We start from the raw sequence: 56,429 nt of genomic DNA, 5'->3' as shown, positions 1-56,429 counted from the left end.
TCCGTCGCCGAGACGTACCGCCGGGCGACGCGGAGGACGACGAACTCCATCCCCAGGGCGGCGACGAGCGATACGAGGAGGACGGCGACCGTCGCCTCCACCGCCGTGAACCCCTCGAACAGCGTCCCGAGCGACGGTATCATGCCTCCGAGACGCGGTGACGGGTGATAACCGTTGCTGGGGGGGACGCGCCGGTCCGGGGGTGCGGCGACCGGGGCGGCGCGACCCTATTCCGACGGGCGACCGCGGTCCGCGTCCGAGTTCGGCGAGTCGGCGGAGGGATCCGACGGCGCCGCGGACGGGTCGGAGGACGAGCCGCCAGCGAGGGCGAGCAGCTCGCGGAGGCTCTCGATCTCCACGGTCGGCTCGACGTCGGGGTCGCGGTCCGCGTTGTGGTCGCGCCGCAGGAACGCGCTGTCGATCCCGGCCCGGTCGGCGGCGATCACGTCGGTCGCCCGGTCGCCGACGTAGATCGCGTCGGTCGCGTCGAGGGCGTCGAGGGCCTCGTTGAGGTAGTGCGGGTCGGGCTTCCGACGCCCGTAGCCGTCGGGACCGGGGTCGCGGCCGCGGACGAACGCGAACTCGTCGAGCCGGAAGTGGTCGACGACGAACTCGACGGTCGGGTGGTAGTTGTTGCTCACCAGGCCGAGCGTCGCGCGGTCGGCCAGCGCGTCGAAGACCGTCACGTCCCGGTGGAGCCGTCGCATCCCGGCCGCCAGCCGCTCGACGGCGCGCGTCGCGCTCCGCTCCTCGCGCTCTCGGAAGAGGCGCGCGGGGTCGAGGCCGAGCCCCTCGCAGGCCGCGCGGAACGCGTCGTCGTAGGCGGGGCGCGCCAGCGACTCGCGGCGCGCCGGGGAAACGGTCACGTCCCGGTCGGCGAGCACGTCGTCGAGGGCGCGCGAGCGGACCGCCGGGGCGGTCTCGCGACCCTCGAGAACGACGCCGTCCATGTCGAACAGGACCGTCTCGTAGCCGTCCGGTCGGGGCGGGCTCATCGGACCAGCCCCCGAGTGTACGCCGACAGGCTCTCGGTGACGACCACGACCCCGAGGATGACGATCAGCACCATCGCGACCGACTGCCACGCGAAGGCGTTGACCGCGCGGAACAGCTCGACGCCGATACCGCCCGCGCCGACGAAGCCGAGCACCGTCGAGTCGCGGATGTTGATGTCCCACCGGTAGATCGACAGCCCGACGAGCGCGGGCTTGACCTGCGGGAGGATGCCGTAGAGCAGCACCTGCGCCTGCGACGCGCCGGACGCCCGCACCGCCTCGACCTGCCCGAAGTCGATCTCTTCGATCTCCTCGCCGAGCAGCTTCCCGAGGAAGCCGACCGAGCGGAACACGATGGCGACGGCGCCGGCGAGCGGTCCCGACCCGAACAGCACGACGAAAAACAGCGCCCAGATGATGGTGTTGACCGACCGACTCACCGTCACGATGAGCTTCCCGAGCCAGAAGGTCGCGCCGTTCGGCGTGGTGTTCTCGGCGGCGAGCAGCGCCACCGGAATCGCGAGCACTAGGGCGCCGAGCGTCCCCAGCGCGGCGATCTGGACCGTCTCGATCAGCGGCTGGACGATCCGCGTGGTGTACGCCACGTCCGGCGGGTACATCCGGGTCAGGAGGTCGCCGACCTCCCGCGGGATCGTCTCCGGCCTGACGACGCCGGTGTCCATGAACTGCCAGGAGGCGATCACGGAGACGGCGGCGGCGAGGAGGAGGACGAACCGGGTGATCCGTCGCCGCCGGTCGAACCGGTCCCAGCTCGGTTGCTCGACCGCCATCAGTTGTACCTCCGTCGCACGACCGCGCTGACGCCCTCGGCCACGAGGACGACCGCGATGATCGCGAGCAGGATGGCCGTGACGTACTGGTAGTCGTACCGGTTGAACGCGGTCAGCAGCACCGACCCGATCCCGCCGGCCCCGACGATGCCGATGATCGTCGAGGTCCGGATGTTGATGTCCCACCGATACACGGAGAGCCCGGCGAACCGCGGGATGATCTGCGGGACGACCCCGTAGAGGAGCGTCTGGATCGGCGAGGCGCCGGACGCCCGGACCGCGTCGACCGACCCCATGTCGATGTCTTCGAGGTCCTCGGCGAGGAGCTTCGAGAAGAAGCCGACCGTCTTGAACGTGATCGTGAGGATGCCCGCGAGCGGTCCGAACCCGATGGCCTTGACCGCGATGATGCCGACGATGATCGCGTTGAACGCCCGGGAGACGGAGATGAACCCCCTGTTGATCGCGTACAGCGGCTTCGGCGAGAGGTTCTCCGCGGCCATGAACGCTATCGGGACGCTCAGCACGATGCCGGTGAGCGTCGACACCATCGCCATCGCGACGCTCTCGAGCATCTTGTCGAGGATCCGCTGGGCCTGTCGCGGGGTCGCCGAGGGCGGGAGGAAGTCCCCGACGAGCGAGCCGGCGCTCCCGAGCCCCTGCGCGATCCGCGCGGGATCGGCGCCGACCCCGGCGCCGGACCAGAGGAAGAACCCGACGATGCCGGCGTACACCGCCCACTTCATCCCTCGCCGCGGGAAGACGGTCGGCCGCTCCCAGGTCCGGTTGCCGGCGGCCATTCAGGGCTCCCCCGCGAGCGGTCGGTCCGCGTTCGACAGGGCGTCGCCGTCGGACCGCGACCGCGGCTTCTCGCCGTCGGTGTTCTCGGGCACCGCCGCGCCCCGGTACACCTGGTCGAGCCCGCGCTGGTCGAGCTCCGAGGGCGGGCCCTCGAACACGAGCTCGCCGTCGTGGAGTCCGACGATCCGGTCGGCGTGCTCCATCGCGAGGTCGACCTCGTGGATGTTGATCAACACCGGGACCTCGCGCTCTGCGGCGATGTCGGTCAGCAGTCGCATCACCGTGTCCGAGGTCTCAGGGTCCAGGCTCGACGTCGGCTCGTCGACCAGCAGGATCTTCGGCTGCTGGATCACCGCCCGCGCGATGCCGACCCGCTGGCGCTGGCCGCCCGAGAGCTCGTCGACGCGTTTGTTCTCCATGTCGGCCAGCCCGACGCGGTCGAGGATCTGGTACGCCCGCTCGATGTCTTCGGGGGGGAACGACCGCCGGAACGCCTGCCACGCGGAGACGTACCCTAATCGCCCGGTGAGGACGTTCTCCATCACGGTCAGCCGCTCGACGAGGTTGTACTCCTGGAAGATCATGCCGATGTCGCGACGGGCCGACCGCAGCGCGTCGTCACCGAGCCCGGTCAGCTCCGTCTCGTCGAGGTAGACCTGGCCGCCGCTCGGCTCGGTTAGCCGGTTGACACACCGGATGAACGTGGACTTGCCCGCCCCGCTGGGGCCGATCATCGCGACGGTCTCGCTGCCCTCGACCGACATCGTGACGCCCTGTAGCGCCTCGTCGCCGGTGGGGTACGTCTTCCGGAGGTCGGTGACTCGCAGCATCTACGACCCGAGCGCGCTCCGCTCGTACTCGACGCCGTTGTACCGCTGGATGATCATGATGTCCTTCCAGACCGTCTTGTAGTCGATCGGGACGAACTTGTTGTACCCCGTCCGCTCCTGGTAGGCCGTCCCCGAGAAGTCGGACTCCAGGTACGCGCGCTCGATCCCCTCCTGGATCTCCGGCTTGAGGTTGTAGCGGTACGCGACCGGGCCGCTCGGGAACGGCGCCGACGCCCACACCACTTTGAAGTCGTCGAAGCTGAGGTCGCTCTGGGCCTCGACGGTGTCGACCATACACGTCGAACAGATCGGGCCGGCGTCGTAGTCGCCGGCGGCGATGCCGCGCGTGGTGTTGCCGTGGCCGCCCGAGAAGTTGACCTCGTAGTCCTCTTCGGCGGTCACGTCGAAGTACTGGTCGAAGAGGGCCGAGGGGGCCTGGTGCCCGGAGTTCGAGGCGGGCTCGGAGTGGCCGATCTTCACGTCGTCGCGGGCGAAGTCCTCGACGCTCTGGATGTCGTCGGCGTCGGCGCGGGTGGTGGCGAACAGCCGGTAGCCGAACTCTTCCTCGGGGGTGAGCCCGACCGCGAACGGGACCGCGCCGCCGAGGTTGACCGCGAACGCGGTCGTGCCGGTCGAGAAGTTCGCGATGTGGGCGCGCTCCGAGCGCATCGCCTCGACTGACGCCGCGTAACTGTCGACCTTGCTGAACTCGACCGGCTTGCCGGTCTCCTCCTCGATGCGGTCGAAGACCGCCTGGAAGTCCTCCTCGAACCGCCCCTGGACGTCCTCGCTCGGGCTCTCGGTGAACACCAGCGTGTCGGGGTCGAGGAGTTCGCTCTCGTCGTCGGGCGTCTCGCGCACGGGTTCCCCGTGCGGCACCTCCTCGACCTCCCGGTTCCGCATGTTCTCGAGGTCGGTCGTCGACCCGCGCTGGTAGCCCGCGTCGACCAGCGCCGTCGACAGGTAGTTGTGCTCGTCCCAGGCCGGTTCCGCGGGGTCGAACTCGCTCGCGTCGGCCAGCATCGGGTCGCCGGACTCGCCGTCGCCCCCGTCGCTCCCGTCGCTCCCGTCGCCTCCGCTGCCACTCGAACCGCCGCCGCTCCCGTCGGCGCCGTCCGAGCCGTCGCCGCCCGAACTCGACGCGCCGGAGCAGCCCGCCAGACCGCTCAGCGCGGCCGCACCGCCCGCGATGAGGAACTTCCGCCGCGAGTTCGATTCCCGTCGTCCGTCGGTGTCGTCCACCATTACGGCTCGAACAGGCGTCCTAGCGGGTAAGAAGGCTGCTATGAGCCGAATGTGGTAGTTCAGGCCGCTCCGATCCGGAGGGTACCGCCGTTTCTGTTATTGAGTCGAGGTGTTCGGCGCGGAGCGCTATATACGGCTATCGAAACCGCTCCGAGGGGGCCGGCTACTCGAACCGCTTCCGCACGCTCTCGGCGTGCGCCTCCAGCCCTTCGGCGTCGGCGAGCGTCGTGACCGTCTCCGAGAGGTCGTCGAGGGCGTCGCGGTCGAGCCGCTGGACGGTCGAGGACCGCAGGAAGGTGTCGACGGAGAGTCCGCCGTACCGCTTCGCGCCGCCGTTCGTCGGCAGCACGTGGTTCGTCCCGGCCGCGTAGTCCCCGGCCGCGACGGAGGAGTACGGGCCGAGGAAGACGGAGCCGGCGTTGGTGATCCGGTCCAAGAGCGCCTCGTCGTCGTCCGCCACGATCGAGAGGTGCTCGGCGGCGTACTCCTCGGCGAAGAGGACCGCCTCGGGCATCGAGCGCGCGCGGAGGACGCCGGAGGCCGCGTTGTCGAGGGCGGCCTGGACCGTCTCCTCGCGGTCGCGCTCGGCCGCCTGCGCGTCGACCGCGTCGGCGACGGCCTCGGCGAGGGCGGCGTCGTCGGTGACCGCGACGACGGAGGCGTTGGGGTCGTGTTCGGCCTGCGCGACGAGGTCGGCCGCGACGAGGTCGGGGTCGGCCGTCCCGTCGGCGAGGACCAGCACCTCGCTCGGGCCGGCGAGGAAGTCGATCTCCACGTCGCCCTGGACGATCGACTTGGCGGCGGTGACCCACTTGTTCCCCGGCCCGACGACCTTCTGGACCCGCGTCACCGTCTCCGTCCCGTACGCGAGCGCGCCGATCGCCTGCGCGCCGCCGACCTGGTACACCGCGTCGGCGCCGGCCTCGTGGATGGCCGCGAGGGTGACGGGGTTGAGCTCGTCGGCCGGCGGCGTCGCGACCGCGACGTGGTCGACGCCGGCGACGACCGCCGGGATGATCCCCATCAGCGCGCTGGAGGGGTACGCGGCCGCGCCGCCGGGCACGTACACGCCGACGCGGTCGATCGGGCGGAAGCGCCGGCCGAGCTCGCGGCCGCCGAAGTCGTCGCGCCAGTCCTCCGGGCGCTGCCGCTCGTGGAACGCGCGGACGTTCGCGGCCGCCTCCCGGACCGCGTCGAGGACCGGGTCGCCCGCGTCGGCCAGCTCCTCGTGCGCCCGCGCCGCGTCGTCGGTGACGTCGATGTTCCCGACGGCGACGCCGTCGAACTCCTCCGCGAACTCGCGGACCGCGACGTCGCCCTCCTCGCGGACCCGCCCGACGATCTCTCGCACGTCTTCGCGGACCCCCTCGACGCCCGCGTCGCGCTCGAAGAAGGCGCGCCGCTCGGCCGGCGAGAGGTCCGCGACGGTTCGTACGTCCATACCGGTCGTCGGGGACGGCGGGGCAAGGGCGTTCCGACTCACCCCAGCCGCCGGATCCCGGTCACGTCGAGGACGGCGAGGACGAGGAGGGCGGCCAGGAGCGCGGCCGCCGCGAAGAGGACCGGGGCCGACACCGCGACCGCGACCTCGTAGGGCGCGACCAGCCGCGTCGTCCCGCGGAGGAGGAAGGAGACGAACACGAGGCCGAACGCGGCGAACGCGAGCGAGACGAACCGGGAGCGGTCCATGCGGGCCGCTCAGTCCGTCTGCGGGACGCCCGCGCCGTGGGGACCGTGCCCGTGGGACTCGCGGGCGGGGTCGAAGTCGGTACACATGTCGTAGAACACCGCTTCCGGGTCGCGGTTCCACTGCCACTTCCAGCGCGTGCGGACGAGCAGCGACAGCTTGCGGGTGAGCGACAGCTCCGGGGTGGCCGAGACGGTGTCGTAGCCGCGGTTCCGGATGAGCCGGTGGTGGTCGACGTACAGCACCGCCGCGAGCAGCACCGCCAGCTGGCAGTCCTCGGGGAGGTACTTGATCCCCGCGACGCCCTCCTCGTAGAGCCGCTCTGTGCGGGCCATCTCCTCCCGGATCGCGGCCGCGACGTGCTCGTCGAACTCTAAGTCGAGGATCTGCTGCTCGCTCACGCCGTGGCGGCGGAGCGTCTCTAAGGGGAGGTAGATGCGGTCGCGCTCGACCACGTCCTCGCGGACGTCGCGGAGGAAGTTCGTCATCTGGAAGGCCTCTCCGAGCTTGGTCGCGTGCGGGAGCGCCTCGGCCTCCTCCTCCGGGTCGAGGTCCATGATCGCCGTCATCATCCGGCCGACGGCGGCCGCGGAGCCGTCCATGTACGTTTCCAGGTCGGCGTACGTCTCGTAGCGGTCGGTGTCGATGTCGCTCTCCATCGCGTCCACGAACGAGTGGACATCTTCGTCGGGGATGTCGTTGCGCTCGACCACCTCGGCGAACGCCTCCAACACCGGGTCGTCCGTCGGCTCCTCGCCGAGCGCGGCCGCTCGGAGGCGGTCGAGTTCGGCCCGCTGTTCGGCGGGCGGTCCGGTGTCCTCGGCGTCGACGACCTCGTCGGCGATGCGGAAGAACCCGTACAGCACGTACGTCGGGTGGCGGATCCGCTGGGGCAGTAGCCGGGTGGCGACGTGGAACGTCTTCCCGGTGCGGCGCTGGATCCGCTTGCTCCGGGCAACCTGTGTTTGCTCTACCATGCTGACCCCGAGCGGTCGGCAAGGAGGGTCGCGTACGGGTCGCCCATCATAAGTGGAAATTCGGCCTCCAAGAACATAACAGTTCGCACGACACAGTTTGGATCCCGGGTACCCCCGTCGCGTCCGTCGATCGAACCGGCGCGCGGGGCGGCGAGAGCTCAGTAGAAGGTGTCGCTACAGTCGTAGACGACGCCGTGAGCCGGGCAGACGTACTTACAGTGTCGATGGTACATCGGCGTCTCGCAGACCGGACACGGGTGGCCGCCGTCGTTCGCCGGGTCGTCGCTCACGACGGGAATACGTGGGCGAGGGACAAAACGCTACCCCACCGGACCCTCGGCGCCCGGCGGGCCGCGGCGCGGTCGCGACCGCGCCGAACCTGACTGGTCAGTCGTCGGCCAGTCGCTCGTACACCGACCGGGCAACCGACTCCTGCCCGAACGGAAGCGTCAGCACGCCTCCCCACTCGGAGTCGGTGAGCGCGTCGACTGTCTCCCGGTCGAGTTCAACGCGCCGCACCTCGGTCCCGTCGAGCGTCATCGACACCACGAACGCGGCCGGGTCATCGGTCGCGCCGGCCTCATCGAGTCGGGTCCGGAACGCGTCGACGCCCGCCTCGGAGAGCACGACTTGCACGAGGAACTCCCCGTCCTTCGCGAAGACGCCCTTGACCACGTCGAGGTCGCCCGCGCCGAACAGCATCGCGTCGGTGCCGTCGTCGCCGGTTAGCCGCGCCTCGAACGGTGCCTCGGGGTCGACGGCGGCCGACTGCGGAGCCGTCTCCTCGTCCGTCCCGTCGCCCGTCGCCGCCGGCCCGTCGCCACCGATACCGCCGAGGCCGTCGATCGCCGCGCCGTCCGTCACCGTCGCCGCGCCCGCGAAGCCGACAGCGCCGACCGCGCAGACCGCGCCGAGGCCCCCGAGCACGCCCCGTCGAGAGATGTCCATACCTCTCGGTTCCGGCCGGCAGTGAAAAGCGTTACACGCCAATTTCCGCGCGCGATAATTACGGAAATCCGGAACGTTCGCCGGCCGGCGTCCACGACCGCGGAGGCGTCGGCCCGACCGCGGCCGCGAGGACGCCAGCCCGGCGCCCGGGACTACGCGAACGCGACCGCGTCGCGGGTCGTCGTCTCGCCGAACAGCCAGTCGGCGTGGTCGACGGCGTACTCCCGGTGCTCCTCGGTGATGTACCCGAGCGCGTCCTCGACCACGACCGGGCGGTAGTCCCGGAGCCCCGCGCTGCCGGCGGTGTGGAGGACGCAGACGTTCGCGAGCGTGCCGCAGATCAGCAGGTCGTCGACGCCGTGCGCGTCGAGGTGTCCCTCCAAGTCGGTCCGGTAGAAGGCGTCGTAGGTGTGCTTCTCGACGACGTGGTCCCCGTCGCGCACGTCGAGGTCGTCGACGAGTTCGGCGTCCCACGACCCCTCGACGACGTGTTCGCCCCACCGGTCGAACTCGTCGTAGTAGTGGGTCTCGTCGAACTGCTCGGGCGGGTGGACGTCGCGGGTGTAGATGATGGACGCGCCGGCCTCGCGGGCGCGGTCCACGAGCGCAGTCACCGGCTCGATCGCGGCCTCGCTCGGCTCGGCGTAGAGGCTCCCGTCGGGGTGACAGAACCCGTTTTGCATGTCCACGACGACCACCGCGGTTGCTGTCGGATCAAACGCCATACCACCGGTTACCGCGCGCGGGACAAAAACCGTCGTCCCGCTCGCGGCCGCCGGTTCGTCCCGACGACGGCGGGAACGCCACGCCGGGGCGTCGGCGGGCCGCCGCCTGCGGAAAAATCCGCCGGCCGCGGCGCCGAAGGAACCGACAAACTACTTACCGGGGCGTCCGATACGGTTTGTATGCGACGGGTTCTCACCTTCTCGACCGCGGCCGCCGCCGTCACCGCGGTCGCCGTCCTCTGTGTCGCGCTCACCGCCGGCGTCGCCGCCGCTCCCGACGCCGGCGCGGTCCCCGCCGCGTCCGGCACCGGGCCGACGGCGCCGAGCGGAGTGCCCTCCGCGTCCGCCGACGAGTGCGGTCCCGGCGACGGCCCCGACCTGGTGGGCTGCTGGAACGGGACCCACTACGAGGAGTCCGTCGACTTCGCGGAGACGGACGGGCTCAACGAGTCCCAGCTGTCGGCGCTGACCGACCTCACGATGGCCCGGGTCGAACACGTCCGGCAGCGCCCGTTCAGGGAGGACGTGCCGGTCGAGACGGTCACTCGGAGCGAGTACGCCAACGACACCGCGAGCGGCAACGGCTCCGAAGCGTTCCGGCGCTGGAACGACCAGGTGTGGGAGGCGCTGTTCGTCGTCGGCGACGACACGAACGCCAACGACGAGATCGACTCGGTGTTCGGCGGCGCGGTCTCCGGCTTCTACTCGCCATCGCAGGACCGGATCGTCATCGTCGTCCCCGACGGCGAGTCGCCCGACATCGACCCCTCGACGCTCGCGCACGAGCTGCTCCACGCGATGCAAGACCAGTATCACGACCTCACTGACCCGCGCTACGTCGGCGCGACGCAGGATGGCGACCTCGCGGTCGACGGGATCGTCGAGGGGGAGGCGGTCCACGTCGAGGAGCGGTACGCCGCCCGCTGTGCCGACAACTGGACCTGCGCCGAGCCGCCCGAGAGCGACGGCGGCGGGGGCGGCGGCGCCGAGTTCAATTTCGGCATCCTCCAGACCGTCCTCCAGCCGTACGGGGACGGCGCGCTGTACGTCCGCGAACTCCGCGACGAAGGGGGGTGGGCGGCCGTCAACGAGACGATGAACGACCCGCCGGCGTCGACGGCGGAGGTCATCCACCGCGACCCCGGCTACGAGGAGGGGAACGTCACGTTCGACGACGCTGCGACCGGCGGGTGGGAGACCTACCCGGACCAGGGCGTCGAGGGCGCGGAGACGGCGGGCGAGGCGTCGATGTTCGTCATGTTCTGGTACCAGAGCTTAGAGTACCGGCACACCGTGTTGGCGCCCGACGCGACCGTTCGACAGAACGTCCAGATCCACCTCGACACGGAGGCCCAACTCGAGTCGCGGGCGGTGTACAACTACGCCCATCCCGTGACGGACGGCTGGGCCGACGACGAGCTATACCCCTACCGGAACGGCGACCGGGACGGCTACGTCTGGGCGACCGAGTGGCAGACCACCGACGACGCGGAGGCGTTCCGCGACGCCTACGTGCGGATGCTGACCGCCCACGGCGAGCGCGACTACGCGGCCGGGACCGTGTACGAGATCGGCTCGGAGAGCGACTTCCCGGGCGCCTACGGCGTCGTGCGCGAGGGCACGAGCGTGACGATAACCCACGCGCCGTCGCCGGAAGGCGTCTTCGAACTCCGGCCGGACGCCGACCTGACGCTCCCGGACGCCGACGGCACCGACGGCGCGGACGGGGGCGACGGGGACGGCGGGGACGGCACCGACGGCGACGACGGCAACAGCAGCGACGGCGACGACGGGAGCGGCGACGCGGACGGCAGCGACGGCGCGGACGGAGGGGCCGGCGACACGAGCGACAGCACCCCCGGCTTCGGCGTCGCGGCGGCGCTCGTCGCCCTCGCGGCCGCGCTCGGGGTGGCCGCGCGACGGTCGGCGTAGCCCGGCGCTCGCAGCGCGCCCACGAGTGCCGCGCGCCCCCGACGACCGCGCGGTCCGCGGTCGCCGCGACACGGGTGGCTTTTCGTCCCCGCGACCGAACCGTCGGGCATGAGCGAGTTCGACATCGTCGACGCGGCCGCGATCCGCGAGGGGCGCGCGACCGACGCGTACTTCGAGCGGACCGAGGCGGCGCTGGAGGCGGCCGGGCGGAACCCCCGCGTCGTCGCCGAGGTGACCGCGGACCAGTTCCCCGACGGCGAGTTCGAGCTGTTCGCCGGGCTCGGGAACGCCGTCGAACTGCTCGCCGGCCGCGACGTGGACGTCGACGCGGTCCCGGAGGGCCGGCTGTTCGACGGCGGCCCGGTGATGCGGATCGAGGGGCCGTACCTGGCGTTCGCGCGGCTGGAGACGTCGCTTCTGGGCTTCCTCTCGCACGCGTCCGGGATGGCGACGGCGGCGCTAGACTGCCGAGTCGCCGCGCCGGAGTCGTCGGTCCTCTCGTTCGGCGCGCGCCACGTCCACCCGGCGATGACCGCGGCGGTCGAGCGCTCCGCGCTGGCGGCCGGGTTCGACGGCTTCTCGCACGTCGCCGCCGGCGACCTGCTCGGGCGGGAGGCCTCGGGGACGATGCCGCACGCGCTCGCCATCTGCTTCGGGCGCGGCGAGCAGGAGGCCGCCTGGCGCGCCTACGACGAGGGGGTTCCGGCGGACGCGCCCCGGATCGCGCTGTGTGACACCTACTCCGACGAGGTCGACGAGGTCCTCCGCGCCGTGGAGACGCTGGGCGACGACCTCGACGGCGTCCGCCTCGACACGACTGGCTCCCGGCGCGGCGACTTCGGACACATCGTCCGCGAGGTGCGGTGGGAGCTCGACGCGCGCGGCCACGGCGACGTGGCGGTGTACGTCTCCGGCGGCCTCGGCCCGGCGGACCTCCGCGACCTGCGCGACGTCGTGGACGGGTTCGGCGTCGGCGGCTACGTCTCCAACGCGGACCCCGTCGACTTCGCGCTCGACCTCGTCGCCGTCGACGGCGAGCCGGCCGCCAAGCGCGGGAAGCTCTCGGGCGCGAAGGCCGTCTACCGCACCGACGACGGCGCCCACGCCGTCGGGCTGGCGGACCGCTCGGGACCGGCGGACGCCGAGGCGCTCATGGAGCCCGTGATCCGCGACGGCGAGGTGGTCGCGGACGACGCGTTCGACCTCTCGGCGGCGGCGGAGCGGGCGCTCGCGGACGCGGCGGCCGTCGGCTACGGGGCGGACTGACGCGGGCGACGAGCCTGAAAAGACGCGGGCGGGTCGCGGGCTACAGCTCCTCGACGGCGCCGCCGTCGGCGCGCTCTCGGAAGACCTGGCCCTCGATGAGCGTCACCATCGTGTCCTCATCCTGCCACGCGGTCGGCGAGAGCTTCGCCTTCCGGCAGGTGCGCGAGAGGAACTCCGCGGCCGACCAGCCGTTCTCGACGGGCACCGTCGGGTAGAGCCAGCCGTGGGCGTTGCCGCTGTCGACGGCGACCCCGTGCGTGCCGATCTCGAGGTCCTCGGCGGGGTCGTTCGTGAGGACGGTGTTCGAGACGACGAACACCGAGACGGTGATGTTGTCGAGTTCCTTCGGCTCCACCTCGGAGCCGCAGGAGTCGCCGGACGCCGCCTTGATCGCGGCCTCGACGATGGCGTGGCCCAGCTGGTCCGACGTGTCCCACGCGCCGGCACAGCCGCGGAGGCGGCCGCGGCCCCGCGTCGACTGGAGCCGAACGAAGGCGCCCGTGCGGGCGTAAAACGCCTCTCGCATGCTCCCGGGCTGTTCGCGTTGCCCGTGTCGGACGAACGACTCGACCGCCTCCCGCGCGAGTTCGACCGCTCGTGCACCGTCGTCGTACGACAGCTGAACGGTCTGAGCCTCGGACATGAGAGTCTATTACAGTGCTGACGACTTGAACGCTTCCCTTGTGGCACCGCTCTCGCGGCGCTGGCGGCGTCTCACCCGAGAGGCGCCCGACCGAACGCCTTATTCGCCGGCGGGAGAAACGGCGAACCGGACAGAGGGAGCCCGACTCCCGTGCCCTTGGCATGAGGAAAGTCCCCCCACCGGCCGGACAGGCGACCGGGCACACGCCCGGAGTCGGAGACGGCTGGCTCTGGAACAGCAACGACACCCCCCGCCCCGACCGATGAGTCGCGTGCGGTCGCCTCGGCGACCGACGGCGTTCGCGGGGTCACCCGCGAACGCGCGAACCGACCCGCAAGGGAAGGGAGTTAACCCGACGAGGGCCGACGGGCGGGAACGGATGGAACGGCGAATCCTCGCCGGTGCAAGTCCGCGCCACAAGGTAGTCCGGCCGCGGCGCGGACGCTCAGCCGAATGTCGGGACGAACCGAAGGGGGCTTACTCCCCTCAGTCCGCTCGTATCGGCGAGCGACAGCGCCGGAAACAGAGACGCGAGACCGGGGGATTCGAAGCGTCGACCACGGTCTCACTCCAGTATCCGTTTCACTAATTTAATACCGAGGTTCACCGCCACGACGAAACCGACCGTCAGCACGATTCCGACGACGCTCGTCGCGCCGGTCCTGAGGAGGACGCCGATCGAATGGGCTGCGATCACGGGGACCATAGTCACGACGTGGATGACGGTCGCGAATAAAGAATTTTGCTGTCACGTTTCTGATTCCGGCGGATACCGGGCCGCGTCGGGCGTTCGTCGACTACGCCCCTGGCGCGACTCCGATTCTGGGTTCCGACCGGGCCGAGACTCGGACGAGTCGGCCGTGACTCACGCCGTCTCCATCTCCTTTTCCAGCTCGCGGAGCTTCTCGATGCGGTTCTCCGTCGAGGGGTGCGTGGAGGCGATCTTCCCGACGAAGCCGGCCTTGATCGGGATGATGAAGAACGCGTTCATCTCCGCCTCCTCGCGGAGGTCCTCCTCGGGCACCTTGTCCATCCGGCCGTCGATGGTCATCAGCGCCGAGGCGAGCGCGCCGGGCTTCCCGGTGATCAGCGCCGCGCCGCGGTCGGCGGAGTACTCGCGGTAGCGCGAGAGCGCGCGGATGAGCAGGAACGAGACCACCCACACCAGAAGCGACACGAGGATCGCGACGATGACGGGCGCGCCCTGCCGGTTGTCGCCGCTGAACAGCCAGCCCCACCGCACGATGAAGAAGGCGATGGTGGAGAGGAACGACGCGATGGTCATGACCATCACGTCGCGGTTCTTCACGTGGGCGAGCTCGTGGGCGAGCACGCCGTCCAGCTCGTCCTCGTCGAGGCTCTCCAAGAGCCCGGTCGTCACCGCGACGGTCGCGTTCTTCTTGTTCCGGCCGGTCGCGAAGGCGTTCGGAACGCGGGTGTTCGCGACCGCGACCGTCGGCTTCGGGAGGTCGGCCTGCTGGCTCAGCCGCTCGATCCGCCGGTGGAGGTCGGGGTACTCGTCGGGGTCGACCTCGCGGGCGCCCATGCTCTTCAGCGCGAGCTTGTCGCTGAAGAAGTACTGCGCCAGCGAGAACCCGCCGAGCATGATCAACGGGAACAGGAAGTCGCCGAAGTACACCGTCAGGGCTCCGACGAACACGACATAGAGGGCGAACAGGAGGAACATCGTGAACGCCATCCGTCCACGCAACCCCCAGTCTGTCTTCCAATCCATGCGCATAAGTTACCGTTCTGCGCGTTAAAGCTTGCCGGAGCGGGAAGCCGCGGTTGCCGACCGGCGCTCCGGACCGGGGGCGCCGTCGCCGGGAAGTCGTCGAGCAACGCGCTTTTGCCGTCGCTTCGCGAGGCGTTCGCATGGACACGGTCCTCGTCACCGGCGGCCGCGGCGCCTCCGGGCGCTGGGTCGCCGACCGGCTCGCGGGCGGCTACGACGTCGTCGTCGTCGACTACGACCACCCCGGGCTCGGCGTCGACCCGGCTCCGAACGTCTCGTTCCGCGCGGCCGACCTCGCCGAGCGCGACCAGGCGCTCGACATCGTCGCCGCCGTCGACCCGGATGCCGTCGTCCACTGGGCGGCGATCCCCGTCGCGGGCACCCACCCCGAGGGGCGGGTGTTCGAGACGAACGCGCTCGCCGCGAAACACGTCTGCGACGCCGCGGGCCGCGCCGACGCCCCGGTCGTCCAGGCCTCCAGCGACGGCGCCTACGGCTTCTTCTTCGCCGATCCCACGCCGTTCCCGGACGAGTTGCCGGTCACCGAGGCCCACCCGCTCCGCCCGGAGGACCCCTACGGGCTCTCGAAGGTGACCGCGGAGGCGGCCGCCGGCGCGGCCGCGCGCCGTCACGACGTTCCCGCCGTCTCCGTCCGCCCGTCGTGGATCCAGTACCCCGGCGAGTACGCCTGCCGCACGGACGAGTACGTGGGCGACCTCGGCGCGGGCGCCGGCAACTTCTGGTCGTACGTCGACGTCCGCGACGTCGCCGACCTCGTCGCGGCCGCGCTCGCGGACCTCCTCGGGGACGACCCGGCGGTCGACCCCGGGACCCACGAGGCGGTCAACTGCGTGGCGGCCGACAACGCGCTCGGCCGTCCCCTCCTCGACCTGTTGCGCGAGTCCTACGGCGAGGTTCCGGACGACTGCGCGGTCGACGCGGACGCGCTGGCCGAGGGCGACGACCGCGGCGCCTACGCCATCGAGAAGGCGTCTCGGCTGTTCGGGTGGACGCCGTCGCGCTCGTGGCGCGACGCGGCCGACGCGGCGGTCGCCGGGCCGACGCTGTTCGAGGAGTGAGCGGACCCGAGAGAGGAACCCCGTCCGCGGTCAGATCGACAGGATCGCGTTGACGAGCGTCCGCGTCGCGATGGCGGTGCCCGCGCCGAGCCACGTGAGGAGGACGAAGTGGATGTAGCCGTTCGCGGGGTTGCCGCCGTCGATCCGGCGGATCATCTGCGAGGAGAGCGCGGCGTTGAACAACACGACGGTGAGGAGGAGGTACTCGATGAGCGGGATGTCGTAGGCGCCGGGGTAGACGATCTGCCCGATGTCCATCTGGTCGAGCCCGAAGTCGGCGGTGAGGTCGGCCAGGATGGCGACGATCTCCAGCCCGATGAAGAAGGCGAACGTCGCGGCCGCGGTGATCCCGTACAGCAGCCCGATGAACGTCATCGCCGCCTGCCGGCGCTGCTCGCGCAGCTGGTTGACGGCGTTCATGTTCTTCGATATCAGCTCGCCGAGCAGCTTCGGGTCCCCGCCCATCCGCCGGCCGACGAGGTACATCTCGGAGAACTTCTGGATGAGGTACGATCGCGTGTCGCGCGTGAACGCCCGCCAGGCGCCCTCGGTGCTGATCCGCATGTTGAGCCGGCGGTAGAGCCGCTCGATGGCCTCAGAGAGCTCGCCGAAATTCTTGTCGCGCAGCGTCGTCAGCACGTCGGTGGTCGTGGACTGCTTCGCGCTCTCGGTCGCGCCCAGCGCGCGCACGAACGAGGGGAACTCGCCGTCGCGGGCGGTGATCGCCTGTTCCTCCTGCCGGAGGACGACGCCGGTGATGATCAGCGGCGAGATGGGAACTGCGAGGTACAGGGGCAGCCGGACGTTGTCGAGGAAGAAGAGGAGGCCGGGGAGCCCGGGGCCGTACCCGAACATCCCGGCGGCCGTGATCCCGATGAGCAGGAACGAGAGCCCGCCGCCGCCGATCAGCGAGGCCCACAGCTTCAGGTCGCCGGGGGACCGCTCGTCCGGGTGGTACCAGATCGGGTCGTACGGCGACGTCGCGCGGATCATCGCGTAGAATCCGAGCTGGACGAAGATGAAAAGGACGATGACGGCCGCCACGGTCGCGGTCGGGTCGTTGCCGGTGAGGATTGGGAGGACGACGGCGAACACCAGCGCGAACGTCATCGAGAGGATCATCGACATGTACAGGTCCTTCATGACCTCCAGGTTCGAGAGCGCGGACTCGTAGCGGGTCTCGTACTGCGCGAGCATGACGTCCTGCTCGGAGACGAGGAACTCCTCTAACGACTGGCCCGCGCCCATCGTGTAGCCGAGGCGGTCGAAGAAGTCGGCCATCGCGTCGGAGGGGACCTCCTGCGCGCGGCGGCGACAGGCGTCGTCGAGGCTCTGGTTCCACGTGTCGACGAGGTGGACGACGCGGCCGATCTCCTCGGCTGCGACGCCGTACTCCTCCTCTTGCGCCAGCGTCCGGAACACCTCCATCCGGTCGATGTTCGTCGTCGACAGCACCGTCATGTGCGTCATCACGAGGTGCAACTGGTTGTCGATCTTCGTCTCCAGGCTGGAGAGGTAGATCTTCGGGTAGATGACGGCCGCGAACAGGACGAGCCCGCCGAACATCGGGATCGGGACCCGGGCGGCGAGGGGGAGCGGGAGCGCGACGAGGCCGACGACGCTGCCGACGAACACGAACACGGCCGGCACCAGCACGAGGCCGACGTACTTCCCCTTAGAGATGTCGAGCTTCTCGTACGACTCCATGACCTCGGAGGTCAGCCTGGCGGCCGTCGCGAGCCCGTCGCCCATCTGCTTGACCGCCATCGTCAGGGTGCCTCCGTCGTCGCGGTGGGTGATTCGCCGGGCATCATCACATCGTGTTGCGGTGCATGTCGAAGGGGAGCCCCTCAACGCCGTCGCGCTGGAACGAGTTGATCGCGTCGTTGACCTCGTGGTAGCCTAAGATTCCCTCTTGGATCATCCGCTCGATCAGCTCCGCGCGGAAGTCAAGGTCGTCGTAGATGTCGCGGGTGTCGGCGTAGCCCAGGAGCGTCGCGATCTGCTCTTCGAGCACGTAGGAGTTGTTCATCCCCTGGAAGACGATCTCGTCTTCGACAGGGTCCCAGCTGAACACCTCGCGGGTGACGACCCCCTCCATCTCTTTGGAGTACCCCTCGATCTCCTGGACGCTCGTCACGCGGCGCAGGACTTGGTCGCCCTGTTTCACGCGGTTCTGGAACAGCGCCACGTCGGCGTTGTCCATGAACGTCTCCGGGACGTTGATCGGCTCGGAGGTGAACCGCTGGATCATCGAGACGATGTCGGACGCGTGGAACGTCAGCATGACCGGGTGGCCGGTCTGGGCCGCCTGGAACGCCATGCGCCCCTCGGCGCCGCGGACCTCGCCCACGATGATGTAGTCGGGGCGCGACCGCAGCGCGGCGGCGACCAGGTCGAACATGTCCACGTCGGAGGAGCCCTCGCCGCCGCCCTCGCGGGTCAGCAGCTGCTGCCAGGTGTTGTGCGGCGGGATGACCTCCGCGGTGTCCTCCGCGGTGTATATCTTCGAGTCGTCAGGGATGTACGAGAGGATGGCGTTCAGCGTCGTCGTCTTCCCGGACGCCGTCTCCCCGACCACGAAGACCGTCTGCTCGTTCTCCAGGCAGAGCCAGAGGTACGCCGCCAGCTCCGGCGAGAGCGTCCCCCAGTTGGTGATCTGGTTGATCGACAGAGGCACCTCCTCGCCCTGGCGGATGGTGAGCGAGGAGCCCTTCAGCGACACGTCGTCGGAGTAGATGATGTTGATGCGCGACCCGTCCGGCAGCGTGGAGTCGACGATGGGATCGGAGTCGGACAGCGGGTCGCCGATCCGCTCGCCCATATTACGCAGCCAGTTGTCGAACTCCTGGGGCGTGCCGAAGTCGACGGTCGTCTCCAGCATGCCGAAGGTGCCGTGGTCGACATGGCACTCCTTGGGGCCGATGACGTGAATGTCCTCGTTTGCCGGGTCGCGCATCACCGGTTCCAGCGGCCCGAGCCCGACGATGTCGCGGTTGAGCCGGTACCGGATGTTCTCGTAGGTCTCCTCGGTGACGGACAGCTTCCCGAAGTTCTTGAGCTTCGAGAGGCCCTTCTGTAACCCCGACGAGGTGTCGTCGACGTGGGTGACCTCCTCTAACAACTCCTCGATGAGGTCGTCGTACTCGGCCTCGTTCTCCGGCGCGCTGTGCTGGCCGCTCACAGTCAGCAGCCGGTTTTTCACCTCGTTGAGGATCTCCGCCTGCGGGCCCGACACCTCTGGCTCGATGGCGTAGTACTTCGTGTCCTGCCCGAGGTCGCCGTAGATGTGGCTGTAGATGGGGCCGCCGACCGGGTAGATGACGTTCGGGCGGGGGGACTCGTACTCGTCTTTCGGCTCCTCGATGAACTGCGGGAACTCCCCGGTGATCTGTTTGAACTCGCGGAGGTGTTCCCGGAGGTGGGGGCGGCGCATGGCCGCCTTTCGGAGCTCTTCGGACGGTTGCGCGGTGCCGTGTTCGGTCATGTCCTGGGCCGGGTCGGGGTGGTCGCGGTCCGTGCGCGCGGACCGGCTATGCGTCGACGGGTCATGATGTTAGGCGACGCTGCGGCTCTCAATGACGATTCCGGTTCCGGAACGCACCGAGAACCCGATCGTGTCGCCGACCTGTTCGCCCATGCCCGCGAACCGCTTGACGTTGATCTGCCGGCGGATGTCGTTGCCGACCTCGATCATCTCCAGTTCGAGGAACACGTCCGCGATGGACCGGAACGGGCCGATCGCGTCGTCGTCGACCGCCGATGGGTCGACGGTGAGCACAACGACCTTCCCCTGCGAGATGATCTCGCGGAAGAAGGAGATGATCTCCAGGGCGGCCTGCCGCTCCTCGTTCTTCCGGACCAGCGCCTCGAAGGTGGGGTCGTTCCTGAAAATGGCGTCGAACGTGTCGAGGAAGACGACGTCGGAGTTCCACATCGCCTCGGCGTTCATCAGGCGCTTGAGCAGCTCCTTGCGCTCGCCGTCGCCGTCGGAGAACGCGCCGCCGGAGTCGAAGTCGGCGTGGAGGAAGAGCAGTTCCTCCTGGAGCAGCGGCTTCACCATGTCGTACTCCAGCGAGTGCATCTGGTCGATGAACCCGCGGACGGTGAGCTCAGTCGACATCATCGTCACGGAGGCGCCCTCCTGGACGAGCCCGTAGGCGAACCGCTGGGAGATGGCGCTCTTCCCGGCCCCGTAGTCGCCCTCCATGAGGACGATGCTCCCGCGGGGGATGCCGCCGCCCAGCTCCTTGTTGAGCCGGTCGCGGTCGCCGAGGCCCAGAGAGAGGAGGTTGTCGTGGGGCATCAGTTACCCCCCTCCACGCGGAACTGGAACAGCTCCTCGTCGCCGTTCACCGAGAGGAACACGCGGTGGTCGCCGTCGGCGAGCCCGTCGCTCGACCCGTCGAGCGCGTTGGCGTTTATCGTGAGCCGCAACACGTCGCCACGGCTCCACGCGTTCGCGCCGTCGGCGGAGACGAGCTCCCCGGAGGTCGCGTCCGGCCGGACGTACGCGCCGTCGAAGACGACATCGAGGTCGGAGCCGTCGGGCGCCAACCGATACGTGCCGGTGTTCTTTATCAACAGCGTGACGTTCTGGTCGCCGCTCGCGTTGTACACCCCCGCGCTGGGGTCCGAGATGATCGTCACGTCGGTCCGGAGCTGCTCGGTCGCGTCAAGGCCAGCGTCGTCGACGGCCGCGCTCACCCGGTCGACGCCGGTGGTGATCGTGCCGACGACGCCGGCGGCGATCACCAGGCTGGCGATGAACAGGATGAGGTGCGAGACGGGGACGCTGGCCATCTACGCGCTCACCTCCGTCACGGTCGCGGCGTCGCGGACGCCGGACTCGACGACCAGGACGACGCGCGTGCTCTCCCCGATCGTCGTGGTCGTGTCGCCCTGCGCGACCCGCACAGTGAGCGTCTCGTCGCCGAGCCAGAGCGCGGTGTCGCCGTCGCCGTCGACCGTCGCGGAGGCGTTCGGTCCGCCCACGTCGACGTACTCGTTACCGACCACGAGCGTCGCGTCGTCGGCGACCAAGCCGATCGCCCCCTCGTTGGTGGCGTTGACGGTAAGGGTATCGGTGGTCGTGTTAAACGTCGCGTTCGTCACCGCGAACTCGGTGTTCTGCCGTTCGAGCGCGCGCTCGTTGACGCCGTGCTGGGCGTCGGAGACGCGGTCGAGCCCGTTGGCCGCCACGGGGTAAAACGTCGTGAACGCGAAGAACAGCCCCGCGACGATGATAGCCGTGGACGCGGAGACGCTAACGCCCATCTCCCCACCCTCCGTCGGCCGGATCGGCGCGGTCGGAACGGGGATTCGGGTCGTTCATCGGTCGGGTGGAACCGTTCCGCTCGCGCTGGTCGTCGCGGTGACCGTCGCGCCGGTCGGCGTCCGCTTCGCGTGCCGCGTCGTCGCGGTCCGCGCCGTTCGTCCGCCGCTCGCGGTCGTCGGGCGCGTCCCGACGGCCGCCGCCGTGGTCGTTTTGCTCGGCCGCTCCTCGGTCGGGCCGCGCGTCGCGGCCGTTGCGTCCGCCGCGGCCTGAACTCGCTCGCCCGCCGCGACGGCCGCCGCGGGGCGCGTTGACCGGCCCGCCGCCGACCATCGAGCCACCGGCGAGGTCGTCCCAGCGGTCCAAGAGGACGGTGTGGCTGCTCGTGCCGTTGAGCTGGGTCACGTACCGGAGGCTGCGGGTGTGGTGCTCGCGGACCAGCCGGTCCGTGCCCGGCCGGTCGACGAGGTTGCGGTCGATGGTGCCGAACCCGGAGAGGAAGTCGCGGAGCCGCGCCGCGGCGTCGGGGCCGATCCACTCGATCCGCTCGTAGTAGTTGATGGCGCGCACCGCGTCGGTGACGTCACTCTCGGAGACGAGGAACTCCAGCCACTCCATCACGAGGAGGTCGCCGACGTAGTCGCCGGGAAGCTCCGTGAGGTACGGCTTGCCGCGGCCGCCGCTCCCCGAGAGGTCGTCCTCGCCGACGTACTCGAAGCCGCCGGTCGCCTCGGCCGGATCGCCGCCGGGCTGACGGTCGGCAGGCTCCGGATCGGCCGCATCCGCCGGTTCGTCGAAGTCGACGCCGTCGTCCTCGAGGTCGCCGCCGAGGTCGTCGTCGAACCCGTCGTCGGCGTCGTCGAACGAGTCGGTTTCGTCGCCGGGGTCGTCGAACGGGTCGTCGTCCGCGCCGTCGCCGTCCTCGTCGGCCCAGTCGGCCTCCCCGGAGTCGTACTCTTCTTTCAGTTCGCTGAAACTCTTTCCGTCTTCGTTCATATCGTCTCCGTCGTCCGCCGTTTCGGTCTCGGACGCGGCGTCGTCCGTGCTGTCGTCGTCCAGTTCGTCGAACTCCTCGTCGAAGTCGTCGAAGCCGTCGTCGCCGTCGAGGTCGTCGAACTCCTCGTCGTCGCCGTCGTCGTCGAGTTCCTCGTCGAACCCGTCGGCCTCCTCCTCGTCGAGGAGGTCGTCGTCGAAGAACCCGTCCGCATCGGCGTTCGCGACGTCCTCATCGAGGTCCTCCTCCTCGCCGCCGTCGTCGTCGTCGAAGATGCCAAACGACCCCTCGCCGCCGCCGGCGATGCTGTCGAAGCCGCCGGAGTCGTCAACGAACGGGTTGATGCCGCGGGTGACCATCTCGTAGATGTCGAGCAGGTTGCGGACGTCCTCCTGGATGTCATCGACGGCGTTCGAGATCTCCTCGTTCTCCGAACGGACCGTCGAGACGGTCGAGGAAAGCGACGCGACCTCGTTTTCGAGCTCGTCGAGCCGGTTCTCCAGCTCGTCGGTGGCCGCGCCGCCGCCACCGCCGCCGTCGTCGAACTCGTCGTCCCACTCGTCCATCCCGTCGAAGTCGTCGAACCCGTCGCCGCCGCCTCCGCCGTCGCTCATGCCGCCGCCCATCCCTCCGCCGCCCATGCCGCCGCCCATGCCGCCGCCGAAGGGATCGTCGTCGCCGTCCATACCACCGGAACCGTCGTCGTCGGACCCGTCGTCGTCGAGGAACCTGTCGAGGACGCTCGCACCGACGAGCCCCAGCGTGGCGACTGCCCAGACGGCCGTTGGAGCTCCCCACACCGATAGTTCGAGGCCCATTACCGTGTACGACCCGCAGAACCCACTTCAATTCACCCCTCAAAATATCAGCAGTGAGAAGACACGCAGTACAGCGACTGGCGACCGCTGATGGGGGTGAACGCCGAGAAATCGGTGCCAGTTGGAGGCGATTCAATCCGGTGACGGCGACCAGAGGCCCCGGAGAAGCGGTCAGATAGCTCGCTCGAAGCCATCGGCAGCCCGGATAACGAGCCGTCCGTCCGGACCGAGCCGGACCGTTCGCCCGACGGCGTCGCCGACGTCGCTGGCGACGACCGGGACGTTCGCGGCGTCGAGCACCTCGCCGACCCGCTCGACGTTCCGGGGGCCGACCGCGTCGGTGAGGTCGAGCATCTCTGCGCCGCCGGCGACGCGCGCCTTCAAGCGGCGTGGGTCGGCGCCGGCGTCGTCGAGCGCCCCGATCAGCGAGTCGATCCCGGTGTCGACGTACTTCGCCGGCCGCGAGCCCGCGGTCGACCGTCCCTCGCTCGTGGGCAGCATGGCGTGGAGGAGCCCGCGGACGCTGGCCCTCTCGTCGACGAGCGCGACCGCGACGCAGGAGCCGAGGCCGCTCGTCGTCAGGACGGCGTCGCCGTCGGTGACCGCCAGCTCACCCACGCCGACCTTGATCCGGCCCGGGTCGTCGCTCGCCGCGCCGCCCGTGACGGCGACGGGCTCCGCGTCGGCGACCGTGGTCCCGCCGCTCTCCGTCCGCTCCGCCGGGGCGTCCGGCCGATCGTCGGAGAGCGAGCGGGTCACGGCTCGGAGAGCCGGTCGAGCGCCCGGGCCAGTTCGCGCTCGTCGGGGAGCGCGTACACGTCGCAGCGCGCCTGGACCCCCTCCGTCCGAATCGCGGTGTCGATCACGAACCCGTAGTCCTGTCGCTCGCTCAGCTTGGCGACGAGCGGGCTGATCGTCGACGCGCCGATGTCGTGGACGAACTCCGGCGGGGAGTGGGTGATCGACGTGCCGAGCACGTTCGCCCAGCCGTCGATGAACCCGCTCGTCATCACGTTGCCGAGCTCGCAGAGCGCGTTCTGAGCCATGTCACCGAGCGGCTCGTCGGGCTCCATCGGCAACATCGCGTCCGCGACCGCCGCCGCCGATGACTCCTCGAACAGGATGGCGAGGTAGCCGCTCGGCTCGCCCTGGAGTTCGAACACCGTGCCCGCGTGCGGATCGGTACCGACTTCCGCGGGCACGTCGGCGAGCGGGACGAACCGGAGCCGGCTCACGTCGACGGTTGCCTCCAACCCGGTCATCATCGCGATGTTGTCGGCGGCGTTCGCCGACCCCGTCTTCGCCAGCGAGGAGAACGTCGACAGCGACTCGTACGGGACCGCCGTGCTCTCCGTCCCGCCGTTCGCCGCGCCGCCGGCGGTCGCCGCGGGCGCCGTCTTCCCGACGATGAGGTCGCGGAACGGCCCCGATTCGGGCAGCATGTAGATCGAGAAGTCGAGGTCCGTCGTCGTCGCGTCCAGTCGGCTCTCGAAGAGGAAGACGCCGTCGCCCGCGAGCGCGCCATCCGGCAGCACCGCCGCGCCGTCGGCCTCGAAGTACCGCGGGGGCGTCATGTCGATCACCTTCCCGAGGTAGTTCGCCCACCCGTCGAGGAAGCCGCCGAGCGCGATGTTGCCGACCTCCGTCACCGCGCTCCGCTCCATCGACGCCCCGCCGGGGAGCAGCGAGAGCAGTGCGTCGGCGTTGACGGCGTCGAACGCGAGGACCGCCTCGCCGTCTAACCCGCCGCGGAGCCCGACGCTCACGCCGATCGACTCCCGGCCGGCGAACAACTCCGCGAGGTCCTCGCCGCTGGCGACGCTCGCACCGGTCACCTCCACCGCGAGGTCGGTCCCGGTCAGGTCCGAGAGCGCGTCGGCGGCCTGCTTCGCGCCCTGCTCCGCGAGGCGGTTACAGGCGCCGAGCGCGCGGACGTCGACGCGCATTATACCGCCGAACCGATGGCGTCGAGCACGTTCGGCTTCTGGAACGGCTTCGTGATGTATCCCTCCGCGCCCGCCTTAATGGCCGCCTTCATCTTCTCTTCCTGCCCGACGCTGGTACACATGATCACCGTCGCGTCGGGATTCTCCTCGAGGATCTCCGTCGTCGCCTCGATCCCGTCGCGGATCGGCATCACGATGTCCATCATCACGAGGTCCGGGCCGTACTCCTCGTACATGTCGACCGCCTCGACACCATTCTCCGCCTCTCCGACGATTTCGAACTCGCCTTCGAGGATCTCTCGGAGGAGGTTCCGCATGAACTCCGAGTCGTCGGCGATGAGCACGCGCGTGGCCATTATTGTCTAAAATCGGGCACAGCGATCACTTAATCGCTCCCCCGCGGTTCTCACGGTTGAGAACGAGTCGGGATGCCGGCGGTCGCTTCGGACGTGGTCACACCCAGTGGCCGAGGATGTGAATCGCACCAACGAGGACCGTGCCGACGAGCGTCTCTCGAGTGCCAATCCCGAAGGGGAGGAACGTCGTCGGCTCGCTCTCGCCATCCCGGCCGCCGGAGCCATCCCTCGGATCCGATGAGTTTCCGCCGACATCCGACGAGTTCCCGTCGGAGTTCGCAGCGCCTGTGGAGTCGTTCGCAGTCGGGTTTTCGTCGGCGTCCGTAGAGTTCGCGTCGGTGTCCGTGGTGTTCCCGCCGGTGTCGCCGCTGCTTGAGGCGTTCCCGGAGTCATCAGTGTCGCCTTCCCCGCTATCGTCGTCGATCGTCGTCCTCGCTGTATTCTCTTCGACGACCAGCGTCCCGTTCCGCCGGTCATCGTCGAGCGTGACGTTGAATGGATACGCACCGGGGTCGAGACGGACAGTCGCCGACGGGAAGCCGACGGTGCGCGACTCGTTCGACGACAGCGTCAGGTCGCGAGCGGCCGTCAGGTTCCCGTCGTCGACGTCGAGCGTGAGCGTTCCCTCACCCCCCAGTCCGCCGGCGTTTCGAACGTCGATCCTGAGCGCGGAGAGGTTTTCTCCCGTCGCGACGGTAGCATTGTCGGAGACGCCGTCGATCGCGAGCCGGTCCGGGTCGTCGGTATCGTCGACAACGATCACCGTCCGGCTGTCGCGCAGCGTCGTTCCGTCGTACAGTTCGTAGTTCAGCCGAGTCCCCGGATCGGCGCCCCCGAGGTCGGCGTTGATGGTGAAGTTCCCCTCGGAGAGCTCCACCTCCGATTCCGACCGGAAGGGTTCGTCGCGCTTGTCGTCGACGAAGGTGGCGGACATCTCGATCGGCGGCAGTATCGTCGTCGTCCCGGTCACCGCTCCACCCGAGGCCTCGACGAGGAGTTCGCCGTCATCAGTGACATGGTCGTATTCGAAGTACCGCTCCTGAATCGTGAACGACGCCTCCGCGCTCTCGGTCCCATCAGCGGTCTCCCAGTACGGGAACTGTTCAGGGGCCGGTAACCTCTGTTTAAACGGCGCCGGGGGCTCCCCGCTGTCGTCAGCGAAGGCGTACCGGTGTCCTTCGGCCCCCTCTAAGGCGAACTCGACGGCGAACTCGTCGCCGGGCTCCGGGTCCTCGGTGAACGGACCGCCGTCGCTCGTGTCCAAGACGAGGTAGAACCGCCCTGGCGTCGAGTCGCCGGTTTCCAACACCTCCGCGTCGGCGAGGAGGAGCGTCACGTCTTCGGGAGCGGCGTCGGCGAGATCGAGCTCCGAGCGCGGCTCGTTCGCCCCCGGATTTGTCTGTCGCACCTCGAGCGAAACGCCGTTTTCGGTCCTGAGGAACTCCGATAGTATGGAGTGGTTGACCGCTTGGCCGGCCTGTAGCTGACCTTCGTCTTGCTTGGCGGCAAAGTGCGACAGCGCTCCCCAGATGCCGGTTGATTCGAAGCCGAGGACGACGCGGTCGCCCTCCGTCACCGCGGTTCGCTCGACCCCGTTCTGTTCGAGGGCGCTGAGCGACTCCCCACCGCCACCCCCTTCGAGGTTCTCCGGATCTGCGGTGGTGAAAACCTCAATCTCGTCGTGGAACGTCGGTTTCGTCAACAGGAGGTCGGATGAAGCGGCCGCGCCGACCGGCGTCACGACCCCCGGCTCCTCTACGACGAACGTACCATTAGTGATCGCGAGTCGGTACCGCTGCGGGACGAGCGGTCGTGCGAGCCCGCCGGCGCCGGTCGCGCCGGACAGTTCGGAGAGGCTGTCGGCGACCTCTTTCCCGTTCTCGTTTACGAACTCAAGATCGCAGTCAGCCTCACGGCAGCTGGCGGCGGTCCCCTGGTCGGTTCCGAGGAGTCGCGTGTTGATCGTCCCGTCGAAATCGCCGCTGAGCTTCACGACATCGGTGTACCCGACAGGGTTCCCCGTATCAGTGAGTCGGTTCCCACCGATCAGCAGGTACGCGCTCCCGTTGTTGGAGTTGCTGGCCGTGTATCTGATATCAACGAGGTCGCCGGCGGTCGCGGTGTACGTCGGACGTGAAAACGAGCCGCTAAGCTCATGTTGGTCCGCCGAACCACCCGGTTCAGACGGTTGCGCGGTAACCGCGTTGGTCGCCGGAGAGTCGGCCATCGACGCGGAGTCCGCCACCGAAACGCCCGCCACCGGAACGGAGACCACGGCGGCCGACGCGACGACGAGAACGAGGGCCGCGACCGCGGCCGTACGGACCGTCGGGAGCCGCCGGAGACGAGGCCGGATGCGTCCGCCCCCATTGTCGGAGTCGGTATTCGGCGCCGGATCTTCCGGGCCACGGTAGCGGTCAGCGCCGTCCTCTTGTCTACGTGTCATCATGGGGAGAGCGTCCGTCAACCTCACGCGGATCGCGGAACGTCAGCTGTCACCGACTGCTCGGGATTTCACCGACTAAAACGTACGTACCCGATTATCACATCTGTGAACGGAGAGGTGGAGGAAGCGGTATCCTCATTGCGAATCACCCGACTGCGGCGGGAAAAGTCGCTGAAGCGTTCCCCGAAGAATTAAGCCCGACCGGCGTGCGAATTCGACTACGATGCCATCGTGTCCCCGTTGTGAGGCGTCTGTCGGCGAGGAGGCCCGGTACTGCGCGCAGTGCGGCGCCCCGCAGACGGAGGACGCGGCCGAGGAGTTGGACGAGTACGTCCAGCGACAGGCGGAGCAGGTCGCGGGCAGTAGCGGCGGAGGCGGCGACACTAGTGAGTCCGACAGTTTCGGGGACATGGCCGACCTCAGCGATCGTGAGCAGCTCTGGCGGCGCGGCTGTTACGTCGTCGGGTACGGGACCGTCGTCGTTGCGCTCACCCTCGTTCCGGCGGCCGGCGCATTCCCCTTGGTCCTCGCCGGGATCGCGATCCTCCCGCCGATCCGACGACTCACCGCCGAGCCGCTCGGAAGCCCGTTAAAACGCGAAGTAATGGCAGGGCTGTACGCGATATTCGCGCTGATCGGCGTCGCGCTGCTTGTTCTCGTTTAAACAAGCCTCTCGAGGGTTCTCGCCACAGTTCACAGCGACAGGGCGGCGCGTTAACTCACAGCGACAGGGCGGCGCGGGCCTTGTTTAGACGCTCCCGACGGCTAAGGTTAGTTGCTCTGTTGGATGAACTGAATCACTGCAAAAGTAGCTCTCTACCCGATCTCGTCCGTGGGATCGCGACTGTAGAACACAACTGCACCGCGTCTAAACAAGACCGGCGGCGCGTTAACTCACGGCGACAGGGCGGAGCCTTAACTCACGATTGTGAGGCTGAGAGAGCTCATTTATGACAAATAATGCCGGCTTCTACCTCCGAGTTGTCGTTTTTCGGGGTTCTCACGCTGCGAGGCAGTCCACGAGGCAGTGAATTCGTGGGGTCTAGATCGCAGGGCATTCAACCCGAAACCGCATGAAGAAAGCGGCTTCAGGGCATTTTCCCCCGATAGATATAATACTAATAGAGGGGTGTAGCCGTTGCGGCGATAGCTGTGAGAAGGAGATTCCACAACAGAACGGAGCCACGATCCCAGCCACAGAGTACTGGGGATAGTTTCGAGGAGAATTCTTTGTTACCCAAATTGATAGAATTTGAGGGACCTATAGTTACATAATAATTGAGAATCTAGGTTGGGTATGCCTCCTGACTCCCCACCAATCGAATCACAACTCTCAGAGACAGCAGTACGCGACCAGATGCGTGCGACTGCTGATGTAGAGAAATTCCAGCGACTTGGGTTTCTACTCAACCTCGCCCACGGCGACTCTGTGACAGAAGCGATTACACGGGAGGGACGCTCGCCAGCGACCGGGTATCGTTGGAAGAAGCAGTGGAAGGCTGGTGGGCTTGAGGCAATGCTACCGGACACAAGCGGTGGCCGACCGCCGAAACTCGATGAGGATGACTGGGAACGCCTTCGATCTCACGTCCATGCGATCCAACCATGCTCTACACAACAGATCTGCCAGCTGCTCCAGGCTGAATTCAACGTAACCTACAACTACGCGTATCTTGAGCGGATCCTTCCAGATCACGGGTTTTCATACACGATGCCCGTATTGGAGGTGGCGAGACGCGAAGGCACTCTTGATGCCGTTGAATGGGATGACAAACAGCATCCGAACACTACTGAACGCAACGCATTCGATATGCGATCCCGCCCCCAAGTTGGGAAGTGGACTGTTTCTGCCCGCAGTGATTCTCATTAATTTTCTATGAAAGCCAGTTCAATACGTTGAACTATCATAAAAAGTATATGTTGTGGAGGGGGAGTCGTTTGGGTGGATAGATCTGGGGTTCTTTTGTCAGTGGTTTCTCACCCCAACTCTTGGCTGACTAGGTTCACTCTTGGGAGCGACGTGGAGACGATTCGGCGCGTGTGACAGCACCACCTATTTGTGATTCGATCGCAGCGACCACCCCTGCGGAATGTTCTCGGAATGGTGGTCCGATGCGGTTGGGCTTCGAAGGGGGTCAGAGATGACACCTACAGACTTGACCAAGCAATCTCGAAGAGACTGGATCGAGTCACGGGGTGAACGGCTCCGATTCAGTTCGGCGGGGGCCCGTTTTGAGATGGAGTTACTGGACGATCAGTGAAGTCATCCATGAGGCGATCGCCGAGTCGATCGGACTGTCTGTGTGTCGGCACGGGAACTACTCGTTCATCGCTGGCGGATGTTCGGTGCGGTGCTGGCGCTGTGCTTCTGGCTGGTGACCAATTCTATTAGGCTCATGTTCGTCGATCGACTTCTCGGCCATCGTCGTGGATCCGATCTGGGGGGTGGCTGTCGAAGGATAGTCGATCGAGAAAGACAGTGGATGGGCTGTCCGTGTCCGCAGATGATCTACTATCTATTCCGCAACTGGATGCGTGGATCGCGTCACTGGTACTGTCACTCGCTTTGTTGGTTCTGGCTTACGAGAAACGAGTCCGTCTCGCATCTGTGTGCCGACCAACGTATTGGACTCCAACAGTGGTGGAGGTTCGACTGACTCTCAAGACATCTCTGTGTCCTGGTAATTTGTACTCCTGCCGTGTTGTCTTTCTTAGGTCCCACCTGAAATAGGATGTTCTCATCCTACCGCACAGCACTTTGATCCCCATATTAGTATTATATCTGTCGGGGAGAACTGCCCCGAAGTCCACGACTGCTAGCGATCTATCCACGACATGCCCCGCAGTATCTCGAATGCCTCTCAGTATGCCTGTCAGTCGCGACGATGCGTGATCGCGACGTGAAAAACACTGTAATCGGATGGAGGTTACTGATAGAATTATCAAGTTATAAATGTTTTTTGGTGGGTTGTCATGGCATCCAACGTGGCCCGACATCTGAAGGAATACCGTCGGTAGCTTGGATATCGATCCGGTGTGAGAGACGTGCTGAGCTGCTGTAAGGACAACAAAAACACCGAGAACACAATAGTGTTGAGACTCCCTAGAGGGACCACAGTCGGTCACTATCGGCACCACGAGCGTCACCGAACAGACTCTGGTGACGATGTCCCACCGAAGTGTTCGCTGTTTGTCTCCGTCTCTGCGATAGAAAGTGAGCCTGATTGGCTGGCTTCACACACCAGACTCACCGGTGAAGTTCCTCTGATCGCACCAATCTCTGGGCTCGTTGTACGCAAACTGAAGCATCGCTCGCCACCGGTTGAAGAAGTGACTGGGAGTCCCTACATGGGTGTTCGTTCCTGTCCCGATGCCAAGAGAGTGGAACACTGTCGACTCGCTCGTAAGTCCTTCGAGGACGTTTGGGTGGCAGATCTATGATCGTTTGACACCAACATACTCTCTAGTTGAAGCCTCTCTCACGAGGATTTTGTGAGGACTACAGGCTCCCCTCACGGAGAAGATATTCGGTTGAGAGATTGTTCTCACGGAGAAGATATTCGGTTGAGAGATTGTTCTCACGGAGAAGATATTCGGTTGAGAGATTGTTCTCACGGAGAAAAAACGCGTGAATGTCGGTCTTGAAACTCAGATAAGACGGACCACTCAGAGAATGCTCACGGACAGTTCACGAATCGCTCTGGCACCGCTCACGACGTGCTGTGAGAAGGTAAACTCGCTGTGAACGGACTGCTCGTGAGCCCACACCGTTCTTTCTTGAACAAATAGTAACTGCTGTATAATGTCGAATTTGGGCGAATATATTCCGAATCGTTGACTCACAGAGACATTATACGACAATCGGGTGTTTGGATAGTCGACGACAAATATGACGCACAATCATCGGACACCCAAATCGGCGGGCGCACACCCCGTCGTGACACCGAGCACAGAGGTGACCTAGTAATGGCAACAACGCAGCCAGCCAATCCAGAGACACGCCTGCCGGATGACCAGCTAATCGAGGTCCATCCCGTGAAGAACCCACCGACGCCATACGACAGAGAACATGTGGTGTTCTTCGAGATCGAGGATGACAACCGAGACCAACTTGAGAACTTCAAAGAGCACCTGACGTGGGTCATCCGGGATCTGTACGAGGGAGAAAAGCATATTGATCATCTCGATTTTTTTGCGTGGACCGCGCGTGGAGCGGTCGTCTGCGCAATGGGCGCGTACGGCGCAAAAAGCGTCACTCGCGAATACGGCGACCCCACCGATGTCAAAAGCGGCGACAGTGTCTTAGAAGAGCCCCTCAAGTCGTTGTACGAGCGGCTGAGCGGCGAGGATTCTACGTGTAACAACGAACAGCTCCCAGAGTGGATCGACCCGCAGATTGGAACGCTGCCGCTCGGGATGTTTGGGGAGCCAGCAGTCACCGCCCGTGGGGTAATGACTGAGACCAACCAGAAAGTCGCGCACGGTCAAAAAATCGCTGGCTGCGGGCTCTCGGCGCTCTTCGATGACCTTCGCGATGAGCCGCTTTTGTACTACGCACACATTCGTCGCAAGGGCGGACGTGGACTCCCTGAGAATTTCACGTACCAGGTTACACCGCGGGTGACGCTTTTTGATCCGCGCCATCGGATCAATACTGATCGTGAGTACGCAGACGTCCTCCAGTACGGCCGAACGATCGATCCGCTCGAGAACTTCGCGAAACTCGGCGTCAGCTCAAACCTCGACCGCATTGACGACCAGTACAACGTTGATCACCTCAGCTGGGAAAGTACCGTCCCGCGAACGAAGAGTTCGCTCGGCCATTTCCGGAGTGAGAAAGCGTTCCTCAATGGCGATCCTGAGTTCGACGAAATCCGTCGTGGACGCTACGGTGCGGGAAATAATCTCGAGCGTCTCTGTGCGTATACGAGCGTCATGACCCGTGAGGCGGATCTGTCACAATTCGTTCGCCTCGTCGGGGCGCCGTCTACTGGGGATCCATGGGAAGACGTCAACGGCATCGGGCCCCGAGTCGACGAGATTGAGACGGTCTCACATGAACCGACCTTCGAACCCGTCCCGATTCGGATCGAACAGACAGTCCCGGACTCGGCAGACGTGGACATGGGTTCGGTGGAAAACGACGGCGAAGAACCGCACCAAGAGGGAATCAAACAGACAGCAGTCGCGTTTCGACAACTCGGCTATGAGGTGATAATCGTCACCCAGGATACTGGGTCACGACCCGACCTCTGGGTGATGGACCCGAGTGGCGAAATCTTCGCCGTCGAAGTCGAATCAACAACGCGAACCAAGGCAGCGAGCGTCTACACGAACTTGGTTCGACAGGCGGTGTGGGGATATAAGACGATTATGGTGATGGTCCCACAAGAAAACGACGATGGCCAGTTAGAGTCGGCCGAGCGCATCGGGTATTGGGCTGTGAACGCGGCGGCAAAGCCGATGAAGGATATCGACGAGGCGAAGACAAAGCAGTATAATCTCAGCAAAGACATCGTCCAAGATGGGAAAACACTCTTGTTACCCGAGGGAGTGACTGAATCTGAGTGGTGGCTGACGTGGGAGAATGAATTCGTCTTGCTCGGTGACGATGAGACCGTCCTAGCACGAGGCGACGCCACGACCCCGTTCAGCGAATTCGAGTACTACACCCCACGTCAGTATACAGAAGACGGGCGGTTCATCGTCGAAGACGAAGACGGCACCGTGATCCAGGATGTGGCCGACGACGACCTCATCTCGAATACGCATATGAGCCCGTGTCACCGGCCCGTCGATCTGAGCTACCTCGATTTCGTCGAGGCAATATTCACGTATGACCCAAAAAAGGGGGAGCTCACCGAGCACGACATCGTCGCTGACTGGGATCAATATGAGAAAACGATGGAACGTCACGAAGCCAGTCACAAGGACGCCTTCAACACATTCGTTATCGATCGGCCGGACGACGTGAAGCTTCCTAGGCCCGACTGTCGGCCCTTCATTCGAGATTGGATCGGGAAGCTCAGTCACGAGGGAAAGCCCGCAAAAGCCGTCTACGGGAAATCTCGGCCGGAATACATTAACCGTGATAATGTCAATAAACGGTACTTCTACGTCGGCGCAGCGCTCCGGTACGATCGCGGACTCGTCTCGCCTGAGTTACCGGGGCTCTCAACTGAGCCGTCGTACCCGGCGGAGTGGCTCGAGGAGGGGGATTCGGTGCTTCACGAGCCACTAATTTACGGGCTCGCGGATCGCGATGACATCCCCGGAGGTTCCTGAAACGTATATCTGACTCTACGGTGTGGAGTAGTATAGAGAGAACTTGGATGGAGACCGAACACTATGCTGTTTCAATTGAGTCGGAACGGATATTTCTCCTCAGTGAGGCCCATCAAGCACATTTTACCGATACGTCGTGGGTGCGACTTGGGACTCACACCGAACACCCGCTGATCTATATCCAGCCGGTTGAGACGCAGGCTGAAGAAACGTATGAGCTGTCCTATCAGAGTTCTGGGAGACGGATTAATTGTCGCTCGTTTTTGCGCCAGCATAATTATCACCACACCCAGACGCAGCGCTATCAGGCAGAGTGGAGTGCTGCGATTGGTTCGTTGATCATTGATTTGTCGGTGCCTGTCTCAGATTGACACCCTCCTGCGTCTGAAGCCGGGAGGTTTCCGAACGTTGGGATATTTGGGTTTGTAGTCTGCCTGTTTTCTCGGTGTGGTACGCCGAGAGTTCTGTTTGTATGCCCTGGTGGGGGCGTTGGGCTATCAAGAAAAGCCCGCTACGTGATGAGCGAACATACAGAGGAGGCGCCGGACTGCGGCGTCGACGACGAGGAACAGACACATGATACGCCGTTCACGATCGAGTACACGCCAGCACGCGCAAGTCGGCATCGAACACGATTTGAGCGGCGCTCGAACGGCCCTGGCTGGTGGCGGATCGAAGACGAGTGGACTGGCTGTACATGGCGGCCGATTGGTCGCGAGCCTGTCGACGATGTCAGACTCCACGACGGGCAAGTTGGTGGGTCGCGTCGTTTGGGTGAAGCAACCACAGACGGTTGGAATGAGTGACGAGACGTACGACGGGCCTGGAAAAGGGTCAGAGCTCTCACTCATTCGCGATGGTGATATCTTCTATCTGTTGAGCCATCACCGCAAACGGGCTGTCTTGTTGTTGCTTGCGGTTGCGCCGCATTCACAGGTTCATCTATAGCAGGTGGCCCAGACGCTCACCGCATTTGAAGAGGACTGTACACTAGACCGGGTAGAGACGAGTGAGGTTCGAAATCGACGCCGCAACCTCAAGCGATCGCACCTCGAGCCACTTCTAGAGGCTGGAGTTATACAAGAGGGAGACGCCTCAGACGTGTACCGGCCGGGTCCAGCGTTCTCAGCGGCGCTTGCTGTGCTGCTTCAGCATCTTTTGAGGCGGAGCCCCCAGCCTCAAGGAGCGAGGGCTTCCGGCTGGTCGGAAAGACAAAGCGAGTAGGGTGGGGAGGAAACCGACATGGTGGGGAACGGACAATGCGGCTTCTGCCATCTGAGCCGCTATCCAATACACTCTTTTCTGGGACCGCCGTACCAGTAACGAGTGATACCGTCGCACAAGTCGCCGGTATCACGGGCCGCAGTAGCCCGGCCCCAGAATGGTGGAGATGCCGACCCCGAAGGTCGTTCGGTACGGGCGAGGAACAATCTTCCTCTCCGGCGACAACTGACGGCGAGTCCCACATCAAAGCTCCTCCCTCAACGAGTGAAGCCGAAAGACCGAGGGAAGTAGGGGAGGGGGGTGGGGGGTTACGGTGGATACTCACTCGGCAGAAGGTGAATTAGCGAAGTAACTATAGATCAGTATCTTCTCTGCTTGAACGCCGGGTATCCCACTCTTCAGCTGTGGAAGGATATCATTCGATCCGGAAGCCGCCCTCCTCTTCGGCGGCACGCACCAGATCGCCGATGCTGTCGCTCGCGGATAGGCCCTGACTCGCCGCAAACCGCTTTATTATCACCGGTGGAATATCCACCGTCGTCTCGGAGGCCGCGAGCAGCAGCCCGATCGCCTCCGGCGTGGGGGAGTTCGGCCCCGCATTGGAGGCGAACCACGAGATCAGCGTGTCGAACGTCGCCGTCACATCGTTCGACACGGTCCGCTGGCGGGTGGTGTCGCCGTTCGCATGGAGCGTCGCGTCGATACCGTAGTCGAAGCCGTCGTTGTCGAAAGAGGTCGCTAGCCACCGGCTCACCGCCTGCCGGTCAACCGCGTCCGTGCCGGGTGGAGACTGCCGACCGCCTGAACGCGACCCAGCGCGACCCTGACGCCCGACACCGCTTTCGCCGCTTGCGCGGTCCTGCCTCCCGGGCTGTCCTTGCTCGCCGCCACGCTGCCGTCCCCCCGATCGACCCCGCTCATCGGCCTGTCGCTGGTCGCGGTCCTCGACGCCGGGACCGGCGGCGCTCGCCCGCGGGTCGTCACCGGCCGGGCGGCGGTCATCCGGACTCGCGGGCTCCGCGGCGGTGAACTCGCCCGAGTCGGCGTGAGGAGCCGCGTCGTCCGGCGGCGGTCGGCGGTCGTCCTGCGAGCGCCCGACGTTGGGGCGGCCGTTCGTCCCAACGACGTATCGCCCTTCATCGATTTCAACGACGCTCTCGTCGTCGGTGAAGTCGAGTTCGTCGGGATCCGCGGGCGGCGCGTCCGGGTCGGCCGTGGGCGCGTCGTAATCACTCATGAATCGTGGTAGCGCGCGCCGTAAAATAGGTGTTGCGGCGGGTTCCCGCCGCGGAGTCGGTCTCCGCGGTGAGAGTGGTTGTGTGTCTGTGTGTCCGCGTTAGAGGCGAACTGCTTCGCCCGTCTCGCTGAAGAGGTCAGGGGCGGTCAGTTCGACCTGCGTCGTCGCGCCAGCGGGCGAGACGAGGTCGAGCGTCGCGTCGTCGCTCTCACCGAACGCCGACTCGTCAGCGAACGCGCCGGACGAAGGGTTCAACAGGATCGTGTACTGGTTCTGATCGTCAAGGACGGGATCAGGCCTGAAGGCTCCGTCGGAGCCGACCGCGAACTCACCGGGGTTGAGGTTCTTGACTTGGAAGAGCCCGAGCCCCGGAGTAGCCGCAGTAGAGTCCGTAGCCTGAGTGGTTGCGCTTCCGGGGTCAGGCCCATCAGCTACTGCAACTGTGATACTGTCAGTGTCCTCGACACCTTCCCCAGTAATATCAATGGTCTGTTCAGTCACAGCCACATCAGTGGAGTCACCGAAGTCCTCTTTGTAGAGTACCTTGTTATTGTCATCTGCGTTGTAAACGAGAAGGTACTGAGAAGAGGTGCCAGTGGACGCGGCGTAAGCGACCTCAATCTTGCGGGTGTCCGTGCGAATTGTGTCCTGAATCGCAACTGAATCAGTATCGTCAGTAACGCTACTGTATCCGTCACTTGAGGACACCCCGGGTAGTACGGCGTCGTCAGGTGTGATCGTAGCAGAAGTGTCGCCAGGGGTGCCGTCAATTGATGCTTGGATAGCACTGCTGGTGGTCACATCGCTCGCAGAGACGGGAATCTCGTTGATTTCTCCTGCGTCGAGGGAACTGACATCTACCACGGCAAGATCACCAGCATTATTATCGGTGATCGTCAGCTCGGTAGCATCACCGGGGATAGACCCAAGTCGAACCTGAATACTTTCAGCGTCGTCTGGGATTGTCTGTTGAATAGTCACACCACCAGCACCAGGATTCTCAGGAACGTTGAACGCCCGGTCAGTGAACACGAGGTTCTCTTGTCCACCAGGCCCAACTGCCTGAATCGTTGTGTCTGTCAGGTCGATGTCGTCGGCACCGGGCGCACCGGTCGTCGTCACGCGGATCTCGCTCAGCGTCGAGGTGTCACCGCTGACGATCCCGACGGAACTCGTCACTTCGATCCGCTCGGACACAAGATCCGTACTCTCTTCGCCGGTCGATTCCGCCTGCGACTGGAGGAACCCAGCCGTGTTGATCAGGACGCCCGCGGCGATGGCGGCGACAAGCACCATCGCGATGAACACGATGAGCGTGCCGATACCGACCTGACCGCGGTCGTTGTTAGTGATGAACTCGAACATTGTTACAGCCTCACTGAGTCGCCGTCATCGCCGACCAGCGTGGTCGGGACGCGGATCTCGGTCGTCGTCGATGCGCCGGAAGCGGTCGTGAACGTCACTGTCAGGGAGTCGCCCTCAGTGAGCGCGTAGCCATTATCGTCCTCGAACGTGTCAGTTGCCTCAAGATCGACGACAACTTCAGCGCGGTCACTGTTGTCCGTCAGGACGGGGCTATTCCCAGATTTGGTGAAGATATCGTTGGTCGCCGGCGGGTCGTCGTCAAGCTGGAACGTCTCCTGCCCGGAGGTCCCGACTAACTCCACCGATACCTCGTCAAGGTCGATGTTGTCCGCGCCGGGTGCCGACGCGACGACGAACTCAAGTGAACCGATGCCGCGCTCACTGGTACCGGCGACGTTGTCAGCGATGTTACCGGACTGGCTCACGACCTGGAGCCGTTCGCTCACCTGGCTTGTACTCTCTTCGCCCGTTGCTTCTGCTTGTGTCTGGAGGAATCCGGCCGTGTTGATCAGGACGCCGGCGGCGATCGCCGCCACCAGCACCATCGCGATGAACACGATGAGGGTCCCGATCCCCACTTGACCGCGTTCTTCCTCGTCCAGTATGGTTTCGAACATTGGTTGTGTTGCGTCGGCCCCCGGCCTTTCCGGTGGGCGTTATCGATGACGATGGGGAATTCCTACTTAAGATCACGCGTCCGGTTATCGAGGCTGATAAACAACTGCCATCATGCGGTTTTAGTATTATTTGTACATTGGTAGTTACAGAATATATCAACGAAATCCGCGCGACGGTATCAGTTTTGGATCTGGTGAGAGCAACGGGCCGGCGGATAGCGCACTTCAACGGCGGGCGAGTGACGGAGCGAATCGGCGGTCAGGGAAAGAGGGAACGCGCCCGGTAGGTCGGGCCGCGCGTCCGCGTCGGGAGGCCGGAGGGGCGTCAGCGCTCGCGTTCACGCGTCTTCGAGGTTACAGGCCCGGACCGAGACCGCGTCTCGGAACGCTCCCGCTCGCGGTCGGCGGCCAGCAAGCGGTCGAGCCGACGCTCGAACTCGGCGTCCGTGAGCTCGCCCTCGACGTAGCGGTGTTTGAGGCGCTCCACCGGCGCGGTCGCGTCGTCAGCGACGCCCGCCGCCGACGCGTCGCGCTCCGCGGCGATGCGATCGGCGAGGTAGCCGCCCAGCGCGCCGCTACCGACGACGTACGCGGCGCCGACGAGCGTGAGCGCGAGGACGCCGACGGTCGCCGCGGGCGACACCGCGGCGGCGATCCAGACCGCGAGGAACGTCAGCGGCAGCGACAGCAGCGCGACCAGCGCGCCCGTCGCGGCCCCAATCTTCGGGCCGCGGGGCGCCTCGGCCTCGTCGGTCCAGCTCGCCACGCCGGCGCCAATCGCGGGCGCAACTAAACCGACGACGGGCAAGACGCTCACGAGCACCGTGACTCCGGCGCCGACGCCGGCGCGCGCGGCAAGATCGGAGAGGCGAGCGATCATCGAGCGATCCCCGCGGGCCTCGGCGGTCGTCATCGCCGGTGCTCCCAGTGTCGGATCGATTCGTCCGTCCGGTGCCGGCGCGGCGCCGTTCGTGTGCTCGCACCCGCGCCACGACAGCGATGTGTCATCAATATCACTACGTGACGCGAAATCAAAAACGCGTCGGGGAGGCCGGCTTGGTGGCGAATCGAGACAGCAGAACCGGCTAGAGGGCGCCTCGTTTGTCACCGATCGCGCAGGCGCGACAGTTCCGATTCGGGGATCACGAACTCCTGTGTTCCGGGCTCGTAAACGACGAGGCTCCCGGCGACAAGCGCCATCGACGCTGCGAGCAGTCCGGTGTTGATTAACAGCAGCGCCTCGGCGTTCTCGAACTCCGTCCGGAAGGCGACCGCGGGCGTCCCGACCGCCGCGATGACGACGAGTCCGAAGCCGACAGCCAGGTACGCCATTGCCGTGCGGCCGGACGACCGATACGCCGCGACGGCAAAGGCGACGAGCGTCGCGCTTGCGCCGGCCAGCACGGTGGTCGTCACCAGGTACAACCCCTCGATGAACTCCATACACCTCCTGCTCGAACGGCGGTCATAAACCCACGGGGGTGGGTATCAGCGGCGATAACACGGCGGACCGATTCGAGTCGCCGAACTGCCCGTGGTCCCATACCGTGCGCCAGATCACAGGGGTTGCCACCCGGGGCACTCACCGGTACCGTTATAAGATACAAAATCAGTCTCGATAACGTGAATGGTGGGGGACGATCTGATCACCGTACTCGGTAACAAATACAACACGGACATCCTGACGGCGACGAGCGACCCGAAGTCGGCGCAGGACCTCAGCGATCAGCTGGACGTCCCGATCGCGACGTGTTACCGACGGATCAACGAGTTAGAGGAGGCGGACCTCCTCGAACTACACGATCGCCCGCTCTCGGATGAGCACCGGCGCGTGAAGGTGTACCGTCGGAAGGTCGACGGAGTCGAGGTCGACTTCCGCGACGGGCTCACGGTCGAGGTAGAGGAGCGGTCGGCGGTGAAGAATCGCCTCGATGACGTCTGGCGCGACCTCTCAACACGAGAGTAACGCCGTTCCCCGGCGGTTCCCGACCCGTCAGAACGACGGCTGGTCGTCGGAGCCGCCCATCATCGAAAAGCCGCCCGCGCGCTCGTGGACGGTGATGCCGCCCTGTCCGATTTCCATCGGGAAGATGTCGGTGTCGATGTCCTGTTTCCGCATCTTCGCGACCCACACGTAGCGGTTGACGCCCGAGTCGGTCGGCGTCTGGATGAAGTAGATGTTCCCGTCCGTGAGGAAGTTCTCCAAGCCGACCTCCGTGTCGGGGAAGACGGCGCCCTGCTCGTTGATGAGCAGCGAGGTGAGCCCGTTCGCCTTGAGGATGTCGGAGAACTTCAGCAGGTACGTGCGCTTCTCCTGTTCGGCGTCGAAAAACAGCTGGAACATCGACAGCGAGTCGAGGACGAGCCGGTCGAACTCCCCGTCCTCGACGGTGTCGAGTAGCCGGTCGACCGCGGTCGAGAAGTCGGTCTCCCGGAGCATCTCGCGTTTGTCGAGGATGACGATGTCGCCGTCGTCGACCATCTCGTCGAACCCCTCGAAGCCGACGGACTCGGCCGCGCCGCGGATGTCCGCCTCGTCCTCCTCAAAGGAGACGTAGACGCCGCGCTCGCCGTGTTCGGAGACGCCGTGGTGGAGGTACTGAATCCCGAAGATGCTCTTGCCGGTGCCCGGGTTCCCCGAGACGAGGACCGTCGACCGCTGGGTGATGCCGCCGGTGAGAATGGAGTCGAGCCCCTCGACCCCGGTGGAGACGAGTTCTGACATTCGTCTCCCCTTACACGGCCGGAGTATATAAAAGACGGTTCGGTACACCGAGCGAACGGACGGCGACAGTTTTATCTCTCGACACGCCGCCCGTTCGTGTATGCCCGGTGAAGCGTGTCCGGTCGCTCCCGGCGGTGATCGACGGTGACCGATCCGTCGATACTCATCGTGGAGGACGAACCAGACATCGCGGCGCTGTACGCCGGCTTCTTAGAGGAGCGATACGCGGTCGACGTGGCCGAGACCGCCGCCGACGCGATAGACCGCGTCGACGCTACCGTCGACGTGGTGCTCCTCGACCGCCGCCTCCCCGACGGGAGCGGCGACAACGTCTTGGGACACATCCGCGAGGAGGGGTACGACTGCCGCGTGGCGATGGTCACCGCGGTCGAGCCCGACTTCGACATCATCGACATGGGGTTCGACCTGTACCTCACCAAGCCGGTTGGCCGCAGTGAGCTGCTCGCGGCCATCGATACGCTGCTCACGCGCAGCGAGTACGACGAACTTATTCAGGAGGCCGCCGCGCTCGCCAGCAAGCGGGCCGTGCTCAACTCCCAGAAGCCGGCCGCCCAGCGCGAGGGCAGCGAGGCGTACACCGAACTCGTCGACCGGCTGGCGGAGTTGGACGCCGACATCGATGACCTCGGCGAGTTGCTGTCAACCGACGACTACCGCGCGATGTTCCGCGACCTCGGCGAGGCCTGACGCGACGCCGCCCGGCGTTCCCGCAGTGGGACCGACCCGCGATCCACCGCTCGCTCGATGCTCCCGACGCGGCGCCGAACGCGACAGCGTTTCTTCGTCGCTCGCTCGCGCGCGATCCGAACGTTACCGCGCTCCGACAGAAAACGTCTATCGTGCTCCGACCGAGAGCGACTGCCCGAACCCGCCGACTGGGGCGGGATACCGAACGAAGTTTGAACGGATCCGAGGCGGACTCCGAACGGATGTTGTCCGGTCGTTGAAGAATCTATATCCCCGCCGTCGACCTCGTCGGGGACATGACGCGACGAGACGCGCGATGGCCGGCCCGGGCGTTCGGTCGCAGCGCGACGACGGCAGTATCCGCGGGCGCAGCGGCCGTTGCGGGCGTGGTTCAAGTGACCGCGATCCCGAGGTAGTGTATGATCGACGTTACCGAACAGCGCGACGCGCCGCTCGCGGCGGCGGCCGGCGCGGCCGCGGGCTCGTACCTCGCCACGGGGTGGACGCCCGCGTTCGTGGTCAGGCCGGTCGACCAGGCGATCGTCAACCTGAAGCGACGGCCGAGCGGGTTGCCGCGGGCGGCGCGGCGGCCGGACAGGCTCAGGAGAGCTGTTCGCCGACGATCCGGTCCGCCTCGGCGAGGAACGCGTCGCGCTCGTCGGTCGGAATCGTCGCGCCCGCGGCCACATCATGGCCCCCGCCGTCGCCCCCGACGACCTGGCTCGCCTCGCGCATCACCGCGGACAGGTCGAGCCCCCGTCTGACGAGCGCGTGCGAGCCGCGCGAGGACACCTTCAGCTCCGTCGCGCTCTCCTCGGCGAAGGCGATTACCGGCTTCGAGCGGTCGACCGCGGGGGAGCCGACCGCCATCCCTGCGACGATGCCCACGATGGTCTCGCGGATGCGGGATCCGGCGTCGAACCACTGGAGGTGCTCCTTGTGGGTGACGCCCTCGTTTTTGACCCACTGGAGCCCCTCGGAGAGGTTCTGCCGGTGGGTGCGGAGCAGCCGGCGCGCCTCCGCGAGGGCATCGCCGCGGTCGCCGAGACACACCGCGAGCCCCACGTCGCCGCGCTCGTAGCGCGCGGTGGCGTTGAGCAGGGTCGAGAACTCGCTGACGTCGCGCAGCTCGGTGCCGGGCTTCTCGTCGACCAGCGTGTAGGCGGTGCCGACGAGCGCCTCGATCCGGTCGGATGGGACGCCGGAGGCGACCGCACGGCGCATCAGCGCCGACGCGAGAGTCCGTCGCTCCCCGCCGTCGAGGTCGACCCAGCGCCGCCACTCGCCGTCGCGTTTCACGTCGACGTCGAGGTCGGTGAGGAAGGCGATCGCGCCCGCCTCGTCGTTCGAGACCCCCGGGATCTTCACGTCCGAGGCATACTCCAGGAACTTGGGGAGCGGGCGGGTCTGTCTGCCGTACAGGTCGAGGTCGGTCTGGGCCTCCAAGACGCCGGCGTCGACGCCGTCGGCGACGATCGACTCGTTGGCGCCGACGAGTCCGCCGTCCGAGTCCTGCATGTCGCCGACCGCGCCGACGACCGCGAGCGCGGCGAGGTCGCGGTTGTCGCCGTTCGGTCCCTCCAGCGCGCGGGCGAGCACGTAGCTCGCGCCGGCGCCGGAGAGCTCGCTCGCGCCGTCGATCCCCTCCAACAGGGGATTGAGGTGGTAGCGCGTGTCGCGGTCGGCCGGCTGGTGGTGGTCGGCGATGACAGGGACGAAGTCGCCGCGCTCCTCGTGGTCGGCGATCACGTCGAGCTGGCCGGATCCGAAGTCGGTGAAAAGCACGACGTCGAACTCGCGGGCGGCGACGCCGGCGATCGCGTCGGCGTCCAGCTGCTTCTCGAAGACGACCTCGTGGTCGATCCCGGCCCGGGCGAGCGCGGTCGAGGCGACCGCGGCGCTCGTGATACCGTCGGCGTCGATGTGCGACGCGAGCAGCACCCGGCCGGCCTCGCGCAGTCGGTCGGCGCAGTCGGTCGCGCGGTCGGCGAGGTCGGGGACTGGGGCGGCGACTGCCATTACCACCGGTTGGCGCCCGACCGGTCATAAACGCACGCTTCGGCGGGGCGAGCGCGGCCCGGATGGCCCGACGCGGGGCCTACGCGAGCCCGGCGCGGCGTGGCCCCGGTCCCGGCGACGCCCGGCGTCACCGGCGAAGGGGCATCAATTGCCGTAACTGACAGTTATAGCAGTTTGCAGACGTATGAGCAACAAACATGACACGTGGGTTTTCCACCCGGAGCCTCCACGCCGGCGCCGAGCCCGACTCGGCCACCGGCGCCCGCGCCACGCCGATCCATCAGACCACGTCGTACGTCTTCGACGACGCGGACACTGCGGCGGAGATGTACGCGCTCCGGGCGGAAGGCCACATCTACTCCCGGCTCTCGAATCCGACGGTGAACGTCTTAGAGGACCGGATCGCCGACCTCTCGGGCGGGTCTGACGCGGTCGCGACGGGCTCGGGGATGGCCGCGTTCGACGCGATCACGACCGTCCTCGCGAGCGCGGGCGACAACGTCGTCGCCAGCTCCGAGATGTACGGCGGGACCGCCGCGTACCTCACCAGCATCGCGGACCGCCGCGGGATCGAGACGCGGCTCGTCGACACGCTGGACTACGAGGCGTACGCGGACGCGGTCGACGACGACACCGCGTACGTCCACGTCGAGACGATCGCGAACCCCTCGCTCGTCACGCCCGACTTCGAGCGGCTCGCCGCGATCGCCCACGAGCACGCGGTGCCGCTCGTCGTCGACAACACGTTCGCGACGCCGTACTGCTGCCGGCCGTTCGAACACGGCGCCGACATCGTCTGGGAGTCGACGACGAAGTGGATCACGGGCAACGGCACCACCGTCGGCGGCGTCGTCGTCGACGGCGGGCAGTTCCCGTGGGACCACACAGACGCCGACTACGACGAGTTGGACGGGGAGTCGCCCGCCTATCCCATCGACTTCGTCGAGCAGTTCGGCGACGCCGCGTTCGCCAACGTCGTCCGCCAGCGCGGCGTCCGGCCGACCGGCGGCCAGCAGTCGCCCTTCGACGCGTGGCAGACGATCCAGGGGCTCAACACGCTCCCCTTGCGGATGGAGCGCCACTGCGAGAACGCGCGGGCGGTCGCCGAGTTCCTCCGCGACGACGAGCGCGTCGACTGGGTGAGCTACCCCGGCTTCGAGGACCACGAGAGCCACGACAACGCCGCCGAGTACCTCGACGGCTTCGGCGGGATGGTCACCTTCGGCGTCGACGGCGGCTACGAGGCCGCCAAGACGTTCTGCGAGTCGGTCGAGCTGACGAGCTTCCTCGCGAACATCGGCGACGCGAAGACGCTCGTCATCCACCCGGCCTCCACGACGCACGCGCAGATGGACGAAGATCAACAGCGGCACGCCGGCGTCTACCCCGAGATGCTCCGGCTCTCGGTCGGTATCGAGGACCCCGAGGACGTGATCGCCGACCTCGACGCGGGGCTGGCGGCGGGCGAGCGTGCGGTCGGAGCCGAGGAGGGGAGCTGAAATGAGCGCCGTCCCGACGGACCACGGGGTCGCCGAGCTCGGCGAGTTCACCTTCGAGTGCGGCCAGTCGGTCCCCGACTTCGAGGTCGCCTACGAGACCCACGGCGAGTTCGACGGCGACAACGTCGTGCTGATCTGCCACGCGCTCACGGGGAGCCAGAACGTCGCGCGGTCGCCCGAGCCGGAGCGCGACGCCGGGACGGCCGGGCAGGCCCGCGCGTGGTGGGACGACGTGGTCGGGCCGGGGAAGGCCATCGACACGACCGAGTACTACGTCGTCTGCGCGAACGTCCCCGGCTCCTGTTACGGGACCACCGGCCCCGCCAGCGAGCGGCCGGCGGACCTCGATTTGCGCGAGGAGCCCGACCACGACCGGTGGGGGACCGCGTTCCCGCCGGTCCAGGTCGAGGACTGGGCGCGCGCGCAGCGCCGCCTCCTCGACCACCTCGGGGTGGGGCGGCTGCGCGCTGTCGTCGGGGGCAGCGTCGGCGGGATGAACGCCCTGGAGTGGGCGAAGCGGTACCCGGACGACGTCGACCGCGTGGTCGCCATCGCGACCGCGGGGCGGCTCGACGCGCAGTGCCTCGCGCTCGACGCGGTCGCGCGTCGGGCGATCCGCGCCGACGCCGACTGGAACGGCGGCGACTACTACGGCGACGACCGGCCGGACCCGACCGAGGGGCTCGCCATCGCCCGACAGATCGGGCACGTCATGTACCTCTCGAAGGCGTCGATGGAGCGGAAGTTCGGGCGCCGGTCGGCCGGTCGCGACTCCTTGACGCGCGAGGACGGCGACCTCGGGCTGCCGCCGGAGCCGACGGCCGGCTTCTTCCCGTACCGCGAGGTGGAGTCGTACCTCGACTACCAGGCGGAGGGGTTCGGCGACCGCTTCGACGCGAACAGCTACCTCTACCTCACGCGCGCGATGGACGAGTACGACCTCGCCGCCGGCCACGGCACCGACGCCGGCGCGCTCGGCGCGTTCGAGGGCGAGGCCCTGCTGATGAGCTTCACCGCCGACTGGCACTTCACCGTCGAGCAGTCCGGGTCGCTCGCCGACGCCTTCCGCGAGACGGGCGTGCCGGTCGCGCACCACGTCGTCGACTCCGACCACGGCCACGACGCGTTCCTCGTCGAGCCCGAACACGTCGGCCCGCCGGTCCGAGACTTCCTCGCGGACGGCGTTGACGGCCGCGCCGTCTCCGACGAGGGCGGCGACGACGGCGACGACCCCCGGCCCGCCTCGGACCACGCGCCCGTCCACGCGAGCCTGTTCCGGGGATAGTCTCTTTTTTGATGGAACGAGTGCGGTGGCGCGTGCCGACGAGCGGCCGAAGGCCGCGAGTCGCACGCGCGAGGGAGGTCGGCCGACTGTAGGGAGGCCGACGAGGCTGGGGAGGCGTGAGGCGCGGCCGCTGTGCGGGGCGGGACTCGAAGGGGCAGTCGCGAGGACGAAGCACGGCGACGTAAGCAGCGTGGCGCGACGCGCCACGGGCAGCCGGCGGCGGAGCCGCCGGCGGCACTGGAAGGAGCGAACGAAGTGAGCGACTGAAGCGCGTGGTTCGAGAGAGCAAAGCTCTCTCGTCATCCCGAAAATCCTCGATTTTCGGGCGACAACGAGCCGCGCGAGTCCTCACGACAGGGGCTTCGGCGGTGTTCTCCGTGGCGGCAGCTACGTATTATCGAGTAACTGAAACTTTGGCGGTGTTCTCCGTGGCGGCAGCGACATCGCACCGATCAGCGTCGGGGTCGCCCGCGTCCTACAATCACGATCAATCATGATAACGTTCATAGTTCCCGACCGCGTGGTGTGAGAGGTATGCCAGGCGGACACGCTCAGACCCTGCGACCGTTCATGTGGCGCGCGGAACGACTGTACCCCGACACGGAAATCGTCTCGCGCACCCACGAGGGGCGGACGCGGCACACCTACGCCGAGTACGCCGGCCGGACCGCGCAGCTGGCGAACGCCTTGGACGACCACGGGATCGAGCGCGGCGACCGCGTCGCGACGTTCTGCTGGAACCACACCCGGCACTTCGAGACGTACTTCGGCGTCCCGAACACGGGCGCGCAGCTCCACACGATCAACCCCCTGCTGCCGGACGAACACATCCGGTACATCGTCGACGACGCGGACGACGAGATCGTCTTCGTCGACCCGTCGCTGGCCGAGAAGATCGCGGGCGCCGCGGAGGGCGCGGAAGAGTTCGAGGGCGTCGACTTCGTCGCCATGGGCTCCGAGGGGATCGACGCGCTCGACGCGCCCGCCTACGAGGAGTTCATCGCGGACCACTCGACGGAGTACGACTGGCCCGACCTCGACGGCGACCAGCCCGCCGGCCTCTGTTACACCTCCGGCACGACGGGGAAGCCGAAGGGCGTCGAGTACACCCAGTCGATGCTGTGGAGCCACACGATGGCCTCCCAGACGCCGCAGGGGATCCCGATGGAGGACTCCGACGTGGTGATGCCCGTCGTCCCGATGTTCCACGTCAACGCGTGGGGGATGCCGTTCACCGCGGCCGCCGCGGGCGCGAAGCACGTCTACCCCGGGCCGTCGCCGGACCCGGCCGACCTCGCGGCGCTGATCGAGGAGGAGGGCGTCACCATCTCCGCGGGCGTACCGACCGTGTGGCTCGGCCTGCGCGAGTACATCGAGGGAGGCAACGAGGTGGACCTCTCGACGCTCGACACCGTGATCATCGGCGGCGCGGCCGCGCCGCAGGCGCTGATCGAGTGGTACGACGAGCGCGACGTCGAGGTGCTCCACGCGTGGGGGATGACGGAGCTGTCGCCGATCGGTACCGTCTCGCACCTCAAGGATGACCTGCGGGACGCCGACTACGAGACGCAGGTGAACAAGCGCTCGAAGCAGGGCCTCGTCGCCCCCGGACTGGAGTTCGAGGTCATCGACGAGAACGGCGAGGAGATCGCGTGGGACGGCGAGGAGTTCGGCGAGCTCCGCATCCGCGGCCCGTGGGTCACGAAGGAGTACTTCAAGCGCCCCGAGGCCAACGAGGAGGAGTTCGTCGACGGCTGGCTGAAGACCGGCGACGTGGTCACCGTCGACGAGGACGGCTACATGCAGCTCGTCGACCGGACGAAGGACGTGATCAAGTCCGGCGGCGAGTGGATATCGAGCGTCGAGTTGGAGAACGCGATCATGGCGTACGACGGCGTCAGCGAGGCGGCCGTCGTCGGCGTGCCCCACGAGCGCTGGCAGGAGCGGCCCGTGGCGTTCGTCGTCGTGGCCGAGGGCGTCGACCGCGAGGCCCTCGTCGACCGGATCGAGTCCGGCCTCCGCGACGACTACCCCAAGTGGTGGGTGCCCGACGCGGTGGAGTTCATCGACGAGGTACCGAAGACCGCCACCGGGAAGTTCTCGAAGAAGGACCTGCGCGAGCAGTACGGCGACCAGTCGCTCGTCGAGGGCGCCGTGCCGGAAGACGACGCCCCCGACGGGGAGTAACGCGCCGCCGCGCGCAGCGAGCGCACCGTGCGCTCGCCCAGACTTCAGTCGTCGCGGTCGCCGATCACCCACTTGTGCGAGTAGCTCTCGCCGCACGTGCAGTGGGCGTACGCGTGGACCACGTCGCCCTCGGCGTAGAGGCCGCCGACCTCCTCGTTCTGCGCCTCCACGAACGCGAAGACGAACCGGATCGCGTGGTCGTCGGCGTCGGCGTCGTCCGCGACCGGGCACGCCCCGTCGTCAAGCGAGCGCGCGATCTCGCCGTCGGCGTCCATCGCCGTCTTCGCGAACTCCATCGCGCCCATGCCCGTGCCGGCCTGGAACGCGGACCGCCCGGTCTCGCCGTCGAGGATCAGTCGCACGCCGCCCGCCGTCTCGGTCCCGACCGCGCGCAGCCGGGAGTCGTCGTCAAGGTACTCGTCGCTCAGGTAGAAGACCACGTCGTCGAGCCGCTCGCCCGCGAGGAACTCGTCGAGGTTGCTCATGGCGGTCGGAGGCGCGTGAGCGGTAAAAGGCGTGCGAGTCGGCCCGAGCGCCGAGCGGGCCCTTCCGACCGGAGGCGGCGCGCGTCGCGGTCGACCGACCGGCGAGATCCGGCCGGACCCGTGCTAAATCATGTAGAATCGGGGCAACTGTTAAGACGTATCACGGAGATCCGTCGCGTGATGAGTGCGAAAACCCGATCCGGCGACCGGCTCGCTGAGTGGGCACAGCTGGTCGACGAGGACGTTCCGGAAGAGCTCCGCGAGGAGCGCTCCGCCGACGGATAACTTTCACCCCGCTTCGCGAAGGCTTTAGGCCGACGGCGGCGAAGCACCGCCGATGGCGACCGAGGCCGCCGGGATCGACAGGGATCTGCTCGTCGACGGGTTCTTGCAGCGACGCCGGTACCAGCTCCAGCTGGCGGACGCCGCCGCCGACGAACACACGCTGGTCTGTCTGCCGACCGGCCTCGGCAAGACGACGGTCAGCCTGCTCGTCACCGCCGAGCGGCTCCGCGAGGCGGGCGGGAAGGCGCTCTTTTTGGCCCCGACCAAGCCGCTCGTCCAGCAGCACGCAGACTTCTACCGCGAGGCGCTGCAGATTCCGGACGACGAGATCGTCGTGTTTACCGGCGACGTGAAGCCCGCCGACCGCGCCGCGCTGTGGGACGACGCGCGGGTCGTGATCGCGACCCCGCAGGTCGTCGAGAACGACCTCGTCGGCAACCGGATCTCGCTCGCGGACGTGACGCACCTCACCTTCGACGAGTGCCACCGCGCGACCGGCGACTACGCGTACGTCTACATCGCGGAGCGGTACCACGCCGACGCGGCCGACCCGCTCGTCACCGGCATGTCCGCGTCTCCGGGCGGCGACACCGAGGAGATCGAGACGGTCTGTGAGAACCTCGGGCTCGGCAACGTCGAGGTGATGACCGAGGAGGACGCGGACGTCGACGAGTACACGCACGACACCGACGTCCAGTGGGAGCAGGTCACCCTCCCGGACGAGGTCCTCGCGATCCGCGACGCGCTCAACGAGGTAATCACGGACCGGTTAGAGAAGCTGAAGCGGCTCGGGGTGACGAACACGACGAACCCCGACCTCTCGCAGAAGGACCTCAACAAGATGCGGGGGCAGCTGAAGCAGATGATGGACAACGACCAGTCTGACGGGTACAAGGGGATGAGCACCCACGCCGAGGTGATGAAGCTCCGGCGCGCGACCGAGCTGGTCGAGACGCAGTCGGTCGAGTCGGTCCGGCGCTACTTCGAGCGCCAGCGCGAGGCCGCGCGCTCCTCGGGCGCCTCGAAGGCGAGCCAGCGGATGGTCGCGGACCCGAAGGTGCGCGAAGCGATGCGGAAGGCGGCGTCGTTCGACGGGCTCCACCCGAAGTTCTCGAAGGCCCGGATCCTGCTCGCCGAGACGCTCGGGATCGACGGCGGCGAGCGCGCCATCCTGTTCACCGAGTCGCGCGACACCGCGGAGGCGCTCGTGGACTTCCTCTCCGCGAGCTTCGACGTGCGGAAGTTCGTCGGGCAGGGCGACAAGGACGGCTCCGACGGGATGACCCAGAAACAGCAGCAGGAGACGCTCGACGAGTTCAAGGCCGGCGAGTTCGAGGTGCTCGTCTCCACCTCCGTCGCCGAGGAGGGGCTCGACGTGCCCGAGGTCGACCTCGTCTGCTTCTACGAGCCCGTCCCGACCGCGATCCGGTCGATCCAGCGCAAGGGCCGAACCGGCCGGCAGGCCGAGGGGAAGGTGGTCGTCCTGATGGCCGAGGACACCCGCGACGAGGCGTTCTTCTGGATCTCGCGCCGCCGCGAGAAGGAGATGGCCAGCCAGCTCGCGGAGCTGAAAGCGGCGACCGACGACATCGAGGACTCCGTCGGCGACGACGGACAGGCCGGCCTCGACGCGTTCACAAACGAGTCCGGCGGGGACGCGGAGTCGACCGAGGACGCCGGCGGCGAGGGGGAGACCGGCGCGGACGACGGCGGCGACGCCGGCCTCACCGACTTCGCGGAGGCGGTGCGCGAGAGCGACGAAGGCGACGGGGACGCCACCGGCGAGAGCGAGGAGGCCGCAGCCGATTCCGACGACGACGGCGTCGTCGCGACCGCCGGGGTCGAGGACGGCGTCGAGGTCGTCGTCGACCAGCGCGAGCTCGACTCCTCCATCGCCAAGGACCTCTCGACGCGCGACGGGCTCGTCACCCGGCTGGAGACGCTCGCGGTCGGCGACTACGTGCTCTCCGACCGGGTCGCCGTCGAGCGCAAGTCGGCGGCCGACTTCGTCGACTCCATGCTCGACGCCGACCGCTCGATGTTCGAGCAGGTCGGCGAGCTCTCGCGGGCGTACGCCCGTCCCGTGATGGTCGTCGAGGGCACGAACCTCTACGGGCAGCGCGACATCGATCCCAACGCGATCCGCGGCGCGCTGGCGTCGCTCGCGGTCGACTTCGACGTGAGCGTGCTCCGCACCGAGGACGAGGGGGACACCACCGAGCTGCTCGCCACCATCGCCGGGCGCGAGCAGGAGACGCGCGACCGCGAGGTGAGCGTCCACGGGGAGAAGACGACGAAGACCCGCGCGGAACAGCAGGAGTACGTCGTCTCCTCCATCGCCGACATCGGTCCCGTCACCGCCCGGTCGCTCCTGGAGCACTTCGGCACCGTCGAGGCCGTGATGACCGCGCGCGAGGCGGACCTCCTGGAGGTCGACGGCGTCGGGCAGGTGACCGCGGAGCGCATCCGCGAGGTCGTCGGCAGCGAGTACGAGTAGCGTTGATCGAGGGGACGAACGACAACAGCGGCGAAAGAATATTGTATACGAGGTAGTATACGAGTAGACATGAGCAAGAGCATCCGCGTCGACGAGGAGACACACGCCGCGCTCGCCTCACTGAAAGGCGACGACGAGACCTTCGACGACCTGCTGACGCGGTTGCTTCGCGAGCGCCGCGAGGATATCCGGTCCGGGGCCGGCCTGTGGGAGGGAAGCGACGCGCCGGAGCGCGCCCGAGAGAAACGCCGGGAGATGAAACGCGGGGTCGACTCGCGGTGACCCTGTACGATAGTAGCGTCCTCATCGATTACCTCGCGGGACGATCCTCCGCCGTCGAGTATGTCGAGTCTCACGCTGACGAGCGTGCGGTCGCACCGCCGCTCGTGCTGTTCGAAGTGTATCAAGGAGAGGTGTTCAAGTCGGGAGCGACGGACCTCGGCGCGGTCGACGAGGCGCTGGACTGGATAGATGTGATCGATACGTCGGCGGCAGTCGCTCGCGAAGCGGCGGTGCTTCAGGATGCGCTCCGTGATCGAGGAGATCCCCTCGCGGCCCGCGACGCTTTCATCGCGGGGGCCGCCGTCGCACAAGACGAACGGCTCGCCGTGTCGGACACCGACTTCAACGTCGACGGGATTCGTGACGCACCCGATTTCGATTTCGTCTGAAGGGGCTCAGTCGAACCCGCTCACCAGCGTCACCACCCACTGCCCGAGGTCGTACTCCGCGCGGACCTCCACGCGCGTCACCCACTTCACCCACTGGAAGCCGCGGCGGTCGGGCGCGACGAGCCGCGCCGGCGCGCCGTGGCCGTGCGAGAGGCGCTCGCCGCCGACGTGCGTCGCGAGCAGGGCGTCCTCGGCCTCCTCGATCGGGAGGCTCCAGCGGTAGCCCGTCACGGACGTGAACCGGACGTACGCCGCGTCGTCGTCGAGGTCGCCGGCGGCGTCGAGCAGGTCGCCGACGCGGATCCCGCCCCACTCCTGGACCGTGTACCAGCCGCTCGTACAGTCGAGCAGCGCCTCCGTCTCGTGGCCCGCCGCCAGTTCGTCGGCGGTCAGCTCGACGGGGTCGCTGACGAGCCCCGCGACGGTCAGTCGGTAGTCGTCGCGGTCGATGGGGTCCGGGTCGTCGGCCACCCACGAGGTGATCGGGAAGGCGCCGTTGCCCGCGCCCTCGCGCGGCTGCGAGCCGGTGAACCGGCGGTCGGCGCCGGCGGTGTCGAGCGCGTCGTTGACCCCCTGCTGGACCCGGTAGGTCGCGCCGCCGGCCGCCAGCAGCGCGAAGTAGGTGACGGCGGTGCGCCGGCGCTCGAAGTCGACGCGGCGCGGGAGCCGGAACCGAGTGGACGCGTGGGCGGCCACGAGCGGGACCAGCGCGAGGCCGAACCCGACGTGAACCGAGAGCAGCGTCCAGTAGGAGATCCGCACGTCGAGGCCGAACACCCACGCGACCCCGGTCCCGATGGCGCCGACGGCGGCGACGAGCGTCAGGACGGAGAGCGCGGTCGACCGCCGCCACAGGTTCGGGTCGGTGAGCCGGCGGCGCACGCGCGCGAGCTTCCACGCGAGCAGCGCGACGATGCCGACGCCGAGCGCGCGGTGGAGCCAGAACAGCGGCCACCCCTCGGGGACGCCGACGGTGAACGAGACCAGCCCGGTGAGCGCCTCGGCGACGACGAACGCGAACAGCGACCAGTCGACCGCGCGCGGCGGCGGCTCTACGCGGTCGAGCGCGGTCCGGAGGCGGTCCGTCGCGGCCATCTACGCGCGATAGGCGCTAGCGAGACAAAAGGGTACAGCCCGCGGCGCGCCGTGACTCACAGCTCGTACACTTCGCCGTCGACCGCCAGCGGCTCCGCGAACGCCTCGTCGGCCGGGTAGTAGTGCGCGAGGTGGACCAGGCGGGTGCGGTCGGCGTCGAGCTCGTCGGCGAGCGCGAGCGCCCCCTCCCGGGTCATGTGCTTCGTGCCGAAGGTCCGCGGGACGCCGTCTGGCCCCTCGTGGCGCCCGCCGATCGGGTGGTGTTCGCACAGCGACGCGGGGACGATGGCGTCGGCGAGCAGGAGGTCCGCGCCGGCGAGCGCGTCGCGGGAGCGCTCCGGCACGTCGTAGCTGGTGTCGCCGGTGAGCGAGAGCGTCGCGCCCGTCTCGGGGTCCTCGATCACGACCCCGTAACAGACGAGCGGCGGGTGGTCGACGGGGACGAACCGCACCTCGAAGCCGCAGGTCTCGAACGGCTCGAACGGGTCGCGGGCGTGGACGCCGATCCGGTCTTCGAGGTAGTCGTACTTGCGCCGGATCGTCTCCGCGACGCTCTCGTCGGTCGCGGGGTCCGTCTCGTTCGGCGCGTGGACCGGGAGCCCGTCGACGAGCCGGTAGACGTTCCCCAGCCCGTCGAGGTGGTCGAAGTGGATGTGCGTCACGAGCCCGGCGTCCGGGAGGGGGACGTCGGCCGCGAGGAACTGCTGTCTGAAGTCGGGACTGAAGTCGACGAGCAGCGACTCGCCGGTGCGCTCGTTGGCGACGTGGACGGAGAAGCGCGACCGCGACACCCCGCGCTCGCGGGCCGCCTCGCAGGTGTCGCAGTCGCAGCCGACGGTCGGCGTCCCCGTCGTGTCGCCCGTCCCGAGGAGGGTGACCCGCATGGGACGGGATGCGCGGGCCACGGCCTTAGCGTCCGCGGTCGAGGCCGCCGCGACCGGCGACCCGGGGCGACCGCGTCGCGCTCGCACCCCGGACGTATAACTCCGCGCCGCCCCGATCCGAACCGTGCACACCAGTCGTACCCTCACCCTCGCGCGGCTCCCCTCTGGCGTACCGATCCGGACGACCGTCCACGCGTACGGCGAGGGGCGGCTCGTCGACGGCGACGACGGCCCCGTCCTCGACGCGCCGGGCGACGGTCCCGTCGTGTACGCGCAGGCGGCCCAGCACGGCCGCGAGGTGAACGGGACGGCGGTCCTCCGGCGCCTCCACGACCGGCTCACGGGCGACGCGGCGGAGGGGTCCGGTACCGGCGACGCGGAGCGCGCCGACGGACCGAGCGCCGCCGACCTCGACGGGACGCTCGTGACGGTGCCCGTCGCCGACCCACTCACCTTCGACCGCGCCTCGTACACGACGCCGGAGTCGCTCGACTCGCGGCAGCCGAACATGAACCGCTGTTGGCCCGGCGACCCCGAGGGGTCGCTCCACGAGCGGATGGCGTCCCGGCTCTGGGCGTTCGCGAGCGAGGCGGACGCGATCGTCGACCTCCACACCGGGTCGCCGTCGATGGCGACGCACACGGTGTACATGCGCGGCGACGACGCCTGCCGCGGGCTCGCGGAGGCGTTCGGCACCGACCTCCTGCTCGCGGAGGCCGCGGGCGACGACGCGGACACCGAGTGGGACGAGCGCGGCTTCGCCGGGAAGCTCCGCGTCGCGGCCACGCGCGAGGGGATCCCGACGATCACGCCCGAGCTCGCCCACAGCAAGGAGATCGTGCCCGGGGCGGTCAAGACCGGCGTGGCGGGAACCCTCGGCGTCCTCCGACGCGAGGGGCTGCTCGGCGGCGAGCCCGACCCGTGGGACGGCGTCGTGGCGCGCAACCACCTCGGCCGCGTGATCGCCGACGACTCCGGGCTGTTCGTCCCCGAGCCCGACCTCGCCGTCGGCGACCGCGTCGCGGCGGGCGAGCGGGTCGGCGAGGTGTTCGACCCGACGACGTTCGAGACGCTCCAGGTCGCGCGGGCCGACCGCGACGGGATCGCGTACTCGGTCGCGCGGGAGGCGACCGTCACCGCGGGCGCGACGCTCGTCGGCGTCGCGGAGCGGATCGGCGGGGAGTAACGGGGCGGCCGGCGGGCGAAACCGAGGGGCTACGGCCGGCGGACGCGGATCCGTCCGTCGGCGGCGACCGTCACGAAGAGCCGGTTGCGGACCTCGCGGCCGCGGACCGCGTCGCCCGCGCGGTCGCCGATCGACTTCATCAGCTCGGGCGCGGTCTGGTTCACCTTCACGCCCGCCTCGTCGCAGGCGTCGTACACGCGCTTGGGCGCGTCGTAGAGGTCGGTCCCGGCGTCGATCTCGACGCGGACCGGGGCCGACAGCGCCTCCGCGAACGCGACCGTCTCGCGGGCGCGCTCGACGTTGTCGCGGGCGCTCGCCTCGACGCTGGAGACGTTCGCCCGCGAGGTGCCGAGGCGGTCCGCGATGTCCGACTGCCGGAGCCCGCGCTCGCGGAGCGCCAGCACTTCGGCCTGCCGACGGGTGAGCACGCTCTCGTCGGCGTCGAAGCCGGCTCGCTCCAGGATCGAATCGGCGTCGACGTCCGCCGGATCCGGCCGCTCCTCGTCTGCCACCATGTGGTCACCGACGGGCCGGGCCGTCAAAAAACGGCGGATTCGCGGGCGGGCGGAGACGGGCGCGTGTCGCGCGGAGAATCGACGGCGTCCGGACTGTCCGTGGGGCGGGGCTCCCCCGGGACGCCGTCACTTGCCCCAGAAGTTCTCGCGGCTGCCGAGCCGTTCGCGGTC

Annotated in this window: 53 protein-coding genes, 1 other RNA gene and 1 pseudogene (2 of these 55 running past the window's edge); 17 read left to right on the top strand and 38 right to left on the bottom strand. The window is 67.4% G+C overall.

Annotation, left to right across the window (positions count from 1 at the left end; translation table 11 throughout):
* The 12 genes from DVK06_RS08770 to DVK06_RS08720 all read right to left on the bottom strand — a co-directional run.
* Positions 1–143 carry the beginning of a mechanosensitive ion channel family protein gene (locus tag DVK06_RS08770; RefSeq protein WP_053770485.1) on the bottom strand. It extends 1,006 nt beyond the left edge of the window, so only the first 143 of its 1,149 coding nucleotides appear in the window; the start codon lies at positions 141–143; its stop codon lies off the left edge, out of view.
* 84 nt (positions 144–227) lie between these two features.
* Positions 228–995, bottom strand: coding sequence for an HAD family hydrolase (locus tag DVK06_RS08765; RefSeq protein ID WP_053770484.1), 768 nt, complete (start codon positions 993–995; stop codon positions 228–230).
* Positions 992–1,786, bottom strand: a complete 795-nt coding sequence (gene phnE / locus DVK06_RS08760) for a phosphonate ABC transporter, permease protein PhnE (protein ID WP_053770483.1) — start codon at positions 1,784–1,786, stop codon at positions 992–994. Before phnE (DVK06_RS08760) ends, DVK06_RS08765 begins: the two co-directional genes overlap by 4 nt.
* Positions 1,786–2,586 carry a phosphonate ABC transporter, permease protein PhnE gene (gene phnE / locus DVK06_RS08755; protein ID WP_121600011.1) on the bottom strand — a complete coding sequence of 267 codons (801 nt, stop codon included), beginning with the start codon at positions 2,584–2,586 and terminating at the stop codon, positions 1,786–1,788. The genes phnE (DVK06_RS08760) and phnE (DVK06_RS08755) overlap by 1 nt, the downstream gene beginning before the upstream one ends.
* On the bottom strand, positions 2,587–3,417 hold the full coding sequence (gene phnC, locus DVK06_RS08750) for a phosphonate ABC transporter ATP-binding protein (protein WP_053770481.1): 831 nt from the start codon (positions 3,415–3,417) through the stop codon (positions 2,587–2,589).
* The gene (phnD, locus tag DVK06_RS08745) at positions 3,418–4,440 is read right to left on the bottom strand and encodes a phosphate/phosphite/phosphonate ABC transporter substrate-binding protein (protein ID WP_121600052.1); all 1,023 of its coding nucleotides are present in this window, start codon (positions 4,438–4,440) and stop codon (positions 3,418–3,420) included. It abuts the gene before it with no gap.
* Positions 4,441–4,825: 385 nt separating this feature from the next.
* Positions 4,826–6,103 (bottom strand): histidinol dehydrogenase, encoded by a 1,278-nt coding sequence (hisD, locus tag DVK06_RS08740; protein WP_121600010.1) that lies wholly within the window; start codon positions 6,101–6,103, stop codon positions 4,826–4,828.
* Between the two features lie 38 nt (positions 6,104–6,141).
* Positions 6,142–6,351 (bottom strand): hypothetical protein, encoded by a 210-nt coding sequence (locus DVK06_RS08735; protein ID WP_053770479.1) that lies wholly within the window; start codon positions 6,349–6,351, stop codon positions 6,142–6,144.
* Between the two features lie 9 nt (positions 6,352–6,360).
* Positions 6,361–7,326: a phytoene/squalene synthase family protein gene (locus tag DVK06_RS08730; protein ID WP_121600009.1), complete on the bottom strand. Its 966-nt coding sequence runs from the start codon at positions 7,324–7,326 to the stop codon at positions 6,361–6,363.
* A gap of 158 nt (positions 7,327–7,484) precedes the next feature.
* The gene (locus DVK06_RS19585; protein ID WP_255410362.1) at positions 7,485–7,616 is read right to left on the bottom strand and encodes an HVO_2523 family zinc finger protein; all 132 of its coding nucleotides are present in this window, start codon (positions 7,614–7,616) and stop codon (positions 7,485–7,487) included.
* Positions 7,617–7,713: 97 nt separating this feature from the next.
* Entirely contained in the window at positions 7,714–8,274 is a 561-nt protein-coding gene (locus DVK06_RS08725) for a hypothetical protein (protein ID WP_121600008.1), read from the bottom strand.
* Between the two features lie 152 nt (positions 8,275–8,426).
* Positions 8,427–8,999: a cysteine hydrolase family protein gene (locus DVK06_RS08720; protein WP_121600007.1), complete on the bottom strand. Its 573-nt coding sequence runs from the start codon at positions 8,997–8,999 to the stop codon at positions 8,427–8,429.
* 180 nt (positions 9,000–9,179) lie between these two features.
* Here DVK06_RS08720 and DVK06_RS08715 point away from each other — a divergent pair, with 180 nt between their 5' ends.
* Positions 9,180–10,931: an Hvo_1808 family surface protein gene (locus DVK06_RS08715; RefSeq protein WP_121600006.1), complete on the top strand. Its 1,752-nt coding sequence runs from the start codon at positions 9,180–9,182 to the stop codon at positions 10,929–10,931.
* Between the two features lie 108 nt (positions 10,932–11,039).
* Positions 11,040–12,197 carry a nicotinate phosphoribosyltransferase gene (locus tag DVK06_RS08710; RefSeq protein ID WP_121600005.1) on the top strand — a complete coding sequence of 386 codons (1,158 nt, stop codon included), beginning with the start codon at positions 11,040–11,042 and terminating at the stop codon, positions 12,195–12,197.
* Positions 12,198–12,237: 40 nt separating this feature from the next.
* Here the strand turns inward: DVK06_RS08710 and DVK06_RS08705 are convergent, their stop codons facing one another.
* The gene (locus DVK06_RS08705; RefSeq protein ID WP_121600004.1) at positions 12,238–12,840 is read right to left on the bottom strand and encodes a TIGR00296 family protein; all 603 of its coding nucleotides are present in this window, start codon (positions 12,838–12,840) and stop codon (positions 12,238–12,240) included.
* Positions 12,841–12,969: 129 nt separating this feature from the next.
* Here DVK06_RS08705 and rnpB point away from each other — a divergent pair.
* Positions 12,970–13,332: RNase P RNA component (rnpB, locus tag DVK06_RS08700), an RNA gene on the top strand.
* 73 nt (positions 13,333–13,405) lie between these two features.
* Here the strand turns inward: rnpB and DVK06_RS18660 are convergent.
* Both DVK06_RS18660 and htpX read right to left on the bottom strand, forming a co-directional pair.
* Positions 13,406–13,546 carry a hypothetical protein gene (locus DVK06_RS18660; protein WP_158293539.1) on the bottom strand — a complete coding sequence of 47 codons (141 nt, stop codon included), beginning with the start codon at positions 13,544–13,546 and terminating at the stop codon, positions 13,406–13,408.
* A 159-nt stretch (positions 13,547–13,705) separates the two neighbouring features.
* Positions 13,706–14,575: a zinc metalloprotease HtpX gene (gene htpX / locus DVK06_RS08695; protein ID WP_121600003.1), complete on the bottom strand. Its 870-nt coding sequence runs from the start codon at positions 14,573–14,575 to the stop codon at positions 13,706–13,708.
* Between the two features lie 140 nt (positions 14,576–14,715).
* On the opposite strand from htpX, the gene DVK06_RS08690 reads away from it, so the two are divergent.
* A complete protein-coding gene (locus DVK06_RS08690) occupies positions 14,716–15,654 on the top strand; it encodes an NAD(P)-dependent oxidoreductase (RefSeq protein WP_121600002.1) in 939 nt (312 codons plus the stop codon).
* A gap of 30 nt (positions 15,655–15,684) precedes the next feature.
* Here DVK06_RS08690 and flaJ read toward each other — a convergent pair whose 3' ends face one another.
* From flaJ to DVK06_RS08640, 10 genes are all read right to left on the bottom strand, one after another.
* Positions 15,685–17,421 carry an archaellar assembly protein FlaJ gene (flaJ, locus tag DVK06_RS08685; protein ID WP_121600001.1) on the bottom strand — a complete coding sequence of 579 codons (1,737 nt, stop codon included), beginning with the start codon at positions 17,419–17,421 and terminating at the stop codon, positions 15,685–15,687.
* A gap of 46 nt (positions 17,422–17,467) precedes the next feature.
* Positions 17,468–19,141 carry a type II/IV secretion system ATPase subunit gene (locus DVK06_RS08680; protein ID WP_121600000.1) on the bottom strand — a complete coding sequence of 558 codons (1,674 nt, stop codon included), beginning with the start codon at positions 19,139–19,141 and terminating at the stop codon, positions 17,468–17,470.
* Positions 19,142–19,210: 69 nt separating this feature from the next.
* Entirely contained in the window at positions 19,211–19,960 is a 750-nt protein-coding gene (locus DVK06_RS08675) for an ATPase domain-containing protein (RefSeq protein WP_053770468.1), read from the bottom strand.
* Positions 19,960–20,457 carry a flagellar protein G gene (locus DVK06_RS08670; protein WP_121599999.1) on the bottom strand — a complete coding sequence of 166 codons (498 nt, stop codon included), beginning with the start codon at positions 20,455–20,457 and terminating at the stop codon, positions 19,960–19,962. Before DVK06_RS08670 ends, DVK06_RS08675 begins: the two co-directional genes overlap by 1 nt.
* Positions 20,458–20,931 (bottom strand): flagellin, encoded by a 474-nt coding sequence (locus DVK06_RS08665; RefSeq protein ID WP_121599998.1) that lies wholly within the window; start codon positions 20,929–20,931, stop codon positions 20,458–20,460. It abuts the gene before it with no gap.
* Positions 20,921–22,741, bottom strand: a complete 1,821-nt coding sequence (locus DVK06_RS08660) for a FlaD/FlaE family flagellar protein (protein WP_121599997.1) — start codon at positions 22,739–22,741, stop codon at positions 20,921–20,923. Before DVK06_RS08660 ends, DVK06_RS08665 begins: the two co-directional genes overlap by 11 nt.
* A 171-nt stretch (positions 22,742–22,912) precedes the next feature.
* Positions 22,913–23,500 (bottom strand): chemotaxis protein CheD, encoded by a 588-nt coding sequence (locus tag DVK06_RS08655; protein ID WP_121599996.1) that lies wholly within the window; start codon positions 23,498–23,500, stop codon positions 22,913–22,915.
* Positions 23,497–24,687, bottom strand: coding sequence for a chemotaxis protein CheC (locus DVK06_RS08650; RefSeq protein ID WP_121599995.1), 1,191 nt, complete (start codon positions 24,685–24,687; stop codon positions 23,497–23,499). Before DVK06_RS08650 ends, DVK06_RS08655 begins: the two co-directional genes overlap by 4 nt.
* On the bottom strand, positions 24,687–25,043 hold the full coding sequence (gene cheY / locus DVK06_RS08645) for a chemotaxis protein CheY (RefSeq protein WP_121599994.1): 357 nt from the start codon (positions 25,041–25,043) through the stop codon (positions 24,687–24,689). Before cheY ends, DVK06_RS08650 begins: the two co-directional genes overlap by 1 nt.
* A gap of 97 nt (positions 25,044–25,140) precedes the next feature.
* The gene (locus tag DVK06_RS08640) at positions 25,141–27,036 is read right to left on the bottom strand and encodes a BGTF surface domain-containing protein (protein ID WP_321166959.1); all 1,896 of its coding nucleotides are present in this window, start codon (positions 27,034–27,036) and stop codon (positions 25,141–25,143) included.
* A 676-nt stretch (positions 27,037–27,712) separates the two neighbouring features.
* Between DVK06_RS08640 and DVK06_RS08635 the strand changes: the two genes are divergently transcribed.
* From DVK06_RS08635 to DVK06_RS18215, 4 genes are all read left to right on the top strand, one after another.
* The gene (locus DVK06_RS08635; RefSeq protein WP_121599993.1) at positions 27,713–28,153 is read left to right on the top strand and encodes a zinc ribbon domain-containing protein; all 441 of its coding nucleotides are present in this window, start codon (positions 27,713–27,715) and stop codon (positions 28,151–28,153) included.
* A gap of 633 nt (positions 28,154–28,786) precedes the next feature.
* Entirely contained in the window at positions 28,787–29,359 is a 573-nt protein-coding gene (locus DVK06_RS08630) for a helix-turn-helix domain-containing protein (RefSeq protein ID WP_121599992.1), read from the top strand.
* A 2,096-nt stretch (positions 29,360–31,455) separates the two neighbouring features.
* Positions 31,456–33,774 (top strand): hypothetical protein, encoded by a 2,319-nt coding sequence (locus tag DVK06_RS08625; RefSeq protein ID WP_147438057.1) that lies wholly within the window; start codon positions 31,456–31,458, stop codon positions 33,772–33,774.
* Positions 33,775–33,821: 47 nt separating this feature from the next.
* The gene (locus DVK06_RS18215) at positions 33,822–34,145 is read left to right on the top strand and encodes a hypothetical protein (protein ID WP_147438056.1); all 324 of its coding nucleotides are present in this window, start codon (positions 33,822–33,824) and stop codon (positions 34,143–34,145) included.
* A 1,268-nt stretch (positions 34,146–35,413) separates the two neighbouring features.
* Here DVK06_RS18215 and DVK06_RS08610 read toward each other — a convergent pair.
* From DVK06_RS08610 to DVK06_RS08590, 5 genes and pseudogenes are all read right to left on the bottom strand, one after another.
* The gene (locus DVK06_RS08610) at positions 35,414–36,235 is read right to left on the bottom strand and encodes a hypothetical protein (RefSeq protein ID WP_121599989.1); all 822 of its coding nucleotides are present in this window, start codon (positions 36,233–36,235) and stop codon (positions 35,414–35,416) included.
* Positions 36,236–37,009: 774 nt separating this feature from the next.
* Positions 37,010–37,600: pseudogene (locus tag DVK06_RS19980) on the bottom strand (archaellin/type IV pilin N-terminal domain-containing protein); the annotation flags it as partial.
* 2 nt (positions 37,601–37,602) lie between these two features.
* Positions 37,603–38,217, bottom strand: coding sequence for an archaellin/type IV pilin N-terminal domain-containing protein (locus DVK06_RS08600; protein WP_121599988.1), 615 nt, complete (start codon positions 38,215–38,217; stop codon positions 37,603–37,605).
* Between the two features lie 325 nt (positions 38,218–38,542).
* A complete protein-coding gene (locus DVK06_RS08595) occupies positions 38,543–39,130 on the bottom strand; it encodes an SHOCT domain-containing protein (RefSeq protein ID WP_121599987.1) in 588 nt (195 codons plus the stop codon).
* Positions 39,131–39,321: 191 nt separating this feature from the next.
* Entirely contained in the window at positions 39,322–39,660 is a 339-nt protein-coding gene (locus DVK06_RS08590) for a hypothetical protein (RefSeq protein ID WP_121599986.1), read from the bottom strand.
* 184 nt (positions 39,661–39,844) lie between these two features.
* On the opposite strand from DVK06_RS08590, the gene DVK06_RS08585 reads away from it, so the two are divergent.
* Positions 39,845–40,183, top strand: a complete 339-nt coding sequence (locus tag DVK06_RS08585; RefSeq protein ID WP_121599985.1) for a helix-turn-helix domain-containing protein — start codon at positions 39,845–39,847, stop codon at positions 40,181–40,183.
* A 27-nt stretch (positions 40,184–40,210) separates the two neighbouring features.
* Here DVK06_RS08585 and DVK06_RS08580 read toward each other — a convergent pair whose 3' ends face one another.
* A complete protein-coding gene (locus DVK06_RS08580; protein WP_121598121.1) occupies positions 40,211–40,942 on the bottom strand; it encodes an ATPase domain-containing protein in 732 nt (243 codons plus the stop codon).
* Between the two features lie 144 nt (positions 40,943–41,086).
* On the opposite strand from DVK06_RS08580, the gene DVK06_RS08575 reads away from it, so the two are divergent.
* The gene (locus DVK06_RS08575) at positions 41,087–41,650 is read left to right on the top strand and encodes a HalX domain-containing protein (protein ID WP_121599984.1); all 564 of its coding nucleotides are present in this window, start codon (positions 41,087–41,089) and stop codon (positions 41,648–41,650) included.
* A 391-nt stretch (positions 41,651–42,041) separates the two neighbouring features.
* Here DVK06_RS08575 and DVK06_RS18655 read toward each other — a convergent pair whose 3' ends face one another.
* Both DVK06_RS18655 and DVK06_RS08570 read right to left on the bottom strand, forming a co-directional pair.
* Positions 42,042–42,197 carry a hypothetical protein gene (locus DVK06_RS18655; protein WP_158600068.1) on the bottom strand — a complete coding sequence of 52 codons (156 nt, stop codon included), beginning with the start codon at positions 42,195–42,197 and terminating at the stop codon, positions 42,042–42,044.
* Positions 42,198–42,250: 53 nt separating this feature from the next.
* Entirely contained in the window at positions 42,251–43,669 is a 1,419-nt protein-coding gene (locus tag DVK06_RS08570) for a DHH family phosphoesterase (RefSeq protein WP_121599983.1), read from the bottom strand.
* Positions 43,670–43,866: 197 nt separating this feature from the next.
* On the opposite strand from DVK06_RS08570, the gene DVK06_RS08565 reads away from it, so the two are divergent.
* From DVK06_RS08565 to DVK06_RS08555, 3 genes are all read left to right on the top strand, one after another.
* Entirely contained in the window at positions 43,867–45,168 is a 1,302-nt protein-coding gene (locus DVK06_RS08565) for an O-acetylhomoserine aminocarboxypropyltransferase/cysteine synthase family protein (protein ID WP_121599982.1), read from the top strand.
* A 1-nt stretch (position 45,169) separates the two neighbouring features.
* A complete protein-coding gene (gene metX / locus DVK06_RS08560; RefSeq protein ID WP_121599981.1) occupies positions 45,170–46,453 on the top strand; it encodes a homoserine O-acetyltransferase in 1,284 nt (427 codons plus the stop codon).
* A 534-nt stretch (positions 46,454–46,987) separates the two neighbouring features.
* A complete protein-coding gene (locus tag DVK06_RS08555; RefSeq protein ID WP_121599980.1) occupies positions 46,988–48,640 on the top strand; it encodes a long-chain fatty acid--CoA ligase in 1,653 nt (550 codons plus the stop codon).
* A 44-nt stretch (positions 48,641–48,684) separates the two neighbouring features.
* On the opposite strand, the gene DVK06_RS08550 is transcribed toward DVK06_RS08555, so the two are convergent.
* Positions 48,685–49,125, bottom strand: a complete 441-nt coding sequence (locus DVK06_RS08550) for a DUF5807 family protein (protein WP_121599979.1) — start codon at positions 49,123–49,125, stop codon at positions 48,685–48,687.
* Positions 49,126–49,462: 337 nt separating this feature from the next.
* Here DVK06_RS08550 and DVK06_RS08545 point away from each other — a divergent pair, with 337 nt between their 5' ends.
* From DVK06_RS08545 to DVK06_RS08535, 3 genes are all read left to right on the top strand, one after another.
* A complete protein-coding gene (locus DVK06_RS08545; RefSeq protein ID WP_121599978.1) occupies positions 49,463–51,907 on the top strand; it encodes a DEAD/DEAH box helicase in 2,445 nt (814 codons plus the stop codon).
* Between the two features lie 69 nt (positions 51,908–51,976).
* On the top strand, positions 51,977–52,189 hold the full coding sequence (locus DVK06_RS08540; RefSeq protein WP_053770444.1) for an antitoxin VapB family protein: 213 nt from the start codon (positions 51,977–51,979) through the stop codon (positions 52,187–52,189).
* Positions 52,186–52,578 carry a PIN domain-containing protein gene (locus tag DVK06_RS08535; protein ID WP_121599977.1) on the top strand — a complete coding sequence of 131 codons (393 nt, stop codon included), beginning with the start codon at positions 52,186–52,188 and terminating at the stop codon, positions 52,576–52,578. The genes DVK06_RS08540 and DVK06_RS08535 overlap by 4 nt, the downstream gene beginning before the upstream one ends.
* 6 nt (positions 52,579–52,584) lie before the next feature.
* On the opposite strand, the gene DVK06_RS08530 is transcribed toward DVK06_RS08535, so the two are convergent.
* Together DVK06_RS08530 and DVK06_RS08525 are read right to left on the bottom strand one after the other, a co-directional pair.
* Positions 52,585–53,673 (bottom strand): molybdopterin-dependent oxidoreductase, encoded by a 1,089-nt coding sequence (locus DVK06_RS08530; protein WP_121599976.1) that lies wholly within the window; start codon positions 53,671–53,673, stop codon positions 52,585–52,587.
* Positions 53,674–53,729: 56 nt separating this feature from the next.
* A complete protein-coding gene (locus DVK06_RS08525) occupies positions 53,730–54,557 on the bottom strand; it encodes an MBL fold metallo-hydrolase (RefSeq protein ID WP_053770441.1) in 828 nt (275 codons plus the stop codon).
* Between the two features lie 124 nt (positions 54,558–54,681).
* Between DVK06_RS08525 and DVK06_RS08520 the strand changes: the two genes are divergently transcribed.
* Complete coding sequence (locus DVK06_RS08520; protein ID WP_121599975.1) at positions 54,682–55,743, top strand: succinylglutamate desuccinylase/aspartoacylase family protein; 1,062 nt, start codon at positions 54,682–54,684, stop codon at positions 55,741–55,743.
* A gap of 29 nt (positions 55,744–55,772) precedes the next feature.
* On the opposite strand, the gene DVK06_RS08515 is transcribed toward DVK06_RS08520, so the two are convergent.
* Positions 55,773–56,258: a Tfx family DNA-binding protein gene (locus DVK06_RS08515; protein ID WP_053770439.1), complete on the bottom strand. Its 486-nt coding sequence runs from the start codon at positions 56,256–56,258 to the stop codon at positions 55,773–55,775.
* Positions 56,259–56,384: 126 nt separating this feature from the next.
* Positions 56,385–56,429, bottom strand: the 3' portion of a protein-coding gene (locus DVK06_RS08510) for a TRAM domain-containing protein (protein ID WP_053770438.1). It continues 429 nt past the right edge of the window; only the last 45 of its 474 coding nucleotides appear in the window; its start codon lies off the right edge, out of view; the stop codon is at positions 56,385–56,387.

Origin of the sequence: Halorubrum sp. Atlit-28R, from assembly GCF_003665955.1 — an archaeon.
In the GTDB taxonomy this organism is placed as follows: Archaea; Halobacteriota; Halobacteria; order Halobacteriales; family Haloferacaceae; genus Halorubrum; species Halorubrum tropicale.
The sequence above is the reverse complement of the archived record's forward strand: the minus strand, read 5'-3'. Positions and strand labels throughout refer to the sequence as shown.

Coding starts and splice junctions, on each gene's coding strand:
- DVK06_RS08630 (WP_121599992.1), top strand. CDS start 28,787: ATGCCTCCTGACTCCCCACCAATCGAATCACAACTCTCAGAGACAGCA.
- metX (WP_121599981.1), top strand. CDS start 45,170: ATGAGCGCCGTCCCGACGGACCACGGGGTCGCCGAGCTCGGCGAGTTC.
- DVK06_RS08565 (WP_121599982.1), top strand. CDS start 43,867: ATGACACGTGGGTTTTCCACCCGGAGCCTCCACGCCGGCGCCGAGCCC.
- DVK06_RS08600 (WP_121599988.1), bottom strand. CDS start 38,217: ATGTTCGAAACCATACTGGACGAGGAAGAACGCGGTCAAGTGGGGATC.
- htpX (WP_121600003.1), bottom strand. CDS start 14,575: ATGGATTGGAAGACAGACTGGGGGTTGCGTGGACGGATGGCGTTCACG.
- flaJ (WP_121600001.1), bottom strand. CDS start 17,421: ATGGCGGTCAAGCAGATGGGCGACGGGCTCGCGACGGCCGCCAGGCTG.
- DVK06_RS08545 (WP_121599978.1), top strand. CDS start 49,463: ATGGCGACCGAGGCCGCCGGGATCGACAGGGATCTGCTCGTCGACGGG.
- DVK06_RS08690 (WP_121600002.1), top strand. CDS start 14,716: ATGGACACGGTCCTCGTCACCGGCGGCCGCGGCGCCTCCGGGCGCTGG.
- DVK06_RS18215 (WP_147438056.1), top strand. CDS start 33,822: ATGGAGACCGAACACTATGCTGTTTCAATTGAGTCGGAACGGATATTT.
- DVK06_RS08585 (WP_121599985.1), top strand. CDS start 39,845: ATGGTGGGGGACGATCTGATCACCGTACTCGGTAACAAATACAACACG.
- DVK06_RS08540 (WP_053770444.1), top strand. CDS start 51,977: ATGAGCAAGAGCATCCGCGTCGACGAGGAGACACACGCCGCGCTCGCC.
- cheY (WP_121599994.1), bottom strand. CDS start 25,043: ATGGCCACGCGCGTGCTCATCGCCGACGACTCGGAGTTCATGCGGAAC.
- phnD (WP_121600052.1), bottom strand. CDS start 4,440: ATGCTGGCCGACGCGAGCGAGTTCGACCCCGCGGAACCGGCCTGGGAC.
- DVK06_RS08665 (WP_121599998.1), bottom strand. CDS start 20,931: ATGGGCGTTAGCGTCTCCGCGTCCACGGCTATCATCGTCGCGGGGCTG.
- DVK06_RS08595 (WP_121599987.1), bottom strand. CDS start 39,130: ATGACGACCGCCGAGGCCCGCGGGGATCGCTCGATGATCGCTCGCCTC.
- DVK06_RS08705 (WP_121600004.1), bottom strand. CDS start 12,840: ATGTCCGAGGCTCAGACCGTTCAGCTGTCGTACGACGACGGTGCACGA.
- phnE (WP_121600011.1), bottom strand. CDS start 2,586: ATGGCCGCCGGCAACCGGACCTGGGAGCGGCCGACCGTCTTCCCGCGG.
- DVK06_RS08730 (WP_121600009.1), bottom strand. CDS start 7,326: ATGGTAGAGCAAACACAGGTTGCCCGGAGCAAGCGGATCCAGCGCCGC.
- DVK06_RS08715 (WP_121600006.1), top strand. CDS start 9,180: ATGCGACGGGTTCTCACCTTCTCGACCGCGGCCGCCGCCGTCACCGCG.
- DVK06_RS08680 (WP_121600000.1), bottom strand. CDS start 19,141: ATGACCGAACACGGCACCGCGCAACCGTCCGAAGAGCTCCGAAAGGCG.
- DVK06_RS08550 (WP_121599979.1), bottom strand. CDS start 49,125: ATGAGCAACCTCGACGAGTTCCTCGCGGGCGAGCGGCTCGACGACGTG.
- DVK06_RS08635 (WP_121599993.1), top strand. CDS start 27,713: ATGCCATCGTGTCCCCGTTGTGAGGCGTCTGTCGGCGAGGAGGCCCGG.
- DVK06_RS08765 (WP_053770484.1), bottom strand. CDS start 995: ATGAGCCCGCCCCGACCGGACGGCTACGAGACGGTCCTGTTCGACATG.
- DVK06_RS08515 (WP_053770439.1), bottom strand. CDS start 56,258: ATGGTGGCAGACGAGGAGCGGCCGGATCCGGCGGACGTCGACGCCGAT.
- DVK06_RS08580 (WP_121598121.1), bottom strand. CDS start 40,942: ATGTCAGAACTCGTCTCCACCGGGGTCGAGGGGCTCGACTCCATTCTC.
- phnE (WP_053770483.1), bottom strand. CDS start 1,786: ATGGCGGTCGAGCAACCGAGCTGGGACCGGTTCGACCGGCGGCGACGG.
- DVK06_RS08525 (WP_053770441.1), bottom strand. CDS start 54,557: ATGCGGGTCACCCTCCTCGGGACGGGCGACACGACGGGGACGCCGACC.
- DVK06_RS08720 (WP_121600007.1), bottom strand. CDS start 8,999: ATGGCGTTTGATCCGACAGCAACCGCGGTGGTCGTCGTGGACATGCAA.
- DVK06_RS08650 (WP_121599995.1), bottom strand. CDS start 24,687: ATGCGCGTCGACGTCCGCGCGCTCGGCGCCTGTAACCGCCTCGCGGAG.
- DVK06_RS08725 (WP_121600008.1), bottom strand. CDS start 8,274: ATGGACATCTCTCGACGGGGCGTGCTCGGGGGCCTCGGCGCGGTCTGC.
- DVK06_RS08555 (WP_121599980.1), top strand. CDS start 46,988: ATGCCAGGCGGACACGCTCAGACCCTGCGACCGTTCATGTGGCGCGCG.
- phnC (WP_053770481.1), bottom strand. CDS start 3,417: ATGCTGCGAGTCACCGACCTCCGGAAGACGTACCCCACCGGCGACGAG.
- DVK06_RS08670 (WP_121599999.1), bottom strand. CDS start 20,457: ATGGCCAGCGTCCCCGTCTCGCACCTCATCCTGTTCATCGCCAGCCTG.
- DVK06_RS08675 (WP_053770468.1), bottom strand. CDS start 19,960: ATGCCCCACGACAACCTCCTCTCTCTGGGCCTCGGCGACCGCGACCGG.
- DVK06_RS08735 (WP_053770479.1), bottom strand. CDS start 6,351: ATGGACCGCTCCCGGTTCGTCTCGCTCGCGTTCGCCGCGTTCGGCCTC.
- DVK06_RS08530 (WP_121599976.1), bottom strand. CDS start 53,673: ATGGCCGCGACGGACCGCCTCCGGACCGCGCTCGACCGCGTAGAGCCG.
- DVK06_RS08610 (WP_121599989.1), bottom strand. CDS start 36,235: ATGAGTGATTACGACGCGCCCACGGCCGACCCGGACGCGCCGCCCGCG.
- DVK06_RS18660 (WP_158293539.1), bottom strand. CDS start 13,546: ATGGTCCCCGTGATCGCAGCCCATTCGATCGGCGTCCTCCTCAGGACC.
- DVK06_RS08660 (WP_121599997.1), bottom strand. CDS start 22,741: ATGGGCCTCGAACTATCGGTGTGGGGAGCTCCAACGGCCGTCTGGGCA.
- DVK06_RS08625 (WP_147438057.1), top strand. CDS start 31,456: ATGGCAACAACGCAGCCAGCCAATCCAGAGACACGCCTGCCGGATGAC.
- hisD (WP_121600010.1), bottom strand. CDS start 6,103: ATGGACGTACGAACCGTCGCGGACCTCTCGCCGGCCGAGCGGCGCGCC.
- DVK06_RS08570 (WP_121599983.1), bottom strand. CDS start 43,669: ATGGCAGTCGCCGCCCCAGTCCCCGACCTCGCCGACCGCGCGACCGAC.
- DVK06_RS08710 (WP_121600005.1), top strand. CDS start 11,040: ATGAGCGAGTTCGACATCGTCGACGCGGCCGCGATCCGCGAGGGGCGC.
- DVK06_RS08590 (WP_121599986.1), bottom strand. CDS start 39,660: ATGGAGTTCATCGAGGGGTTGTACCTGGTGACGACCACCGTGCTGGCC.